Genomic DNA, 57,152 nt, shown 5'->3' with positions numbered 1-57,152 from the left:
TGCACCTGGGCGCCGAAGGGGGAGTGGACGACGACCCGCCAGTCGCCCAGCTCGTCGCGGAAACGCTCGACCACGATGGTGCGGTCGTCCGGGATGTGGCCGCAGGCCTCGCGCTGCTCGCCCAGGTACGCGAGGACATTGTCGGCGGCCCAAGTGTCCAGGCCCGCCGCGCTCAGCCGCACGCGCGCGTCATCGGGCTTCTGGGAGCCGATCTCGCGGAGGAACGCGCCCACCGCGCGGCCCAGTTCGAGCGGGCGGCCCAGCTGGTCGCCCTTCCAGAAGGGGAGGCGGCCGGGGACTCCGGGGGCGGGGGAGACCAGGACGCGGTCACGCGTGATGTCCTCGATGCGCCACGAGCTGGTGCCGAGCGTGAAGACGTCGCCGACCCGGGACTCGTAGACCATCTCCTCGTCCAGCTCGCCGACCCGGCCGCCGCCCTTCTTGGGGTCGGAGCCGGCGAGGAAGACCCCGAAGAGGCCGCGGTCGGGGATCGTGCCTCCCGAGGTGACGGCCAGGCGCTGCGCCCCGGGGCGGCCGGTGACGGTGCCGGCGACGCGGTCCCAGACGACGCGCGGGCGCAGCTCGGCGAAGGCGTCGGACGGATAGCGGCCCGCCAGCATGTCGAGCACACCGGTGAACGCCGACTCGGGGAGCGAGGCGAAGGGCGCCGCCCCGCGGACCAGGGTGAGGAGGTCGTCGACCTGCCAGCTGTCGAGGGCCGTGATCGCGACCAACTGCTGGGCGAGGACGTCCAGGGGGTTGGCCGGGACGCGCAGCGACTCGATGGAGCCGGTCCGCATGCGCTCGGTCACCACGGCCGACTGCACCAGGTCGCCCCGGTACTTCGGGAAGACGACCCCCGTGGAGACCGCGCCCACTTGGTGGCCCGCACGGCCGACCCGCTGCAGACCGGTGGCCACGGAGGGCGGCGACTCCACCTGGACGACCAGATCCACCGCGCCCATGTCGATGCCCAGCTCCAGGCTGGAGGTGGCCACGACCGCGGGCAGCCGACCCGCCTTCAGGTCCTCCTCGACCAGGGCACGCTGCTCCTTGGAGACCGAGCCGTGGTGAGCGCGGGCGATGACCGGGGGAGCACCTGTCGCCGCGCCGGAGCCGCCCATCAGCTCGGCGGGCGAGTGGTCCTCGGGGAGCGCCTCACCGGTGGCACGCTCGTACGCGATCTCGTTCAGCCTGTTGCACAGGCGCTCCGCGAGGCGGCGGGAGTTCGCGAACACGATCGTCGAGCGGTGGGCCTCGATGAGGTCCGTGATGCGCTCCTCCACCGAGGGCCAGATCGACGGACGCTCGGCGCTCTGGCCGGAATCGGCCACGGGCGAGCCGCCCAGCTCGCCCAGGTCCTCGACGGGAACGACCACCGACAGGTCGAACTCCTTGCCCGAGGGCGGCTGGACGATCTCCACCCGGCGCTGCGGCGACAGATAGCGCGCCACCTCGTCGACCGGGCGGACCGTCGCCGACAGGCCGATGCGGCGGGCCGGGCGGGGCAGCAGCTGGTCCAGGCGCTCCAGGGAGAGCGCCAGATGAGCGCCGCGCTTGGTGCCGGCCACCGCGTGCACCTCGTCCAGGATCACCGTCTCGATGCCGGTCAGCGCGTCACGCGTGGCCGACGTCAGCATCAGGAACAGTGATTCGGGAGTCGTGATCAGAATGTCCGGCGGGCGGGTGGCCAGGGCACGGCGCTCGGCGGGCGGGGTGTCGCCGGAGCGGATGCCGACCTTCACCTCCGGCTCCGGAAGGCCGAGGCGCACCGCCTCCTGGCGGATGCCGGTGAGCGGGCTGCGCAGATTGCGCTCCACGTCGACCGCCAGGGCCTTCAGCGGAGACACGTACAGCACCCGGCAGCGCTTCTTGGGGTCGGCGGGCGGCGGGGTGGAGGCCAGCTGGTCCAGGGCCGCCAGGAACGCGGCCAGCGTCTTGCCCGATCCGGTCGGCGCGACCACGAGCACGTCCGAGCCCTCGCCGATCGCCCGCCACGCCCCGGCCTGGGCGGACGTGGGCGCGGAGAAGGCCCCCGTGAACCAACCGCGGGTCGCGGGGGAGAACCCCTCCAGGGCGTCGGGCGCGCTGCGGGCGCTGTCCGCCCCCTTACTGGACCTGACCATGGCTCCATCCTGCACCCGACCACTGACAACCGCCGTGACCAGCGCAAACGGGTGGTTCGGCGCGCCGGGCGTGGCGCACAATGGGGGCATGGCGGGCAAGGGTGAATGGGCACGGCACTGGCGGTACGAACACCTGCCGGGGCTCGACCTGCTGCGCGCCCGCTACCTGCGCCACACCTTTCCGCGGCACAGCCACGAGGGCTATGTCTTCGGCGCCGTCACGGGTGGTGTCGAGGAGGTCGGTGTGCCCGGCGGCACCCTGCTCGCCGGACCCGGCAGCGTCGTGATGATCAATCCGGAGGTGGCGCACACCGCGCAGGCGGGCGGCCCCGACGGCTGGTCGTACTCCACGCTCTACCCCTCGGCGCAGGTCGTCGCCGAGATCGCGGCCGACATCAGCACGGTGCGCGGCACCCCGGGTTTCGGCGAGCCCATCGTCACCGACCCGCAGGCCGCACGGATGATCAGCGAGGTGCACCGCGCCGCGGAGCAGGGCAACGCGCTGGCCGCCGACAGTCTCCTGCGCGTCGTGCTCGCCCGGCTGCTGCGTGATCACGGCACGGCGCTCGCGCAGCGCCCCCGCAGCACCGCGGGGGTCAGGGCCGCGGCACGCGCGCGTGAGGTCCTGGATGAGCGCATGGCCGATCCGCCGTCCCTGGAGGCTCTCGCCGCCGAACTCGGCACCAGCCCCTTCGCGCTGCTGCGGGCCTTCCGCGACACCTACGGGATGCCGCCGCACACCTGGCTCACCAGCGCGCGGGTGCGGGCCGCCCGCCGCCTCCTGGAAGCGGGCACGGCCCCGGCCGAGGCCGCGGTCGCCGTCGGCTTCACCGACCAGCCGCACCTGAACCGGCACTTCACCCGGATCGTCGGCGTGCCGCCCGGGGCGTACCAGCGGGAGCGCAAGAACGTACAAGACCCGGAAGGACATCTGCTCGTACCGTCCGAGGCGTGGCAGAACAGACGACACCCGCGGACACACGCACAGCAGGAAGGGCGCCCGACACGGCCGTAGCCCCGGCCCTGGACACGGCTCACACCGAGCACACCGGGCACACCGGGCACACCGGAGCGGCCGGGAAGCCGACCGCCGCCGTCGTCCGGGACGCGCTCGGCGTCGGGATCGCCGTCGGACTGTCGGGATTCGCCTTCGGGGTGACCTCGGCGGGCAGCGGTCTCAGCGTGCTGCAGAGCTGTGCGCTCAGCCTTCTCGTCTTCACCGGGGCCTCGCAGTTCGCGCTCGTCGGCGCGCTCGCGGCCGGCGGCAACCCGTTCACGGCCGCCGCGGGCGCCTTCTTCCTCGGAGTGCGCAACGCGTTCTACGGACTGCGGCTGTCGCAGCTGCTCGCGCTCCCGCGCGCGGTGCGGCCGTTCGCCGCGCACTGGGTCATCGACGAGACCTCGGCCGTCTCGCTCGCCCAGCCCGACCGGCGCAGCGTGCGCCTGGGGTTCACCGTCACCGGGCTGACCCTGTACGTGCTGTGGAACCTGACCACGCTGGTCGGCGCCCTCGGAGCCGAGGCCATCGGCGACACCGACGCCTGGGGGATCGACGCGGCCGGGCCCGCCGTGTTCCTCGCGCTGCTGGCCCCGATGCTGAGGACCACCACGGAGCGTGCCGTGGCGGGCCTCGCCGTTCTCCTGATGCTCGGGCTGCTGCCCGTGCTGCCCGCCGGTGTGCCCGTTCTGGTGGCCGCGCTCGCCGCGCCGGCCGTGCTCTACGTAGAGGGGCGTCGCCGGGGCGACGCGCCGAACACGCCGCAAGGAGAGAACCGTTGAACATCTGGATCGCCATCGGAGTCACCGCGGTGGGGTGCTACGCGGTCAAGCTCATCGGTCTGCTCGTGCCCGCGGGGGCACTGGAACGGCCTGTGGTGAAACGGCTGGCTGCGCTGCTGCCGGTCGCGCTGCTGGCCGCGCTCACCGCCCAGCAGACGTTCGCGGACGGCCGCGCGCTCGTCCTCGACGCCAAGGCCGCGGGACTTGCCGCCGCCGCTGTGGCCCTGATGCTGCGCGCGCCCTTCCTGGTGATCGTCGCGGCCGCCGTGGTGGTCACGGCCGGAGTGCGGGCGCTCACCGGCTGAGGGAACCATCGGCGCTTACAGGGGCGGATCCGGCCGGATACTGTGACGCGTCACAACGCCAGGCCCGCAGTGCCCCCAGGGAGGACCCGTGCCGCTGTCACAGGAGGCCCGCTCCCTCGCCGCGCGCTGCGAACCGCGCGTCAACGAACTGGCTCGCCGTATGGCCCGCGAGTCCTTCGAGGAACTGCCCGGCTACGCGCAGTTGCCCGACGACGTGAAGGACCTGGAGATCGCGGCGACCGCGCGGCACGGCGTGCGACTGTTCCTGAAGCGGGTGAACGAGCAGGACCTCGACGAGCCGGGGAGGTCGGCAAGGTCCGCGGGTCACCGGGTGTTCCGCGAGAGGGCCGCTCAGCGCGCCGAGGAGGGTATGCCGCTGCATCTGCTGCTGGGCACCCACACCCTCGGCGTCTACGCGCTCTGGCAGGCGCTGCGTGACGTGGCGCGGCCGGGGGAGGAGGCGGCCCTCGTCGAGCTGGTCGACGTCCTGTTGCAGAGCCACACCGGTGTCGTCGGCGCGGTCGCCGAGACCTATCTGGACGAACGCTCCGCCCTGGAGGCCGAACAGCGCGCACAACGGCGGTCGTTGGTCCGCGGTCTGCTCGACGGGATGGTGCCGTCCGGGCATGTGCTCCTCGATCAGCTCCGGCTCGAAGGGCCCGCCCTCGTCCTGGCGCTCGGCGTGGACGCGCCGCCCGTGGAGGGCCCCGTGGCGGTGCGGCGCCGACTGCGGCGGGTGCAGACCGTCCTGGACCAGGCCTTCGGCGTGGACGTGCTGGCGCTCCTCGACGGTGACGGGGGCCGCGTCATCGTCCCCGGGGGCGGCGCCCCGCCCGAGGACCTGCCCCGGCGCCTCGGCAGTGCCAGCGGTCTGCTGATCCGGGTGGCCGCGGTGCGCGCGGAGGGGCCCGAGCAGATCACCGGCGCGGCACGCACCGCGACCGAGATTCTGCGCATCACGCGCGTGTGCGGCCTGCCGCCGGGGCTGCACCGCCTCGACGACGTCCTGCTCGAATTCCACCTGTCGCGGCCCGACGAGAGCAGCCCGCGCATCGCCGCGCTCCTGGACCCGGTGGCCGAGCGGCCGGAACTTCTGGAGACGCTGCGCACACACCTGGCCCATCGGCAGGACCGCCGGGCCACCGCCGACGCGCTCGGGCTGCACCCCAACACCGTCGACAACCGGCTGGCGAAGATCGCCGAGCAGACCGGGATCGACCTCGCGTCGCCGCGCGGCACCGCCCTCGTGATCGCCGCTCTGCTGCTGCGCGACACCGAACGCTGACCGCGGCCGCCAGGAAAGGCGGAACGGGCCGCTACAAGGGGCGCCCGTAAGCACGCAGGGTGCGAAGGGCCTCGATCGTCACCACGGGGCGCGCCTCCAGAGCGGTTCCCGGTGCCCACTGCCGCCAGTTGACCGGCCAGCCGCCGTCCTCCTGCTGCTCGCTCAGCAGATGGTCGAGCGCCCGGGCCATCTCCTCCTCGGTGAACCAGGAGCGCGCCAGCGACTCGGGCACCTTCGCGTAGTCGTACGGGTAGTGGTGCTCGCCCGGCGCGTAACCAGGAGACACCGGGTAGTCGTCCACGCGCTCCGGATCGAGGACCGCGAGGCGCTGTTCACGTACGAGACGGCCGAGCCGGTCGGCGGCCGCACGCGCGCGTGAGCGGTCCGGCACGCCGTCGAGGAAGGCGATCGCCGCGTGGATCTCGTACGGGTGCGAGACCTTCAGCGACTCGACGGCCGACCAGCAGAAGTCGGTGGCGCGGAACAGCCACGCGTGCCAGACCTCGTTGCGGTGCAGCAGACCGACCACGGGACCGGTGGCCAGCAGGTCGCTCGGCGGGTCGTCGACGATGGGCACGAACGGGGCACAGGGGTAGCCGCGTTGGCTGGGATGCACTGCCGGAAGGGCGCCTTCCGGGGTGGAGACCGTCGTGAGGTAGCGGCACACGCGTTCCACTCGCTGTCCCGAGCAGCGCCCGATGGAGTCCAGCACGCGCAGCGCGTGACCGGTGTGCAGAGGCTGGCTCACGGGTCCGCGCAAGTCCGGTTCGAGGGCGTGCCCGTATCCGTCGTCCTCGTTGCGGTAGGCGGCCAGAGCGGTCTCCACCGCGTCGGCCGCGGCGGCCGGGCCCGCCAGGAAGTGGTAGGCGAACCGGCGCTGCTCCAGAACGCGCGCGGTCAGCCAGATGAAGTGTTCGGCACGGGCGAGCGGGGCATGCGGCGACGGCGATGAGGGGAGTGGGGAAGCTCCGGTTTCGGCCATGCACCGACCGTAGGACGGAAAGCGTTCTCAACAAGACTCCCCGGCACGGCTGCACTCCCAGGGGCTGGATACTGGAGTCATGCGGTTGACGGTCTTCTGGCAGCGGATGGCGGATCACTTCGGGTCCGGGTACGCCGACACCTTCGCGCGCGACCACGTGATGGCGGGGCTCGGCGGGCACACGGTCCATGAGGCGCTGGACGACGGCTGGGAGGCGAAGGACGTCTGGCGTGTGGTGTGCACCACGATGAACGTGCCTCAAGAGGACCGCTGAGCGGCGCTGTGAGGCGCTGAGCGGGCCGGATTCCCTGCGCGTGGCACTGATTGCCCGTGAGGTGGGCGAGACTGGGCAGCGTGGCAGCGACAGACGAGAACCTCCAGGTGAAGACCGACGCCGCACCGCCCGGCACACCGCCGCCCGAGCCGCCCTCGGGTCCGGAGGCTGCCACGCGCGCGGGCATGCCGCGCTGGCTGCCGCGCGCCATGGTGCTCGCCCTGGCGCTCATCGCCTGTTTTCAGCTGGGCAGCTGGGCCTTCCACCAGGTCACCGGCCTGCTGATCAACGTACTGATCGCGTTCTTCCTCGCGCTGGCCATCGAGCCCGCGGTGAGCTGGATGGCGGCGCGCGGTCTGCGCCGTGGGATGGCCACCGGCCTCGTCTTCCTCGGCGTGATGATCGCGACCGCCGGTTTCGTCTTCCTGCTCAGCTCGATGCTGGCCGGCCAGGTCGTGGACATGGTCGAGGACTTCCCGAAGTATCTCGACCAGCTCATCAGCTGGGTCAACTCGACGTTCCACACGGACCTGAGCCGGGTCGAGGTGCAGGACAGCCTGCTGCACTCGGACTGGCTGCAGAAGTACGTCCAGAACAGCGCGACCGGCGTCCTGGACGTGTCCGGGCAGGTGCTCGGCGCGCTCTTCCAGCTGCTGACGGTCACCCTGTTCTCGTTCTACTTCGCCGCCGACGGCCCGCGCCTGCGACGCGCACTGTGCTCGGTGCTGCCGCCCGCCAAGCAGGCCGAGGTGGTGCGCGCGTGGGAGATCGCCGTCGACAAGACCGGCGGTTATCTGTACTCGCGCGGTCTGATGGCGCTCATCTCCGGGATCGCGCACTACATCCTGCTGCAGGCGCTCGGAGTGCCGTACGCGCCCGTGCTCGCCGTGTGGGTCGGACTCGTCTCGCAGTTCATCCCGACGATCGGCACCTACCTGGCGGGCGCGCTGCCGATGCTGATCGCCTTCACGGTGGACCCCTGGTACGCGCTGTGGGTGCTCGTCTTCGTCGTGATCTACCAGCAGTTCGAGAACTACATGCTGCAGCCGAAGCTGACCGCGAAGACGGTGGACATCCACCCCGCGGTTGCCTTCGGGTCGGTCATCGCGGGCACCGCGCTGCTCGGCGCCGTGGGAGCGCTCATCGCGATCCCCGCCGTCGCCACGCTGCAGGCGTTCCTGGGGGCGTACGTGAAGCGGTACGACGTGACGGACGACCCGCGTGGGCGGGGGCAGCGCAGGCGCGGCGGCGCGTCGCTCCTCTCGCGCGCGCGGAGTGCCCTGAGGGGGCCGAACGAGCCGGGGGCCGAGTCCGCGGCGGAGTCCGAGGCCCGGCAGTCCGAGGCCCCGTAGCCCGAAGCCTGTGAGGGTGCGTCCGGGGGCTGGGCCGGTCAGTACGTGAGGGCGGCCCAGGCGCCGGCCGTGAGAACCGCCACCGTGTAGGCGGCGACCGCGCCGTACATGACGCGCTCCTTGGTGCGGTCCTGCCAGGACGTACGCGACATCAGCCAGGCCAGGGCCGGCAGGACGAGCACGGCGTGCAGGCTGACCCCGTGCAGCGGCTTGAGCGCGGCCGTCGAGTGGTACGCCGCCTCCTGGTGTCCGCTCCTGGTCAGCACCACACCACGCGCGATCATGGCCGCGCCGGAGGCGAGCGCCACCAGAAGGACGGCGAAACCGGCGCGCACTGCGAGCGGCATGCCCGTGCACCCGCCCGGTCGGGTGCGGAAGGAGGCGACGGCGAAGACCGTCAGGAGCACCACCAGGACGCCGCCGCCCACGGCGAGCGACAGGGAGACGGCGGTGTCGAAGGCGGTCTCCATGTCGAGGTGCGACGGGACCTTGCGCCATGCCTGGAGGGTGATGCCGCCGACCTCCAGGACACAGTCCGCGGCGAAGACCACGAGCAGGACGTTCCGCAGCCGGGCGCCGACGCGGAGGTACGACGTCACCCAGGTGAGGGCCATCAGCGTCAGGCCGAAGGAGAGCCCGAAAGTGACGGGCTTGCGCCAGGAGACGGGTCCGCTCCACGGGCCGCCGTCGAGCGCGAACACGACGAGATGGGCGAGCCCCGACACGACCAGGACGGCACCGGTCGTGTGACAGAGCCGCTCGGCCGGGGTGTACCGGCGCTCCACGGGGCAGGGGTGGGAGAGGTCCATGCGGACAAGGCTCGTCGCGCGGGCCCGGGCAGGCGTCGTCCGGCCGGAGGCACCCCGCGTACGCCGCGGGGAGTACCCGGGGAGGTGGGCCGGAGATGGGGCGGAGACTTGCTCACGTGCCGCGTGGTGCGCTTGACACCAAAATCGAACATCCTTTCTTATGGAGGGTCCAGGGACTCTTCTTGCCAGTAATCCCAAGGGATTCAGGGAGAGTGACCGGGCGAAGAGCCTCGAGTTATCCACAGGCGGACGGGCGTCGAGGCCGATTGTCAGTGGCAGGCGTTAGCGTCTTTGACGTGAAGCGATCGACTCAAGCAAACCGGGTGGAACCCATGGCAGGAACCGACCGCGAGAAGGCGCTCGACGCCGCGCTCGCACAGATTGAACGGCAATTCGGCAAGGGCGCGGTCATGCGCATGGGCGAGCGGCCGAACGAGCCCATCGAGGTGATCTCCACCGGCTCGACCGCGCTCGACGTCGCGCTCGGCGTCGGCGGTATCCCGCGCGGCCGTGTGGTGGAGGTGTACGGCCCGGAGTCGTCCGGTAAGACGACCCTGACCCTGCACGCCGTCGCCAACGCCCAGAAGGCGGGCGGCGCGGTGGCCTTCGTGGACGCCGAGCACGCCCTCGACCCCGAGTACGCCAAGAAGCTCGGCGTCGACATCGACAACCTGCTCCTGTCCCAGCCGGACAACGGCGAGCAGGCTCTGGAGATCGTCGACATGCTGGTCCGCTCCGGCGCGCTCGACCTCATCGTCATCGACTCCGTCGCCGCGCTCGTCCCGCGCGCGGAGATCGAGGGCGAGATGGGCGACTCGCACGTGGGTCTGCAGGCCCGCCTGATGAGCCAGGCGCTCCGGAAGATCACCAGCGCGCTCAACCAGTCCAAGACCACCGCGATCTTCATCAACCAGCTCCGCGAGAAGATCGGCGTGATGTTCGGCTCGCCGGAGACCACGACCGGTGGCCGCGCGCTGAAGTTCTACGCCTCGGTGCGCATGGACATCCGCCGCATCGAGACCTTGAAGGACGGCACGGACGCGGTGGGCAACCGCACCCGCGTCAAGGTCGTCAAGAACAAGGTCGCGCCGCCCTTCAAGCAGGCCGAGTTCGACATCCTCTACGGCCAGGGCATCTCCCGCGAGGGCGGCCTGATCGACATGGGCGTGGAGCACGGCTTCGTCCGCAAGGCCGGCGCCTGGTACACGTACGAGGGCGACCAGCTCGGCCAGGGCAAGGAGAACGCGCGCAACTTCCTCAAGGACAACCCCGACCTGGCCAACGAGATCGAGCGGAAGATCAAGGAAAAGCTGGGCGTCGGCGTCAAGAAGGTGGAGGAGCCGGCCGCCGAGGCGGGCGAGGACGCGACGGCCGCCCCCGTCGAGGACGCGAAGACCGTCCCCGCTCCCAAGGCCGCCAAGTCCAAGGCCGCGGCGGCCAAGAGCTAGTCCGTGACACGACGAACCGACTGGGCCGAGTACGACGCCCGCCCCACCGCCGCTCAGGGCCGTGCGGGCGCAGGGGCGTACGACGATGCCGTGGACGGGGCGGCCGGTCACGACATCGAAGCGGGGGACGGCGCGGCGGACGGGCCGCGCCGTGGTGGACGTTCGCGCGGCGGGGCCGGACCGCGCGGGCGTCGGCGCAGAGGCGGATTCGGGGATCCGCCCGGCGGCGCACAGGACGACGGCCCCTCCGACTCGTCGAGGGCCGAGCGGGAGAAGCCGTCGGGGGACCCGGCGGAGCGGGCGCGGAACATCTGCCTGCGTCTGCTCACCGGGACCCCGCGCACGCGCAAGCAGCTCGCCGACGCACTGCGCAAGCGGGAGATCCCGGACGAGGTGGCCGAGGAGGTGCTGTCCCGGTTCGAGGAGGTCGGGCTGATCAATGACAGCGCCTTCGCCGACGCCTGGGTCGAGTCCCGGCACCACGGGCGGGGCCTGGCGCGCCGGGCGCTCGCACGTGAGCTGCGCACCAAGGGAGTGGACTCCACGGTGATCGACGAAGCGGTGGGGCAGCTCGACTCCGAGCAGGAGGAGGAGACGGCGCGCGACCTCGTCGCCCGCAAGCTCCGCTCCACCCGCGGCCTCGACCGTGACAAGCGGCTGCGCCGGCTCGCGGGGATGCTCGCGCGCAAGGGCTACCCCGAGGGCATGGCGCTTCGGGTGGTCCGGCAGGCGTTGGAGGAAGAGGGGGAGGAGACCGAGGACCTGGGGTTCGCGGAGTAGCGGTGGACCGAGCAGCGGCTCGGGGCGGCTGACTTGCGTGGCCGCGTGGGCGGTTGGTGACCCGGCGCTGAGGTGCCGGTGGGGTTTACCCCACCCCAAGACGCCTGGGTACCGCAGTGTGCGGAGTCTCTGTGCGGGCCATCGTGGGCGCATGACTTTGAAGCCGCACACGGTTCACCGGGGGACGCCATGATGCTGCGCTACGCACTGCAGACCGTGCGAGACCGGAAGGGCGGGTTCCTGGGGGCCTTTCTCGCGCTGATGTGCGCCGCGGCCCTCGTCACCGCCTGCGGCACTCTGCTGGAGACGGGACTGCGCGGCACCGTGCGCACCGAGCGCTACGGGGCCGCTCCGGTGCTGGTCTCCGCCGATCAGACCGTGCACCGCACCATCGTCAAACACAAGAAGGGCAAGACGAAGGTCAAGCACAAGGCCAAGCCCATCGCGGAGCGGGCCTGGCTGTCGCGGGACGTCGTGCAGAAGGTGCGCGCGGTGCCCGGTGTGCGGCGGGCCGTGCCCGAACTCACCTTCCTCGCCGAGCCGTTGACGACCGGCGCCGCCGATCCGGACCGGCCCGCCTACGGCCACGCCTGGGACTCCGCCGCCCTGACCCCCTACAAGCTGGCCGTGGGCACCGCGCCCAGGTCCGGCGGGGACGTCGTGGTGGACCGCGATCTCGCCGACCGCGCCCACCTCACGGTCGGCGACCGGCTCGCGGTGCAATCCACTCAGGATCCGCTTACCTACCGGGTGACGGGGATCGCCGAACCCGGCGCGGGCGCCACGGTCACCCGCCAGACCTCGCTGTTCTTCTCCACCGCGGAGGCGGAGCGGCTCGCCGCGCACCCCGGCCGGGTGACGACGATCGGCGTCGTGCCCGAACAGGGCCGGGACGTGGGCGAGTTGAAGCAGGCCGTCACCGAAGCGCTCCACGGGACGACGGCACAGGTCACCACCGGGGACGAGCGCGGACCGGTCGAGTTCCTGGACGCCTCCGCCGCGCGCGTGAAGCTCGTCAGCATGGGCGGGGCCATGGGCGGCACGTCCCTGCTCGTCGCCGTGCTCGTGGTCGTCGGCACCTTCGCCCTGTCCGTGCAGCAGCGCCATCGTGAGCTGGCCCTGCTGCGCGCCATCGCCGCCACCCCACGGCAGATCCGCAGGCTGCTCGGGTGCGAGGCGCTGGTCGTCGGCGCCGCCGCCGGGACCGTCGGCTCCCTCGCCGGGCTGCCGCTCGGCGGATGGCTGTACGGGCGCTTCGTCGACCTCGGGTCCGTACCGCCCACCCTCGAGCGCACCGTCAGCTTCTTCCCGGTCGCCGCCGGACTCGCCGCCACCCTCTTCGGCGCCTGGGCCGCCACCCGCGTCGCCGCCCGGCGCATCGGCCGGATCAGGCCCGCCGCCGCCCTCTCCGAGGCGAGCGCCGCGCCGGTGCGGCCCGCCGTGCTCCGGACCGTCGCCGGTCTTGTCGCCCTGGCCGGCGGCACCGTCCTCGTCGTCGTCCTGGCCGGGCTGCGCACCGAGGCGGCCTCGACCCCCGTGACGTTCCTGTCCGTCGTCGTGCTCGCGGTGGCCGTCTCCCTGCTCGGTCCGCTCCTGGTCCGGGCCACCACCGCCGTCCTGGGACAGCCGCTGCGCAAGGTCGGTCCCGCCGCCCGGCTCGCCACGGCCAACCTCAAGGGGCACGCGGCGCGCATGGCCGCCGTCGTCACCCCGCTCACCCTCCTCGTCGGCATGACCTGCACCGTCTTGTTCGTCCAGCCCACCCTGGGTGACGCCGCCCGGGCCCAGGCGCGGGCGGGCGTCCGCGCCGACTGGGTGCTCACCGCACAGGGACCCGGCGTCCCGGAAGCGGCCGTACGCGAGCTGCGCCGGGAGCGGGGGACCACCGCCACCGAGGTCGTCCGCTCCACCGTCCGGGTCGGCCTCGACAAGTACCCGGTGCAGGGCCTCACCCCGGCCGGCCTCACCCGGACCTGGGACCCGGACGTCACCGCGGGATCGCTGAGGGACTTCGGGGCGCGGTCGGTCGCCGTCAGTGAACTGGCCGCCGATCAGCAGCACTTGAAGCCCGGCAGCGCCCTGAAGCTGACGCTCGGGGACGGTACGCCCGTCACCCTGACCGTCGCCGCCGTCTACGCGCGAGGTCTCGGCTTCGGCGATCTGACCGTCGCCCACGATCTGCTCTCGCGCCACGTCGACAATCCGCTCGCCTCCTCCGTACTCGTCTCCACCGCCCGTTCACAGGAACAACTCGCGGCCGGCCTGCGAGAGTTCCCGGGCGTCCGCGTTCTCTCGCCGGGCGACGCCGACGGGCTCCGGGCCGAGCGGCAGCAGGCCGACGCCGAGGTCAACATCATCGCGATGGCACTGGTCCTCGCCTTCACCGCCATCGCCGTCGTCAACACCCTCGCGATGTCGGTGTCCGAACGGATCCGCGAGTTCGCCCTGCTCCGGCTCGCCGGTGCCACGCGGCGCCAGGTGCTGCGCATGCTGCGGATCGAGGCGCTGACCGTCGTCCTCATGGGAGTGGGCCTCGGCAGCGGGATCGCGGCCGCCGTGCTCAGCGCCTTCAGTCTCGGCATGACCGGCACGGCGGCCCCGGCCGTCCTGCCCCTGGCCTACGTCACCGTGGTCGCGGCCGCCGGACTGCTCGCGCTCACCGCGACGGCGCTGCCGGGCCGGGCGGCCCTGCGGGTCCGGCCCGTCACCGTGGCGACGGGCAAGGAGTGACCCCCTTGCCGTCGCCACGGCACAGGGGCGACCGGTGTCAGAGCGCGGCCACCGGAAGCCCCGCCGCCCGCCACGCCTGGAACCCGCCCACCAGGTCCGTCGCCCGGTGCAGCCCCAACTGCCGCAAGGAGACGGCGGCCAGGCTCGACGCGTAACCCTCGTTGCAGACCACCACGACCCGCAGGTCGTGGCCGGTCGCCTCGGGGGCGCGGTGGCTGCCCTGCGGGTCGAGGCGCCACTCCAGTTCGTTGCGCTCGACCACGAGGGCCCCGGGAATCAGCCCGTCGCGCTCGCGCAGGGCCGCGTACCGGATGTCGACGAGCAGTGCCTCGCCCGCCGTCGCGGCCGCGTACGCCTCCAGCGCCTCGACCCGGTCGAGGCCGGACCGTACCCGCTCCAGCAGTTCGTCGATGCCCACCGGGCGGTCCGCGGCGCTCACTGCCAGTCCTCCGGGCGCTCCACCGACTCCAGGCGCAGCAGCGGTCCGGTGCGGCTGTAGCGCCGGATCTGCGGGAGCGGGGGGTAGTAGGCGTGCACCGAGACGGCGTGCTCGGTGCGGGACTCGTTCAGGACCTCGTGGACGTGGTGGCGGCCAAAGGCGCGGCCCTGTCCCGTCCGCAACCGCCGTTCCCTGTCGATCCCTTCGGAGAGTTCCAGGGTCTTCCAGCCGTCGGTGGGCAGGCGGGCGGCGAGCGAGTTCTCCGTCAGCGCGCCGGACGCGGCCAGGAAGGCGCCGACCGAATCGGCGTGGTCGTGCCAGCCGGTGCCGGTGCCGGGCGGCCAGCCGATCAGCCAGGCCTCGCTGCCGCCGGGACCCTCGAGGCGCACCCACGTACGGCCTTCGGGATCGAGCGGCAGGGAGGCGATGAGGTCGTGGTCCTCGGCGGTGCGGCGGACGAAGTCGAAGAGGTCGGCCTGGGTGGGTGCCGCGGCCGAAGGTACGGCGGAGGCGGCGGACGCAGAAGTGGGCGCAGACGTGGGTACAGACACGGATACCGTCCTGGGGTTCGCGAAGGCCGCGCGCCACCGGCCCGGAGGGTGTCCGGGAAGCGGTGGGGCGCGAGAAGAAAGAAGGCGAATTCAGCAGGACGGACGACACACGCAGCCCGCATAGCGGACGAGGTCCATATGGACCCTCCGCCACAGGCGCACATTGGTGTCGATCGTCGTCACGTTCCGGAGTACACCATGGCGGTAGGGGCCGGTCAACTCTTGTTCACCGGGCGCGCGAAGCTCACGACGCGCCGCTCACCTCCGACGCGGCCGCCGCGGGCTCCTCCACGGCCGGCTCCGGGCCCCCGAGCGCCGTTCGCGCCGCCTCGTACAGCTCCGCCGGGCGCACACCGCTCAGCGCGGTGACGAGATGCCCGTCGGGCCGGATCAGCAGCACCGTGTGGGCGGGGGCGTCCGGATAGCTCTCCGCGACCAGCAGTTCGGCCTCGTGGGGGAGCGCGGAGACGGCGGCCGCGAGCCGGGGCATGAGACCCGCCGACATCCAGTGCTTGCGGTCCCACACGCCCGTACCGGGCGCCACCAGGACCACGAGCAGCGGCCCGAGACCGAACCGTTCGCGCAGGTCGACGAACGATCCGTCCGGCGCCGTCACGCGCACGTCGGCCGCCGGGGCTCCGGGCGCCGTCCCCACGTCCACCTGTGACTCGGTGCGTGGCGGCGTGAGCGGGGAGTCGGCGTACGCCCCGGGCGCGCCCAGCGGGCCGTACCCCAGGTGACCGTCCGTGAGCAGCGCGTCGTGGCCGCGGGCGGATCCGGGAACGTACGAACGCAGTCCGCCGCCACCGCGCAGTATCGGCAGCGCCTGGTCGGCGGCGCGCAGTCGGCCCGCGACGGCGGCGCGGCGCTCCGTCTGGTAGCTGTCGAGGAGGGCGTCGGGAGCGGGGCGACGGCCGTCGTGCCAGGCCAGGGCCAGTTTCCAGGCGAGGTTGTCGGCGTCGCGCAGGCCCTCGTCCAGGCCCTGGGTGCCGAGTGCGCCGAGCAGGTGCGCGGAGTCCCCGGCGAGGAAGGCGCGGCCCACGCGCCAGCGCCGGGCGAGGCGATGGTGCACGGTGTGCACGCCCGTGTCGAGCAGTTCGTACGGGGGAGTGGAGCCGCCGCACCAGCCCGCGAGGGTCTCCCGGATGCGGGTCACCAGCACGTCCGGGGTGACCAGGTCGCTGCGCGGGGGCAGCAGCCAGTCCAGACGCCAGACGCCGTCGGCCAGCGGGCGGCCGACGATCTCCGCGCCGGACGGGCCCGACGTCCGCCACGGAGGGTTGCGATGGAGCAACGCCTGGCCGGGCCACGGAAGTTCCGTGCGCAGCGCGGCGACCGCGTGCCGTTCGACGGCCGTGCGGCCCGGGAAGCGGATGTCGAGGAGCTTGCGCACGGTCGAGCGGGGGCCGTCGCAGCCGACCAGATAACTGCCGCGCCACCAGGTGGCCTTGGGGCCGCGGGTGTGCGCCGTCAGCCCGTTCCTGTCCTCCTCGACCGAGTCGAGGCGGCTGTCGGCGGAGACCTTGATGAGCCGTTGCTTGGCGACGGCGGCGCGCAGGGCGCCGGTCAGGTCGTGCTGGGCGATGTGCAGCGGGGCGGGCAGTGCGTCCTCCGGCTCACCGAAAGTGAGTACGCGCATCTCCTGCTTGCGGCGCAGTGAGCGCCAGCCGGTCCAGCGGGAGCCGAGCGCGTCGAAGGAGGCACCGGACAGACGTTCGGCGAGCGCGGCGGTGTCCTCGCGCAGTACGACCGTGCGCGCGGGGCGCGGCTCGTCCTTGCCGGGGCCCTCGTCGAGGACCACGGACGGTACGCCGTGGCGGGCGAGAGCCAGGGACAGCGCGAGACCCACCGGGCCCGCGCCGACGACGATCACCGGATCCACGGCGCGGCCCCTCCTGCCCCGTGCGGCGCCGCGCAGCGGGGCGCGGGCGAAGTACTGAACATACAGGAAGGGGCAGTTGGAGCGGGGTGCGCGTTCACAGAGCGTATGCAACCCATTGCCGGTGCTTGCGTCAAGTGACGGAGGCAGTGGCGACCACGCCACTGCCTCCGTCATACCGGAACGGTCGATGATGCTTCGTCAGGAGCCTGTGTTCGTTCCGCCGCCCTTGGCCTGGCCCAGACTCTGCTCGATCTCCGCCATCTCCACGATGGGTTCGGCGGCCGGTGCCACGGCGATGCCCTTGGGGGTGCGGCGGCCGCGTCGCTCGATCCAGTTGGCGAGAGCGGACAGGGCCAGACACATCGCGATGTAGATCACGGCGACGACGATGACCACCGCGGTGATCGGGTTCTCGCCGTTGACGATGATGTTGTTGGCCAGGGTGCGGGCCGCGAACAGCAGCTCGCTGTACGTGATGATGTAGCCGAGCGAGGTGTCCTTCAGGGTCACCACGAGCTGGCTGATCATCGTCGGCAGCATCGCGCGGACGGCCTGCGGGAGCAGCAGCATCGTCATCACCTGGGTCTTGCGCAGACCCAGTGCGTACGCCGCTTCCACCTGACCGCGCGGTACGGCGTTGATGCCGGCCCGGAGGACCTCGGCCTGGACGCAGCCGTTGTAGACGGTCAGGCCGATGACGAGGGCCCAGAAGGCCGCGTTGTCGCCGACGGTCCCGAGGTTCTCCTTGTAGGTGAGGAAAAGCACCCACAAGGCGTAGATGGTGATCAGCAACGGGATGGCGCGGAACAGCTCGATGAAGCCGGTGGCGACCCAGCTGACCGCCTTGTGCTCGGAGAGCCGGGCGACCGCGAGGAGCAGGCCGAGCACCAGGGAGAGCACCCCGGCGACGGCGAACACCTTCAGGGTGGTGAGCACACCGTCGCGGATGTTGGCGCGCACACCCGCGTTGTTGAAGATGTTCCAGACCTCGGGCTTCAGCTGGCCCGTCACGTTCATCCGGTAGAGGGTGAACCCGATCAGGCCGAGCACCGCGAGGGAACCGACGATCGTGTAGATCCGGTTGCGCACCTGGGCCTTGGGGCCGGGTGCGTCGTACAGGACGCTCGAAGTCATCGTGCGACCCCCATGCGGCGCTCGAGCAGCCGGAACAGACCGCTGATGGCGAAGGTGATGATCAGGTAGCCGAGAGCCACCCAGAGGAAGATCAGGCCGGCCGCGTAGCCCTTGTCGCTCAGCAGCTTCTGTACGCCGAAGAGTTCGGCGACGCTGAACGCGCCCGCGATGGCGGAGTTCTTGGTCAGCGCGATGAAGATCGAGCTGAGCGGCGGCAGTACGGTCCGGGTGGCCTGCGGCAGGATGATCATGCGCAGGGTCTGCGAGAAGGTCATGCCGAGCGACCGGGCGGCCTCGGCCTGGCCCAGCGGCACCGTGTTGAAGCCGGAGCGCACGGCCTCACAGACGAACGCCGAGGTGTAGCAGCCCAGCGCGAGCAGCGCCTTGGCCCACGGGCTCATGCTCAGCCCGAACAGCGGCGGGATGACGAACCAGACGATGAGGAAGAGCAGCGTCAGCGGAGTGTTGCGGAACAGCGTGACCCACGCGGTACCGAACAGGCGCAGCGGAGGGACGGGGGAGACACGGAACCCGGCGATGAGAACGCCGAGCACCATCGCCAGAACCCCGCTGGCCAGGGTCAGCAGGACGGTGCCTATGAACCCCTCGCGGAACTCCGGGAGATAGTCGAGCAATACGTTCACGGGGATGTCCTCGTGGGCGGCGGCGGACGGGCGACTGGGGCCGCGCCGCGGGCACACCGCTCGGGTGTGCCCGCGGCCCGGACCTGCCCCTCAGGGACTGAGGAGGGTGATCAGTAGCGCTCGAGGGCCGGCGGCTCGGAGTACGCGGCGTTGGACAGGCCGAGCGTCGCGTCGTACGCCTTCTTGTAGTCGCCGTTCTTCTCGTGCGCCTCGATGGCGTTGTTCACCGCGTCGCGCAGCGCCTTGTCGTCCTTGTTCATGCCGACGCCGTACGGCTCCTCGGTGAAGGGCTTGCCGACGACGTGCAGCTTGGTCGGACGCTGGGCCGCGTAGCCCTTGAGGATGGCGTCGTCGGTGGTGACGGCGTCGACCTCGTTGTTCAGCAGCTGCTGCACGCACTCGGAGTACTTGGACAGCTCGATGGTCCTCGCCCCGTACTTGGGCTTCTTGATCTCCTGCAGCGGGGTCGAGCCCTTGATGGAGCAGACCGTCTTGCCCTTGATCGAGTCGGTGCCGGTGATCTTGTCCTCGTCCGCCTTGCGGACCAGGAGGTCGGCGCCCGCCTTGAAGTACGGACCGGCGAAGCCGACCTGCTTCTTGCGCTCGTCGTTGATCGTGTACGTGCCTACGTAGAGGTCGACCTCGCCCTTGGAGATGGTGGTCTCACGGACGTTCGAGTCGACCGTCTTGAACTCGACCTGCGACGGCTTGAAGCCGAGGTCGGCGGCGACCATCTTGGCGATCTCGATGTCGAAGCCGGACCGCTTGCCGTCGGTGTCCTCGAAGCCGAGGTACGGCTGGTCGTTCTTGGCGCCGATGACGAGCTTGCCCGCCTTCTGGGCCTTCTTCAGGGTCGCCGAGTCGATGCTGACGTTCGAGGCGACCTTGTAGGTGGGCAGCTTCGGCTGGTTCTTGCCGCCGGTGGAACCGGCCGGCTTGTCACCGGCGTTGCCGGACTCGCCGCCACAGGCGGTGGCGGTCAGGGCGAGGGCGGCGACCGTGGCGGCGATCGCGGCGGACTTGCGGAGCTTCATGGTGAACATCCTTCGTGTCGGCAGAATCGGCAGTCGGAAATCTCGACACGCGCGCGCGGGTCCTCACGTGAGGGCGCGTGTGCGGCGCGTGTCAGTGGTGCAGGATCTTCGACAGGAAGTCCTTGGCCCGATCACTGCGCGGATTGCTGAAGAACTGGTCGGGGACGGCTTCCTCGACGATGCGGCCGTCCGCCATGAAGACGACGCGGTTCGCCGCCGAGCGCGCGAAGCCCATCTCGTGCGTGACCACGACCATGGTCATGCCGTCGCGGGCGAGCTGCTGCATCACTTCGAGGACTTCGTTGATCATCTCCGGGTCGAGCGCGGACGTCGGCTCGTCGAAGAGCATCACCTTCGGGTCCATCGCCAGCGCCCGTGCGATGGCGACGCGCTGCTGCTGGCCGCCGGAGAGCTGCGCCGGGTACTTGTCGGCCTGCGCACCGACGCCGACCCGGTCGAGAAGCGTGCGGGCCTTCTCCTCGGCCTGGGCCTTGGACACCTTGCGGACCTTGGTCTGCCCCAGCGTCACGTTCTCCAGCACCGTCTTGTGCGCGAAGAGGTTGAAGGACTGGAAGACCATTCCCACGTCCGCGCGCAGCCGGGCCAGCTCCTTGCCCTCCTGGGGCAGCGGCTTGCCGTCGATCGTGATGGCGCCGGAGTCGATGGTCTCCAGGCGGTTGATCGTGCGGCACAGTGTGGACTTACCGGAACCCGACGGTCCGATGACGACCACGACCTCGCCTCGCGCGATGGTCAGGTCGATGTCCTGGAGCACATGCAGCGAGCCGAAGTGCTTGTTCACTTGGCTCAGCGCGACCAGCGCGTCGCCCGCGGGGGGAGTGGCGTCCTTGGTCACCGAAACTTCGGTCATCGGGGTCTTGCTCCATCCTCCTCGGTTGGGAGGACAGTAGTAACCCCGTACGACCAGCGTCATTACATCTGAGGGGAAATTGAGCATAACGATCGGGCCGCAACCGGGCACCGGGCGTGAAGAGGACGCGGGCCCGCGTACCGGGTGCATAACGGAACACGCGCGTAACCAGAACCCCCTTGACGCCGTCCTTATCTATCGGCGTGGATGCCTTGAGCGCGCGCGACGGAGTCGCGCCGACGGACGGACGACGAACAAAGGGGGGCCGGAATGAGACTGCTGCTCGTCGAGGACGACGATCATGTGGCCGCGGCCCTGTCGGCGGTCCTGTCCCGGCACGGCTTCGAGGTGCGCCACGCCCGCAACGGCGAGGAGGCGCTGCAGGCGCTCGTCCCGGAGGCCGATGCCTTCGGCGTCGTCCTGCTCGACCTGGGCCTGCCGGACCAGGACGGGTACGAGGTGTGCGGCAAGATCCGCAAGCGGACCTCGACGCCCGTGATCATGGTGACCGCGCGCGCGGACGTACGGTCCCGCATCCACGGTCTCAACCTCGGCGCGGACGACTACGTGGTGAAGCCCTACGACACCGGGGAGCTGCTCGCGCGCATCCACGCCGTCAGCCGGCGCAGCGTGCCGGAGGAGGCCGCCGTGTCCGTCGGCCACGAGGTGCGGTTCGGCGCCGTCGCCATCGATCTGCCCACGCGGCAGGTGACGGTGGACGGTACCGCCGTACAGCTCACCCGCAAGGAGTTCGACCTGCTGGCGCTGCTCGCGCAGCGGCCGGGTGTCGTCTTCCGCAGGGAGCAGATCATCTCCGAGGTGTGGCAGACCAGTTGGGAGGGGACCGGGCGGACGCTGGAGGTGCATGTGGCGTCCCTGCGCTCCAAGCTGCGCATGCCGGCCCTCATCGAGACCGTGCGCGGCGTCGGGTACCGGCTCGTCGCGCCGGCCGCGTAGCGGACAGGATTCCCGGTGCGCGCACGGCTGCTTCCGCTGCTCATCGTCCTCATGGCGGGCGTGCTGCTCGCACTCGGCTTCCCGCTCGCGGTGAGTCTGGCGTCCGCGCAGCAGCAGAAGGTCGTCGTCGACCGGATCGACGACACCGCCCGGTTCGCCTCCCTCGCCCAGTTCGTCACCACGCGCTCCGAGGGCAGCGGCGAGGCCGAGACGGACGAGCGGCGGCAGACCCTGCAGAAGGAACTCGCGCGGTACTACGACGTCTACGGCATAAGGGCCGGGGTCTTCTACCGCGAGCCCGACGTGCCCCCCATGGGGCGGGCGCCCGCCGCGTTCCAGGTGCCGCCCCGCGGTCAGATGCGGGCCGCCTTCGACGAAGCGCTGTACTCGCGCGGAAGCCACGATCCGCCGCAGGTCTGGCCGTGGCAGCGCGACGGGCGCATCGTCGTCGCGTCGCCGGTCATCCGGGACGGCGATGTCGTCGCCGTCGTCGTCACGGACTCGCCGACGGGCATGATGCGGGCCAAGACGGTGCGCGGCTGGGCGGTCATCGCGCTGGGCGAGGTGGCCGCCATGCTGCTCGCCGTGGGAGCCGCGCTGCGCCTGACGGGCTGGGTCCTGCGGCCTGTCCGCGTGCTCGACGCGACCACGCACGACATCGCCACGGGACGGCTGAAGTCGCGGGTCGCGGCCGCCGGCGGTCCACCGGAACTCAGGCGTCTGGCCCGGTCGTTCAACGAGATGGCGGACAACGTCGAGGACGTGCTGGAGCAGCAGCGCGCCTTTGTCGCCGACGCCTCGCACCAGCTGCGCAATCCGCTCGCCGCTCTGATGCTGCGTATCGAGGTGCTGTCCTACGAACTGCCGGAGGGCAACGAGGAGATCGCGTCCGTACAGGCCGAGGGCAAGCGCCTGGCCCGGGTCCTCGACGACCTGCTGGACCTGGCGCTCGCCGAGCACGCGCCCGCCGACCTCCAGCTGACCGACATCGGTGAACTCGCCGCCGAGCGGGTCGAGGCGTGGCGGCTGACCGCGCAGGACAAGGGGGTGCGGCTCGTCGCGGACTGCCCGGCCGTGACCGGCTGGGCCGATCCGGTCGCCCTGTCCAGCGCCCTGGACGCGGTGGTCGACAACGCGCTGAAGTTCACCCCGCGCGGCGAGCAGGTCCGGGTCGCCGTCACGGCGAACGGCCGGAGCACGGCCGTCGAGGTCGCCGACGGCGGTCCGGGGCTGCGCGAGGAGGAGCTGGCCAGGATCGGCGACCGGTTCTGGCGCAGCGGACAGCACCAGAACATCAAGGGCTCGGGTCTCGGCCTGTCCATCTCCCGCGCCCTGCTCACCGCGGGCGGCGGCTCCATCACCTACGCCCCGCACGAACCGCACGGTCTGAAGGTGACGCTGTGCGTGCCGAGGACCCCGCCGGGCGGTGAGCCCGGTCCCTCGGCGGCACCGGTCCGTCAGGGCTTCACCGAGCGGTAGTAGCGGCGCGCGCCCTCGTGCAGGGCGAGCGGGTCCGTGTAGACGGCCGTGCGCAGGTCCACGAGCTGCGCGGCGTGCACGGTGTTGCCGATCGAGTCGCGGCTGTCGATGACCGTGCGGGTCACGGCCTCGGTCAGTTCCGGGTCCGTGCGGTCCGTCGTGACGAGGAGGTTCGCCACCGCCAGGGTGCTGACGGCCTTGCCCTGCTGGGCGTCCGGGTAGGTGTCGGCGGGCATCACGGCGGCGCGGTAGTAGCGGGCGGACGGGTCGCTCATCTTGCGCAGACGGTCCAGCAGGCTGCCCATCTCGACCAGGCGGATCGGGAAGTGCTCGGACAGGTTCTTCACGTTGTTGGTGGGCAGACCGCCCGACCAGAAGAACGCGTCGATCGTCCCGGACTTCAGGGCGTCGGCCATGCCGCTGATACCGAGGTTGACCGGCACGATGTCCTTGTCGATGTCCATGTCGGCCGCCGCCAGCACCTTCTCGGCGATCAGCCGTACCCCGGAGGCCGGTCCGCCGACGGCGACCCTCTTGCCGCGCAGATCGGCCACCTTGTCGATGCTGGAGCCGCGGGGCACGACGAGCTGCATGTAGTCGTCGTAGAGGCGGGCGCAGCCGCGCAGCCGGTCCGCGCCGGGCCGCTCGTCCTCCTGGTACTTGGCGACGGCGTCCGCGGCGGCGATGGTGAAGTCCGCCTTGCCGGTGGCGACCCGCGTGACGTTGTCCCACGAGCCCTCGCTCTCGGCGAGCCGCACGTCGAGCCGGGGCAGATCGTGGGCCAGCGCTTTTTCGAGGAGATTGCCGTAGCGCACGTACACGCCGTTCTTCGTGCCGGTGCTGAACGTGACCTCGCCGGACGGCGACTTCTCGCCCAGCGGCAGCAGCCACCACAGCAGCAGCCCGAACACCACGAGCGCCGCCGCGGAGCCGGTGAGGGCGCGGCGGCGGGTCAGCGGGAACGTCGGGAAGGGAGCCTGCGGCATGGCCGCGATCCTGCCAGGTGGGGCCGGGGCTGACCAGGGGCGAAGGTGTTCACGGACGGTCACGCGCGGTGACGTGCCCGCCCGGCCTCACCTGCCCCGCCTGCGCCCCACCAGGTCCCACGCCGCCGTTCCCCACCGCTCATGGGTGAAGGAGAACCCGGCGTCGAGGAGCCGCCCCGGTACCACCCGGCGGCTTTTGAGGAGCAGTTCCGTGTCCGAGCGCAGCGCGAAGGCGCCCGCCTCCGCCATCCGGCGGGTGGCCGGCAGGCCGACCGGGACGCGGTGGGCCCGGCGCAGGGTGCGCATGAAGTCGCGCTGGGGGAGCGGGTGCGGAGCGGCCAGGTTCACCGGACCCGTCAGCTCCTCGTGGGCGATCAGGAACTCCACCGCGCCGACGAAGTCCCGGTCGTGGATCCAGGACATGTACTGACGGCCGCCCGCGACCGACCCGCCGAGGCCGAGCCGCGTGAGCCGCGACAGGACGTCGAAGACGCCGCCGCGGTCCGGGCTCATCACCATCGCCGCGCGCAGGGCGACCTTGCGGGTGTCCGGGGTGTCGGCCTCCCGCTGCGCGCGTTCCCAGGCCCGGGCGATGTCGACGCTGTACCCCCAGTAGCCGGGGACGCCGGGCTCGGTGCCGCCGATGACGCCGGACGCCTCGTCGTGCGCGGCGTCGTAGGAGTGGGCGTAGATCGTGGCCGTGCTCATCTGGAGCCACAGCGCGGGCGGCCGGGCCGCGCCCGCGACGGCCTCGCCGACGACGCGGGCCGAGTCGACCCGGGAGTCCATCATCGCCCGCAGGTTCTCGGGCGTGTAGCGGCAACTGACGCTGCGCCCGGCCAGGTTGACGACGACATCGCTGCCGTCGATCTCCTTCGTCCAGGCGCCGGGCGTGCGGCCGTCCCACTCCACTTCGCCCGCGCGCGTGGGTCGCCTGCTCAGGACGACGACCTCGTGCCCCGCCGCTGTCAGCGCACGGCGCAGCACGCCGCCCACCTGTCCCGTGCCACCTGGCAGTACGACCTTCATGGCGCCCCTTAAGTGAGCCGCAGCTAATTGAACATGTTCAAAATAGCGTGCGGGGCGCCCGGAACGCGAGCGGGGTGGGCTCGCGGGGAGGGGGATTCAGTCCTTGCCCATCTGGTCCTCGGCCGACAGGTGTTCCACGGTCCGGCCGGTCTCCGTGAACGTACGGGTCACATGGCCGGAGCTGTACACCCACAGGATGCGCAGCGGGGTGTCGCCGACGTTGCGGAAGAGGTGGGGAATCGGCGACGGGACGTACGTGGTGTCGTGCCGCTCCAGCTTCGTGACCTCGCCGTCCACCACCACCTCGGCCTCGCCGTCGAGGATCGTGACGTGCTCGTCGCAGTTGTGCGAGTGCAGAGGTGCGCCCGAGCCGACCGGATAGACGCTGATCCCGCTGGTGATCCGGTTCTCGCCGGCCGCGGACGCGGTGGTGATCAGCGGAGTGGTCACGACGGCGCCGCCGCGGTCGAGGAGGGGCACGGCTGCGGCCTTGACGATCGTGGTCATCCGGCGGTCCTTTCACAGGTTTCGCGGCCCAGGGGCGAGGGCCGCGTCGACCGAGGTTAGAAGCCGTTCCCGGCTCGCGGATGCCGTCCGGCGTGCAGCTTTACCTTGCATTCCCGGAGGGGTGGTGGGGGCCTTTTCCGGGGGTACGGTCGGCCACCGTCGCACGGCGAACCCGGACCGTGCACCGGATGTGAAGGCGGTTCGACAGCCATGAGGCTCCCCGTGCTCGACGAAGAGGACATGACCCCGCGCCAGCAGGAACTGGCCGCGCGGATCGCCGGCAAGCGGGGTGCCGTGCGCGGTCCGTTCCGCGTCTGGCTGCACAGCCCCGAGATGGCCGAACGGGCCGACTCGCTCGGCGCGTTCGCCCGGTTCGACTGCTCCCTGCCCAAGCGGCTGCGGGAACTCGCGCTGCTGATGGCGGGCCGCAACTGGGACGCCCAGTACTCCTGGAACGCCCACGTCCACCAGGCCGTCGAGGCGGGCGTGAGCGAGGCGAACGTCAAGGCCATCGCCGAGAAGCGGTACGCCGACGTGGCCTTCGAGGACCCGGGCGACGAGGCGTTCTTCCGGTTCGCGCACGAGGTGCTCGACGAGCACTTCGTCTCCGACGAGACCTTCGCCGCCGCCCTCGAACACTTCGGGCCGCAGGGCCTGGTCGACACCATCGGCGCGCTCGGCAACTTCACCATGCTCGGCATGTGCCTCAACACCTTCCAGGTGGACCTCCAGGCCGACAAGGAGCCGCCGTTCCCGGACATCCGCGGGTACGGCCGGGTGAACCCCGCATGAGCGGGCCCGTCGTCCGGGTCCGCGGCGTCACCAAGACCTTCGGCGGCGCGGCCGCCCTGCGCGACGTCGACCTCGATCTGCACCCCGGCGAGGTGCACGCCCTGATGGGTATGAACGGCGCGGGCAAGTCCACGCTCGTCCAGGTCCTGTCGGGCGTCCACCAGGCCGACCGCGGCAGCATCGAGGTCGACGGACACGCGCAGCCGGGCCTGACCGTGCGGCGCGCCCGCCGGCTCGGCATCGCCGCCGTGCCCCAGCGCCGCGAACTGGCGGCAGGGCTCACCGTCGCCGAGAACATCATGCTCGGCGACCTGCCCCGCCGACACGGCGTCGTCAGCTGGAGCGCCGTCAACTCCGAAGCACGTAGGGCCCTTTCCGGACTCGGCATCGACATCGACGTACGCCGGCCCGCCGGAGAGCTGACCGTCGCCGAACAGACCATGGTCGAAGTCGCCCGGGAGGTGCGGCGCGGAGGACGGGTCCTCGTCCTCGACGAGCCCACCGCCTGCCTGAGCGCCGAAGCGGCCGGACAGATACGCCGACTGGTGCGCCGGCTGCGCGACGACGGCGTCGCCGTCGTGTACATCTCGCACTACATCGACGAGGTCATGGGCATCGCCGACCGGGTCACCGTGCTGCGCGACGGCGGTGTCGTGCGCAGTGCGCCGGTCGCCGAGTTCGACGCGGCCTCGCTGGTCCGCGGGATGGTCGGCCGGGACGTCGTGTCGGCGCGGCCCGAACGGCCCGCGCCGAAGGACGAACCGGGAATCTCCGTACGGGGGCTGAGCCACGGACGTGCCATCCGCGACTTCTCCGTGGACGTCCGCAGGGGCGAGGTCGTCGCGGTCCTCGGCCCGGCCGGGGACGCCCAGTCCAGCCTCTTCGACCTGCTGTCGGGCCGGACCGGGCCGGACGCGGGACAGCTGAGCGTCGGCGGCGCCGCGGTGCCGCTCGGCAAGGTGTCCGCGTCCCTCGCGGGCGGGCTGCGCTGCGTCACCGGCGACCGGCGCACGCTCGGGCTCGTCCCCGAACTGTCCGTCGACGAGAACCTGATGCTCGCCAAGGACCGCCTGGAGCGGCGCAGTTGGCATCGCGGGCGCGATCTCGCGCGGCGGGCGGCCCCGCTGCGCCGGCGCTACGGGGTCGTCGCCCTCGCCGGGAACCCGGCCGTCGGCACCCTGTCCGGCGGCAACCAGCAGAAGGTGCTGCTCGCCAAGTGGCTCCAGACCGCGCCGGTCGCCTGCTTCCTGGAGGACCCGACCAACGGCGTGGACATCGCGGCGATGGCGGACATCCATGCGCTGGTCGACGAACTCGCCGGGCGGGGGGTCGCCGTGTTGCTCGCCTCGTCCTCTGCCGAAGAAGTCATGCGGCTCGCGGACCGGGTCGTCGTGGTCAGTGCGGGGCGCGTTGTCGCTCAGCGGGCCGTCTCCGAGGTCAGTCAGGACGGGCTCGTGGCGCTGGCCGTGGGGGGTGGGGGGTCTTGACGCGGGGCGGTGCGCGTCCGTGGGGGCCGAGGTTTTTGGGGTCGCCCCCTCCTCCCCTTCCCGTCCCGAAAACGGGGGCTGTGCCCCCGGACCCCCCAGCTTTCGGTTCGTCGTGGTTGCTCGCGCTCCGCGGCGGAGCCGCTAATCGACGCTGCCCCGCGCCCCTTACGGGGCGCTGTCTGTACGGAGGTTCGTCACAGTGAGTCTCAAGGCTCCTTCTGTTGCTCCCGAGCGCGCGGACGTGGCGCCTGCCCCTCGGAGTGGTGCCCTGCTGCGCATTCCCCACGCCGGGCTCGTCGCCGTGCTCGTCGTCGTGATCGTGTTCACCGCGCTGCGCGCCGACTCGTTCACCACCTCGCAGAACCTGCTCAACGTCCTGCGCCAGATCAGCGTCAACGCCGTCATCGCCGGCGGGCTGACCCTGCTCATGACCGCGGGCGGCATGGACTTCTCCATGGGGTCGAACGCCGCCGTCACCACGGCGGTCGCCGCCCAGATGCTCTCCGGCGGGCAGTCCACCGCGGTGACCGTGGTCGTCGCGCTGCTGCTCGCCGCGGTCGTGGGGCTGGTCAACGGGCTCGTCGTCACGTTTACGAACGTCGCGCCGTTCGTCGCCACTCTCGCCACCGCCATGCTGCTCGACGGCGTCGCGCTGCTCGTGCTCAACGGCATGAGCGTCACCATCGGCGACAAGATGCAGGCCCTCGGCAACTCCACGGTGGCCGGAGTGCCCTGGCTGCTCGTCGTGGCCGTGCTCGTGCTGCTCGCCATCGGGCTCGTCATGCGGTTCACGACCTTCGGCCGCGACGCCTTCGCGATGGGCGGCAACGAGCATGTCGCGCGGCTCAGCGGGATCAACGTCCCCGCGCGCAAGCTCGCGTTGTACGCGCTGGCGGGCGCCCTCGCGGGGCTCGCCGGACTGATGCTGCTCTCCCGGCTCGGCGCCAGCGCACCCAACACCGCAGGGTTGCAGACCCAGTTGACGGCCGTCGCCGCCGTGGTCATCGGCGGTACGTCGCTCGCGGGCGGCCGCGGCACCGTCGTGGGCACCGCGCTCGGTGTGGTCCTGCTCGGCGTCGTCGCCAACGCCCTCAATCTGCTCCAGGTCAACAGCAACTACCAACTCGTCGTCACCGGGGCCGTGTTGCTCGTCGCCGCGGTCATCAACGGTTTCCAGAGGAAAGGCAGTACGCCATGACGTCCACCGCCCCCCGTTCCCGCAGAGCCCTCGCGGCCTCGCTCGCCGGCGTCACCGCGCTGGTGCTCGCGGGCTGCGCGCAAGACGCCGACAGCAGCGCCGACAGCGGGGGCTCGAAGAAGGGCTCCGTCTCGCTCGGCTTCGTCAACGGCGCCAACACGCACTTCCACACCTGTCTGCAGAAGGCGGTCGAGCAGACCGCGAAGCAGAAGAACGCCAAGGTCTACACGGCCAACTCCAAGCAGGACGCCGGGACCGAGCTGTCCAACATCGAGGACATGATCTCGCGGAACGTGGACGCGCTGATCGTGCAGACGGTCAATGTCGACGCGCTCGACGGAGACATCGCCAAGGCCAAGGCGGCGGGCATCCCGATCTATCTGACGTCCGTCTCGACCGACAAGATCTCCGACATCCTCGGCGCGGCCGTCGTCGACCTCACCAAGGTCGGGCAGATGGACGCCGACTGGATCGCCAAGGACGCGGGCTCGAAGAGCGTCAAGGTCGGCGTCGTCGCCGGGGCCCCGGGCGCCGCCTCCGACCTGCTCGTCGGCGGCTTCACCAAGAAGCTCCCCGCGACCGCCAAGGTCGTCGCCAACCAGCCCGGCATGTTCAACCCGGCCAAGGCCCAGGACGTCGCCGAGAACATGATCCAGGCCCACCCGGACCTGGACTACGCCTTCGTCGCCAACGAGGAGATGGCCTTCGCCGTCCGCAAGGCGTTCGACGCGGCCGGGGCGAAGGACGTCAAGATCGTCTCGGTGAACGGCTCCGAGGACGGGATCGCCGCGATCAAGGACGGCCGGCTCCAGGCGACCGTCTCCAACTCGGCCCTCACCATCGGGCAGACCGCGGTCAAGCAGAGCGTGGACCTTCTTGCTGACAAAAAGGTTGACAAAGTAAGTAAGGTCCCACTTACTTTGATCACCAAGGACGACGTGGACCAGGCACCTCAGTACTGCCCCAAGTAAAGCGCCGCTTTATGAGAAGTACCTGAATTCCAGCACGCCTGAAAACGAGGAATCATGGACCGCCTGCTGCTCATGCACAGCTTCGTGACCGTCGCGCAGAACGGAAGCTTCAACGGGGCCGCGAAGAAGCTCGGCTCCTCCGGCTCCCTGGTGTCGCGGCATGTCGCCGAGCTGGAGCGGCAGGTCGGCGTCCGTCTCGTCAACCGCACGGCCCGCTCGGTCAGCCTCACCGAACAGGGCCTGCGCTATGCCGAGTTCTGCTCGCGCATACTCGACGAAATAGCGACGGAGGACGTTTCCATCGCCCAGCTCCACGACCGGGCCGAAGGGGCGCTGAGCATCATCTGCCCCAAATGGATCGGCAGTCTGGATCTGGGCGACGCCATCGCCGCGTTCTCCGCCGCCCATCCGAAGATTCACATACGGTTCGAACTCGGCGGCATGTCCGACCGGACGTACGACTTTCTGGACAGCGGATTCGACGTGGCGTTCCACACCCGGGATCTACGGGATTCCGGGGTCCGCCTGAAGAAAATCGCCTCGCTGCCTTTTGTGCTGTGCGCCGCGCCGGAATACCTGGAACGGCACGGGCAGCTCACCGAGCCGAACGAGATCGCCGCGCACGACTGCCTGGTGCACGTCAACGATCCCGTCTGGCGCATCGGCCACGGACATTCCTCGACGCTGCACAAGATCCGCAACATGGCCTTCTCGTCGAACTCGTACATTGCGCTGCAGAAGGCCGCCGTGCACGGCCGCGGTATCGGCCTGCTGCCCCAGCGGCCCGCCTACGACGACCTGCTCTCCGGCGCCCTCGAAGTGCTGCTGCCCGGACTCGGGGTGCCCGACCGGCCGCTGTACGCGATCTACGGGCCCGGGCAGTCGACACCGAAGAAGATCGCGGTGTTCCTGGAGTTCCTCACCCAGTGGTTCTCCAGGAATCCCATTCCGCGGATCCCTGTCGGCGGCTGAGCGACCGGGTCCGCAAACAAGGGTTGCACACCTTGTACGGCAGGGACGTTGAGACGGCCGCAGGGCAAATCTACGATCGCCGAGGGAAACACGGGGGAGATCTGGAGTGAGGAATCGATGGGGATTCAGCGCATAGAGTCGGTCACCTACTCGGTCACCTACTCGGTCAGCAACTCGGTCAGCAACTCGGTCACGTCCTCGGTCGCCGACAGCGGCGGGGTTCTCGAAGAGTCTGTGCGGTTCTTCGAGGATTTCGGACTGTTCCTGGTGGAACGGACCGACGAGCACGCCGTGCTTGAGACGCTCGCCGGACAGACCGTCCACCTGGACGCGGCCCCCGGCCCGCTGCTCCCGCCGCCCGTCGAGGACGGCCCGACCCTGCGCGAGATCGTCTGGGGCGTGGACACCGCCGACGAACTCGACCGCCTGGTCCGGGAGGCCGGCAAGGACCGCGAGGTCCGGGAGAGCGCCGACGGCGTCCACCACACCGTCGACGAGACCGGTTTCGGAGTCGGCCTCACCCTCGCCAGGCCCCGCGCCCTCGCCCCCACCCCGCGCCCGGCGAACGTGACCGGCAGCGTGGACCGCTGGAACGCCCCGCTGGAATCCGTCGGACAGGTCAGGCCGCTGCGGATGTGCCACGTCGCCCTCAACATCCCCCAGCAGGGGCGTGCGGAGGCCGTCGCCTTCTACACCGACCGTCTCGGCTTCCGCCCCACCGACGTCGTCGAACCCATGGGCGTCTTCCTGCAGGCCCCCGGCGACGACGACCAGCACACGTTCCTGCTCTGCCACCGCCCCGACAAGGCCGGGATCAACCACATCGCGTACGAGGTCCCGGGCGTCGACGACGTCATCGAGGGCGGCAACAACATGATCGAGAAGGGCTGGCGCGAGGCCCGCAAACTGGGCCGCCACACCATCGGCTCCAACATCTTCCGCTTCCTGCACGCGCCGTGCGGGGGCCGTGTCGAGTACGCCTGCGACATGGATCGCGCCGACGCCTCGTACGAGACCCGCGTCCACGACACGGCCCCGCCGCACACCATCTGGTCCCTGCGCAGCAATCGCGCCTGAGCGGCCGCCCCGCCAAGGGCGCGGGGAACTGCGCGACCAGCCACGACGAAAGCCGCACCCGGCGACGGGCCTCGGGGCTCCGCCCCGGACCCCGCTCCTCAATCGCCGGAGGGGCTTGATTGGGAAAGGCCCACTTCATGTCCAGCTATCCCACCGTCCGCCTCCACATAGGCGGCGAGTGGCGCGATCCCGGCACCAAAGAATCCGCGCCCGTCATCAACCCCGCCACCGAAGAGACCATCGGCACCGTCCCCCTGGCGACGACCGCCGACCTCGACGACGCCCTCGAAGCCGCGCGCCAGGGCTTCGAGACCTGGCGTGCCACCCCGGTGGCCACCCGCACCGAGATCCTCCACCGCGCCGCCGGCCTGATCACCGAACGCGCCCCGGAGATCGGCCGCGTCATGACCCTGGAGCAGGGCAAGCCCCTCAAAGAAGCGGCCGGCGAGGCCAAGCGCACCGCCGACACCCTGCGCTGGCACATCGAGGACGCCCGCCGCGCCTACGGCCGCACCATCCCCTCCGCCCCCGGCACGATCCTGTCCGTGCGCCGCGAACCGATCGGCCCCGTCGCCGCGTTCGTGCCCTGGAACTTCCCCGTCGGCGGCCCCAACCGGAAGATCTCCACCGCCCTCGCCGCGGGCTGCTCGATGATCATCAAGGCCTCCGAGGAGACCCCGGCGACGGCCGCCGCGCTCGTCGCCTGTTACGTCGACGCGGGCCTGCCGCCGGGCGTCCTGAACCTCGTCTTCGGCGAACCCGCGGCCGTGTCGGCCCAGTTGATCGCCTCCCCGGTCGTCCGGCTCGTCGCGTTCACCGGGTCCGTCCCCGTCGGCAAGCTGCTCGCCGCCACGGCGGGCGAGGTGATGAAGCCGACCCTGATGGAACTCGGCGGCCACGCACCGGTGATCGTCTGCGCGGACGCCGATCCCGTGCAGGCGGCGCGGCGCGCGGCCCGCGCCAAGTTCTTCAACGCCGGCCAGGTCTGCACCTCGCCCAGCCGCTTCCTCGTGCACTCCTCGCTGTACGAGGACTTCGCCGCCGCCTTCGTCAAGGCGACCGAGGAGATCGTGGTGGGCGACGGGCTCGACCCCGCGACCACCATGGGCCCGCTCGCCAACGAACGCCGCCTGGCGGCCGCCGAGCGGCTCACCGCCGACGCCGTGCGACGCGGCGCGACCGTGCGCACCGGAGGCCTGCGTCCCGACCGGGCCGGCTACTTCTTCGCGCCGACCGTGCTGACCGACGTACCGCGGGACGTGCTGATCATGAGTGAGGAGCCGTTCGCGCCGCTCGCCCCGATCGTGCCGTTCGACGATCTCGACGACGCGCTGGAGCTCGCCAACTCCCTCCCGTTCGGCCTCGCCGCGTACGGCTTCACGCAGTCCGCGGCCACCGCCGAGAAGCTCTCCGCCGAGCTGGAGGCCGGCATCCTGTCGATCAACCACTGCGGCGGATCGGTCCACGAGGCCCCGTCCGGTGGCGTGAAGGACAGCGGCTACGGGCGCGAGGGCGGCCCTGAGGCTCTCGACTCCTACCTCGTCACCAAGCGCGTCGCGCACCAGCTGAGCTGACGCCCGTGAAATACGCCCGCGTCGACGTCGACGGCCGCGCCCATTGGGCCCGCGCCACCGCCCCCGACACCCTCGAACTGCTCTCGGCCTCCCCGCTGGAGAGCCCGGCCCCCTCGGTCACGGGCGAGCTGCCCGTGACCGGGGCCTGCTGGCTGCCCCCGGTGATCCCGCCCGTCTTCTACGCCGTCGGCTTCAACTACCCGCGCCACATCGCCGAGCACGGCGCCGCGACACCGGCCCGTCCCGAGATCGGCTACCGCGCCAACAACGCGCTCACCGGACACGGTTCGCCCATCGTTAAGCCTGCCGACGTCACCGGCCGGTTCGAGGCCGAACCCGAACTCGTCGCCGTCATCGGCCGCCGGATGCGGCACGCCTCGTACGACGAGGCACGGGCGGGCGTCTTCGGCTGGACCATCGGCAACGACGTCAGCGCCCGCACCTGGCAGCACGAGGACCGCACCTTCTGGCGCGCCAAGAACAGCGACACCTTCAAGCCGATGGGCCCCTGGATCGAGACGGCCGTCGACGCGCTCGCGCAGACCACGACGCTGTCCGTGAACGGCGAGATCCGCGCCCGGTTCCCCACCGGCGACATGGTGTTCGACCCCTACGACTACATCGTCGCGATGAGCCGCCGCCTCACCCTGCACCCCGGCGACGTGCTGTGGATGGGCGCCGAGTCCACCTGCCGACTGGCTCCGGGGGACACCGTCGCCGTCGAGATCAGCGGCATCGGCGTGCTCTCCAACCCCGTACAAGAGGAAGCACCACAGGAAGGCCAGCAGCCGTGAGCAAGGAACCCCGCTACATCCACCACGTCAACTTCCCCACCACCGACCCCGACCGCACCGCCGCCTGGTACGCGAAGGTCTTCGGGATGAAGCGCATCATGCCCAAGTCGAACACGCGCGTGGTGCTGATGACGCGCGGCACCTTCGACCTGCACTTCACTCCCGTCGAGGAGATGGAGCGCATGGCGCCCTACCACTTCGCCGTCGAGGTCGACGACTGGGACGAGTTCCTCGACCACCTCAAGGACCTGGGCATCCGGCACACCCGGCCGATCCAGCGCCCCGAGAACCAGTCGAAGTTCTGCTACATCCACGATCCCGACCACACCATGATCGAACTCGTGTACCACGCCAAGCGCCCCAACTGACCGACACCGTCAAGGAGTACGTGACTCATGCCCTACGTCGATTCCGACGGTGCGTCCATCTACTACGAGCGGCACGGCGAAGGCCCGGCGATCGTCTTCGTGCACGGTTCCGGCGGCCACCACGCCGCCTGGTGGCAGCAGGTGGCCGCGCTGCGCGAGGAGTTCACCGTCGTCACGCTCGATCTGCGCGGCTTCGGGAAGACCGAACTGGCCGAGCCGCAGACCGAGTTCGACGGCCAGGCCTTCTACGGGGACGTCGTCGCCGTCCTCGACCAGGAGGACCTCACCGACGCGATGCTGGTCGGTCAGTCCATCGGTTCCGTCGCCGCGCTGCGCGCCGCCCTCACCCGCCCCGAGCGCGTCACCTCGGTCGTCCTCGGCCACTCGCTGGGCGGCATCGACCACCCCGAGCTGCGCGAACTGGCCGCCGCTGACCGTGCGGAGGCCGTCAAGCTGCCCGTCATCGACCGCCTGCTGACCCGGCGGTTCCGCGCGGAGCGGGCCGACCTCACCTTCCTGTTCCGGCAGATGGGCACCTTCAACACCGCCACCATGCAGGACCTGCGCAACCTCGACGCCAACGGCCCGACCCTCGACGAGATCGCCGCGTCCGGCGTCCGGGTCGCCTTCCTCGCGGGCGAGAAGGACGCCGTGCTCAGCGTCAGGACCGTCACGCGCGCCCATGAACTCCTCCCGGGCTCCCACCTGGAGATCGTCGAAGGCGCGCCGCACTCCATGTACTGGGAGACCCCGGACACGTACAACGCCGCCCTCGCCCGGCTGCGCCGCACCCTCACCCCCGCGAAGGACTCCGTATGACCGCCGCCCTCACCCTCGACGCCGCGGAAGAGATCATCACCGCCGCGCACCGGCGCGCCCAGGACCTCGGCAAGGCGGTCAGCGTCGCCGTCGTCGACGCGGGCGGCTTCGTCGTCGCGATCCGCCGCCCCGACGGCGCCCGCCCGCTCACCCCCGACATCGCCCGCGCCAAGGCCTACACCGCGGCCGTCATGCAGCGCCCCGGCAAGATGCTGAAGAAGTGGCAGGAGAGCCAGCCCGTCTTCTTCTCCCAGCTCTCCCAGCTCCCCGGCGCCGCCCTGCCGATCATGGCCGCCGAGGGCAGCATGACCATCAAGAAGGACGGCGAGATCATCGGCGGCCTCGGCATCGCCGGCGGCACCGCCGACGAGGACCAGGTCATCGCCGAGGAAGTCCTCACGTCACTCGGATACGAACTGGAGTTCGCCGCCTGGGGTGTGGCGGGCACACCGACCGAAGGGCGGTCCTGAACCATGGCGGACACGTTCAACTACCGCATCGACCACCACGGCAGCCTGGTCCGCCCGCCCGGCCTGGACCGCACGGACGCCGCATCGCTGGCCGCGGCGCTCGCCGGCGCCGTCGCCTACCAGCGCAAGCTGCGCTCCACGGTCGTCACCGACGGCGGCTACCCGTACGAAGACTTCCGCGGCGCGGTCCTGGAGAACGTCACCGGGGTGCGCCGCACCGACCGGACCGGCGCCGACGGGCTCGCGGTCTGGGCCGCGGACACCCTGCCCGAGGCGGAAGACCCGCTCGCCGTCGACCACGCGAAGCGCCTGGCCGAACTCACGGTCATCGCCCCGAAGGTGACCCTGCCCGCCCCCTCGTACCTCGCCGCGACCCTCGAAAGCCCCCTGAAGGCAAGGGAACTGGGGGAGGCCTTCGCCGAGATCATCCGGGCCGAGATCGCCCGCCTGGTCGACGCGGGCGTCCGTCTCGTCCAGCTCGACAACCCGCTGCTGCTCGCGGCGACGGCCACCGACGGGCCTGCCGCGGGCCCGCTCCCGTACGCCGACGCGCTCGCGATCGACGCCCTCGCCGTCGGTCTGGACACCCGTCCCGAGGGCGTCCGCATCGGCTACTTCCCGGGCGCCACGGCCCCGGCGACGGTGGACCGGGCGGCGGCGGAGCGCCTGTTCACCGAGATCCCGGCCGACCGCTGGATCCTGCCGCTGCGCAGCGCCTCCGCCGCGGAACTCGACCTCGTACGCACCCTGCCCGAGGACCGCGACGTCTGCTTCGGGGTGGTCGACGCGGCGGCGCCGGACCTGGAGGACATCGACACGGTCCTCGACCGCCTGGACGCGGCGGGCGAACTGAAGGACCTGGAGGACGCGGCGATCTCCCCGACCCAGGGCTTCGCGGACATCGCCTCCCACCCCCTCCTCACCGAGGCCCAGCAACACAGCAAGCTGGTCCTGGTGGAGACGCTGGCCCGGTACGTGTGGGGTAACGAGTTCTGACGCAGGGGAACGCCCCTGGGGACCGCGTAGCGGTCTCCCCAGGGGCGCGGGGAACTGCGCGAGCAACCACGACGAACCCGCGGCCGCCGACGGACACCGCCCGGCAGACGCTAAAGCACCTCGGCGAACGTCACAGTCCGCTCCCGGAGCAACGGCCGAACCACCCCCACAATGAACTCCGCAAAATGCGCGGAGGCGCAATGCGCGTCGAACCCCGCCCGGTCCGCGTACACCTCGTACAGCACGAACCCCCCGGCGACATCGGCCTCCGCATGCACCTCGTAGGCGACATTGGCCGGCTCCTCGAGCGTGAACTCCCGCATCTTCAGCAACGCGTCCCGCACGGTCCCCGCATCGTCGGCGGCACAGCGGTAGTGGGCGACAACGGCGTACGCCACGGCATGACTCCCTTGTACAAAAGGCCAGTTCAACAGCTTCAACAGCGTTCCGATTCCAGCACAGAACCCCACGGCGGCCACCCGCGCGCCGCGCAACCAATGACTGCCTCCCCGGATCTGCCCGCGACGCCCACGCGTGGTGTGTCGTACATCCGGTTCCAGATATCGCAGATGCCGGAGAGAGAAGTGATCCAGATGCGTTCCGTGGAAACCCTGGTCGGCGGGGAGTGGACGGCCGGCGACGAGTGGATCGAGGTCCAGAACCCGGCCGACCTGCGCACCCCCGCCTTCCGCGTCCCGGCGCTCACCCCCGCCGACGTCACCCGCGCCTACGACCACGCCGAGCGTGCCTTCGTCGGCTGGAAGCGCACGAGCCCGCTGGCCCGCGCCACGGTCCTGACGGCCGCCGCCGCACTGCTGCGCGAGCGCGCCGACACGATTGCCCAGGACATCGCCACGGAGAACGGCAAGACGCGCGCGGAGGCCCGCGGCGAGACGCTGAAGGCCGCCGACTTCCTGGAGTACTACGGGCTGCTCGTCGGCCGGGGCGGCTACGGCACCCTCCTGAACGACATCCGCCCCGACACCCGTACCAGCGCGCAGGCCGAACCGCTCGGCGTGGTCCTGGCGATCACCCCGTGGAACGACCCGCTGATCACCCCGGCCCGCAAGCTCGCCCCCGCGCTCGCCGCGGGCAACACCGCGGTCCTGAAGCCGGCCACCGAGACCCCGCTGTCGGGGCTCCACCTGGCGCGGGCCCTGCACGACGCGGGCCTGCCCGCCGGGGTCCTGAACGTCGTCACCGGCCGCACCGGACAGATCTCCGGCGCGCTCCTCGACGACCCGCGCATCGCCGCCGTCACCTTCACCGGCTCCAACACCGTCGGCGATCAGCTCCGTACGACGTTCGCCACGCGCAACATCCGCTTCCAGGGCGAACTCGGCGGCAAGAACGCCTCCGTCGTCCTCGCCGACGCCGATCTGGCCAAGGCCGCGCGGACCGTCGTCGCCGCCGCCTTCGGACAGGCCGGTCAGCGCTGCACCGCCACCAGCCGCGTCGTCGTCGAACGGCCGGTGCACGACGCGTTCGTCCGGCTGCTGCTCACCGAGGTCGCGGCGCTCACGCCGGGGGCCCCGCTCGTGGAGGGGACGAGCATGGGCCCCCTCTCCAGCCCGCGGCAGCGCGACAGCGTCGCCGAGCACATCGAGCGTGCGGTGAAGCAGGGGGCGAAGGTCCTGGCCGGCGGCGACGCACCGGCCGACCCGGACCTCGCGCACGGCTGCTACCTCGACCCGACCGTCCTCGGCGACGTCACCGACGCCGTCGACATCTGGCGCGAGGAGGTCTTCGGTCCCGTCCTCGCGGTGCGCGCCGTCGACTCCTTCGACGACGCCGTCGCCGCCGTCAACGACTCCGGCTTCGGCCTCGCCGCCGCCGTCTTCACCCGCGACCTGCACGCGGCCCACCGCTTCGCCGACGAGGCCGAGTGCGGGCAGATCGCCGTGAACCTCACGACCCCCGGCTGGGACGTCCACCACCCCTTCGGCGGCTTCCACGACTCCGGCTCCCCGTTCAAGGAGCAGGGCACCGAGGCGCTGCACTTCTACACCCGTGTGAAGACGGTCGCGATCCACTACGGCGCGTAGTAGGTACTACGCAACCGCGTCATTCGCACATCTTCCAGAAAGGAGGCGGATGTTGGCCGACAAAACGATAGGTGTCGTCGGAGCCGGCATCGTGGGCCTCGCCACCGCCCGCGAGATCACCCTGCGCCGCCCCGGCACCCGCGTCGTCGTGTTCGACAAGGAACAGGACGTCGCCCACCACCAGACGGGCCACAACTCCGGCGTCGTGCACGCGGGCATCTACTACACGCCCGGCAGCCTCAAGGCGGACCTGACCGTACGGGGCGTGGGCCTGCTGCGCGAGTACTGCCAGGAGCACAAGCTCCCGTACCGCGAGATCGGCAAGCTCGTCATGGCCGTGCGCGAGGACGAGCTGGACCGCATGAACGCCCTCTACGAGCGGGCCAGGAACAACCACGTACCGGACCTGCGCAAGGTCGCGCGGGAGGAGATCGCCGAGCTCGAACCGCAGGCCGGCGGCATCGCGGCCCTGCACTCCCCGCGCACCGCGATCACCGACTACCCGGGAATCGCCCGCGCGTTCGCCCAGGACATCGAGCGGTCCGGGGGAGAGGTGAAGCTCGGCTTCCGCGTCACCGGCATCACCGAGGTCCCCGGCGGCATCGAGGTGGCGTCCGGACAGGAGCGGGTGAGCGTCGACCGGCTCGTGCTCTGCGCCGGGCTCCACTCCGACTCCGTGGCCCGGCTCGCGCGGGGCGGCCCCGAACCGCGCATCGTCCCGTTCCGCGGCGAGTACATGCTGCTCAAACCGGAGCGGGCGGACCTGGTGCGCGGGCTGATCTACCCGGTGCCCGACCCCCGCTACCCGTTCCTCGGCGTGCACTTCACCCCGCGCGTCGACGGCTCGGTCGAGGTCGGCCCGAACGCCGTGCTCGCCCTCGCGCGCGAGGGATACACCCGCACCCGCGTCTCCCCGAGGGACCTCGCGGGCCTCGCCGCCTACCCCGGCATCTGGCGGATGGCCGCCCGGCACTGGCGCACCGGCATCAAGGAGTACAAGGGCTCCTTCTCCCCGGCCGCCTTCATGAAGGACGCGAAGCTCTACGTCCCCGGGGTCGGCGTCGACGACGTCGTGCGCGGCGGGGCCGGTGTGCGCGCCCAGGCGCTGGACCGCGACGGCACCCTCGTCGACGATTTCCGGCTGCACCGGGCCGGCCGGATCACGGCCGTCCGCAACGCGCCGTCGCCCGCCGCGACGGCCTGCCTGGCGATCGCCGAGCACATCGTGGACGCGGTCTTCGAAGAGGGCTGAACACCCCTGCGTACTGCGCCTTTTCGCGCAAGAACTGCTTGCGCCCCCAGCTCTGCGCAAGGCCCCGCGACGCACCTAACGTCGATCTCACCGCACCCCGCAGTTCTCTCGAGAGAAAGAAGCACCGGCATGTTCGTCGTCGACACCCAGATCCACATCTGGAAGGAAGAGACCCCGGACCGCCCCTGGGTCCCCGGCGCCCGCGAGCGGATCCGCCTCAACGGCCACCGCGAGGACCCCTTCAGCTACGAGGAGGCGCTGGAGCTGATGGACGAGGCCGGCGTCAACCGGGCGCTGATCCTCCCGCCGTCCTGGGAGGGCGACCGCATCGACTACGCCCTCGAAGCGTGCGAGGCGCACCCGGACCGGTTCGGCATCATGGCGCGCATCCCGCAGAACAAGCCCGAAGAGGGCAAGGCGATGCTGGCGGACTTCGCCCAGAACCCGCACGTCAAGGGGACCCGCCTCACCTTCCACCGCCCCATCGACCGCAACTGGATGATCGACGGCACCAACGACTGGTACTGGCCGATCGCCGAGGAACTGAACGTCCCGACGATGGTGCACGCGCCCATCTGGAAGCGGGAACTGGGCGAGATCGCGGGCCGCCACCCCGGCCTCAAGATCATCATCGACCACATGGGCATCATGGCGCGCTGCGTCGACGACGCGATCGGCTACTGGGTCCAGGAGACCGCCGACCTGCACGAGCACCCCAACATCTACGTCAAGCTCTCGGCGCTGCCCGGCTACTCCACGCAGCCCTTCCCGAACAACAACATCGAGAAGTACGTGCGCGAGATGGTCGACAAGATGGGCCCGCGGCGCTGCTTCTACGGCACCGACATCACCCGCCTCACCGGCCACGGCATCACCTACACCGACACCATCGAGCAGTTCACCAAGCACTGGGACTTCACCCCCGACGAGCTCGAATGGATCATGGGCCGGGGCATCGCCGAGGTCCTGAACTGGCCGATCGAGGGCTGAGGACGCACTCATGACGTACGCGCACGAGGCGCGCGGCGTCGACGGCGGAGACGCGCTCGTCTCCGCCTTCAACGCCGTCGGCGCCGACTACCTGTTCTGCTCCTCGGGGTCCGAATGGGCCCCGGTGTGGGAGTCCCTGGCCCGCCACCACCGCGACGGCACCCCCGCGCCCGAGTACCTGGACCTCACGCACGAGACCGTCGCGGCCGGCATGGCGACCGGTTACGGACTGCTCAAGCGCCGCCCGCAGGGGGTGCTGCTGCACGCGGCGCCGGGCCTGCTCCAGGGCTCCATGGCCGTGCACGGCGCGCTCCTCGCGGGCGTCCCGATGGTCGTCGCGTCGTCGGAGTCCACGACGTACGGTGACGCGCCCGGCCACGACCCCGGCGGCCAGTGGTACCGCAACCTGTCGATCGTCGGCGGCCCGCACGGCATCGCCCAGCCGTTCACCAAATGGGCCACCGAAGCGGCGAGCGTGCACACCCTGCCGACGATGGTCACCCGCGCCGCCGAACTGTCCTGGCGCGCACCGGCGGGCCCCGCCTACCTCAACGTCCCCCTGGAGATCCTCCTGGAGGACTGGGACGGACGCGAGGCCAAGCCGATCGTCGAGCCCGGCACCACGCACAGCTCGCCCGAACAGGCCGACGACGTCGCCGCGCTGCTGCGCGCGGCCCGCAACCCGGTGATCGTCACCGAGACCTCCGGCCGTGAAGAAGGCGGCTTCGAAGCCCTCGTCGCCTTCGCCGAGGCCTGGCAGATCCCGGTCGTCGAACCGGACTCGGCGGTCTGCGCCAACTTCCCGCGCAGCCACCCGCTGCACGCGGGCGGCGACATCGGGCCCTGGATGGACGAGGCGGACCTGATCCTCCTGGTCAACTGCCGCGCCCCGTTCTACCCGCCCTCGCGCCGCCCTTCGAAGGCCACGGTCGTCGTGATCGACGAGGTGCCGCAGCGCCCGCACGTCGTCTACCAGGTCCTGTACGCGGACCGCTATCTGGAGGGGAACGTCACCAACAGCCTGCGCCAGCTGGCCAAGCGGGCCAAGGACCTCCCCGGCGACGCCGTGGCCGCGCGCCGCGCGGCACAGGAGGAGCGGCACGCCGCCGAACAGGTCGCTATAGGGCGAGCAGAAACGGATGCGGCCGAGCAGACGGCAGGAGTCGACCCGGTCCTGGTGGCCGCCTCGCTGCGCACCCTCCTGGAGGGCCGGGACGGCATCGTCGTCGACGAGACCATCACCCACAGCCGCGTCGTCAAGCGCCACCTGAAGACGTCCGTCCCGGACTCGTACTTCTACGTACAGGGTGGCCTCGGCCAGGGCATGGCCGTCGCGCTCGGCGTCAAACTCGCCTCGCGCGAGCGGCCCGTGGTGCTGACGGTCGGCGACGGCGCCTTCACGTACAACCCGGTGATCCCCTCGTACGACGCCTCCAGGACGTACGAACTCCCTCTTCTTGTCGTGGTGTTCAACAATCGCGTCTACAAGTCGATGAATCTCAACCACCGCCGCTTCTACCCGCAGGGCGCCGCCGCCGAGACCGGCGAATGGCTCGGCACCGATCTGCGCCGGCTGCCGCGGCTCGCCGCCTTCGCCGAGCCGTTCGGCATGCACACCGAGACCGTCGACGCGCCCGACGCCCTCGTCCCCGCCCTGGAGAGGGCCCTGAAGGCCGTCGCGGCCGGCACCACCGCCGTCGTCGACGTCCTCGTGTCCCGCTGAGCCGCCCCGGATCGTTAAGGACCCGTCACCATGCCCGACAAGACTTTGGTCGCCGCCGCCGACCTGCGCACCTTCGCCGCCGCCCTCCTCGAGAAGGGCGGCCTGAGCGCCGAGCACGCCGCCACCACGGCCGACGTGTTCGTCTGGGCCGCACAGCGCGGCGTCGAATCGCACGGCATCGCGCGCGTGCCCGCCTATCTCGACCTGCTCGCCAAGGGCGTCGCCAACGCCACCCCCGAGCTGAAGTTCGACTCGACCGTTCCGGGGGCCGCCGTCCTCGACGCCGACCGCGCGCCCGGACCGGTCGCGCTGACCGCCGCCGCCGAGGAGGCGGTGACCCGCGCGCGGGCGAACGGCATCGCCTCCGTCGGCGTACGGCAGACCGTGCACACCGGCGCCATCGGCTACTACGTGTCGAAGATCGCCGAGGCGGGGCTCGTCGGCATCGGCTTCGTCGCCGGGATGCCCAACATGGGCTACACCGGAGTCAAGGGACCGGCCGTCGCCACCAGCCCGCTCGCCATCGCCGTCCCCGCGCGCGAACATGCCCCGCTCCTGCTCGACATGGCCACCGCCACCATCGCCCTCGGCAGGATCCGGCAGGCGAAGGCGAGCGGCACCGTGCTGCCCGAGGGCGCCGCGGCCACCGCGGACGGCACCCCGACCACCGACCCCGAGCAGGCCGTGATGCCGCTGCCGCTGGGCGGCGCCAAGGGCTCCGGAATGTCCCTCGCCTTCGAACTGCTCACCAGCGTCCTGGTCGGCGCCCCGATCTTCGCGGCCTTCCACTCCGACGATCCGGCGGGCCGCAAGCACCGCCAGAACGCCCTGCTCATCGCGGTGGACCCGGCGGCCTTCGGCGGCGCGGACGGCTTCGTCGCCGACGTCGACGCGACCCTGGAGACCCTCAAGGGCCTCCCGGTCGCCGATGGCGCGGACGCCGTCCACTATCCGGGTGAACGCAGCGCGGCGACGGCCGGGGAACGCGGGGAGCGGGGCATCCCCGTAGCCCCCAAGGTCTGGGCCCAACTGACGGACGCGGCACGGGAGAAGGGGGTGCCGCTGCCCCCGACCCGGTGACGCCGGGAGGTCAGAACAAGCCGGACAAGGCACTCGAAAAACCCTTGGACCCCGCCGCCACGAGCGCGGGAGACTTCCCACCCTGTCGACCCCGGGCGCATCGGCCGGGGCCGTCCACCTGGACGTCCGTCCGGTCGTCCATCTACAGGACAGGGGTGGGAAGTTGGAGTCGCCCGGAGCACCGAGCACAGCACCGCGCCGCAGCGCGGTGCTGCTCGTCTGGCGCATCTACATCCGTGAAATGGCCCGGCAGCGCCGGCTGGCCGTGCCCGCGATGTTGCTGCCCGCGCTGGGCAACGTCGGCATCAACTACGTCGCGCCCTTGGTCGTCGCCCATCTCGTCGGCCGCTTCGCCGGCGGCGGCGCGATCGACGCCGGGGACGCGCTGCCGTACGTCGCGGCCTTCGCCGGCGTCCTGCTGCTCGCCGAGACGATGTGGCGGATCGGCATCCACTGCCTCAACCGGGTGGACGCCCAGGGCGTCGAGCGGCTGTACGTCTACGGCATGGACGAGCTGTACGCCAAGGACGCCACGTTCTTCCACGACAACTTCGCCGGATCACTGACCAAGCGGGTCTCCAGCTTCGCCGTCCGCTTCGAGGAGTTCGCCGACACCCTCGTCTTCCAGGTGACCGGGAGCCTGGTCCCCCTGATGTTCGGCTCGGTGGTGCTCTGGAGCTACGAACCCTGGCTCGTCGTCGGCCTGTTGGCGATGATCGCCCTGACCGGTGTGGCCGTGGCCCCGCTGATCCGGCGCAGGCAGCGGATCGTCAACGCGCGGGAGGCGGCGATCGCCCGGGTGTCCGGCCATGTCGCCGACAGCCTGTCGAACATGGAGACGATCCGGGCGTTCGCCGCCGAGGACCGGGAGGCCGCCGAGCACCGCAGCCGGGTCGCCGAGTCGCAGCGCTGGATGCTCAAGTCGTGGGACTACAGCAATCTGCGCATCGACACCGTCGTCGCCCCGCTGTCCGTGCTCACCAACGCGCTGGGCCTGCTGCTCGCGGTCACGCTCGGCGGCGGCCACGGCGTCGAGGGCGTCGTGGTGGCGTTCACGTACTACTCGAACGCGACGCGGATCATGTTCGACTTCAACCAGATCTACCGCCGCCTGGAGAGCTCGACGACGGAGGCCGCCCAGTTCACGGAGCTGCTGATGGTCCCGGCGACCGTCCTCGACCCGCCCGCTCCCCGCCCTGCGCTGCCCGGCCGCACCGACGTCCGCTTCGAGAAGGTGACCTTCGCCCACGCGGGCGCGCCCCGGCTCTTCCACGGCCTGGACCTGGAGGTGCCCGGCGGCGCGAAGGTCGGCTTCGTCGGCCGGTCCGGCGGCGGCAAGACGACCCTGACCCGGCTGCTCCTGCGCATGTCGGACATCCAGGGCGGCCGGATCCGCATCGGCGGCCAGGACATCAGCGGGCTGCGCCAGCGGGACCTGCGCGAGCAGATCGCGTACGTGCCCCAGAGCCCGGCCATGTTCCACCGCAGCCTGCGCGACAACATCGCCTTCGCCCGCCCCGGCGCCACCGACGCGGAGATCCGCCGCGCGGCCGAGGCGGCCCACGTCACGGAGTTCGCCGACACTCTGCCCGAGGGCTTCGCCACCCTGGTCGGCGAGCGCGGCGTCAAGCTCTCCGGCGGACAGCGCCAGCGCGTCGCCCTGGCCCGCGCCATCCTGCGCGACGCCCCCGTCCTGATCCTCGACGAGGCGACGAGCGCCCTGGACTCCGAGAGCGAACGGCTCGTCCAGGAAGCTCTGTGGCGCCTGATGGAGGGCCGCACCGCCCTGGTGGTGGCGCACCGCCTGAGCACCGTCGCCGGCATGGACCGCCTCGTCGTCCTGGACCGCGGCGAGGTCATCGAGCAGGGCACGCACCACGACCTGCTCGCCGCGAACGGCACCTACGCCAAGCTGTGGCTGCACCAGTCGGGCGGCTTCCTGGTCGAGGGCAGCGAGCGCGAGATCCCGGAGGACGCCGAGGTCAAGCCGTGAGACGGGGGCCCCGGCGGGCTCGGCGCCGGGGCGTGCCCCCAACGGCCTACCCTTGTGTGCATGACCAGCAGCAGCGACCGGAGCCAGGCAGTGGACGTAGCGGACCCCAAGACGTACGAAGTGTTCACCTACGGGTGCCAGATGAACGTCCACGACTCCGAGCGCCTCTCCGGCCTCCTGGAAAACGCCGGATACGTCCGCGCCCCCGAGGGCTCCGACGGCGACGCCGACGTGGTCGTCTTCAACACCTGCGCGGTGCGGGAGAACGCCGACAACAAGCTCTACGGCAACCTGGGCCGGCTCGCCCCGCGCAAGACCACGCGCCCCGGCATGCAGATCGCCGTCGGCGGCTGCCTGGCCCAGAAGGACCGCGACACCATCGTGAAGAAGGCGCCCTGGGTGGACGTCGTCTTCGGTACGCACAACATCGGCAAGCTGCCCGTCCTCCTGGAGCGCGCCCGCGTCCAGGAAGAGGCGCAGGTGGAGATCGCCGAGTCCCTGGAGGCGTTCCCCTCCACGCTGCCCACCCGCCGCGAGAGCGCCTACGCGGCCTGGGTCTCCATCTCGGTCGGCTGCAACAACACCTGCACCTTCTGTATCGTCCCCGCGCTGCGCGGCAAGGAGAAGGACCGCAGGACCGGCGACATCCTCGCCGAGATTGAGGCCCTGGTCGGCGAGGGCGTCTCCGAGATCACCCTCCTCGGCCAGAACGTCAACGCCTACGGGAGCGACATCGGCGACCGCGAGGCCTTCAGCAAGCTGCTGCGCGCCTGCGGCTCCATCGAGGGCCTGGAGCGGGTCCGCTTCACCTCGCCGCACCCGCGCGACTTCACCGACGACGTGATCGCCGCCATGGCCGAGACGCCGAACGTGATGCCGCAGCTGCACATGCCGATGCAGTCCGGCTCGGACACCGTCCTGAAGGCGATGCGCCGCTCGTACCGTCAGGAGCGCTTCCTCGGCATCATCGAGAAGGTCCGCGCCGCCATGCCGGACGCGGCGATCTCGACGGACATCATCGTGGGCTTCCCCGGCGAGACCGAGGAGGACTTCGAGCAGACCATGCACGCGGTCCGCGAGGCCCGCTTCACCAACGCCTTCACCTTCCAGTACTCCAAGCGCCCCGGAACCCCGGCCGCCACCATGGAGGGCCAGATCCCCAAGGAGGTCGTGCAGGCGCGCTACGAGCGTCTGGTCGCCCTTCAGGAGGAGATCTCCTGGGCGGAGAACAAGAAGCAGGTCGGCCGCACGCTCGACCTCATGGTCGCCGAGGGCGAGGGCCGCAAGGACGGCGCCACCCGCCGCCTCTCCGGCCGCGCCCCCGACAACCGCCTGGTCCACTTCACCGCTCCGGACCAGGAGGTCCGCCCCGGCGACGTGGTCACGGTCGAGATCACCTACGCCGCCCCGCACCACCTGCTCGCCGAGGGCGCGGTCCTGAACGTGCGCTCCACGCGCGCGGGCGACGCCTGGGAGAAGCGCACCAAGGAGACGCAGGACAAGCAGCAGGGCGTCCTCCTCGGCCTGCCCAAGATCGGCGTGCCCGAGCCGCTGCCGGCGGTCACCGGGGGCTGCGCGGTCGACTGACCGGCGCGCCGGACAGCGGCCGCAGTAGGCTGACGATCATGCTTGTCGCCGCCGCCGTCTGCCCCTGCCCGCCGCTGCTCGTGCCCGAGGTCGCCGCCGGGGCGGCCCCGGAGCTGGACGCCGCGCGCGCGGCCTGCGACGCGGCGCTCGCCAAGGTCGTCGCCGCCGCGCCGGAGTTGATCGTGGTCGTCGGCGAAGGCACCCGCACGGCCTTCCACGAGGCGGGCGCCCGAGGCTCCTTCCGCCCCTTCGGCGTCGACGCGGACGTCGTCCTCGGCACGCCCTCCGGCATCCCGGACGCCACGCTGCCGCCGTCCCTCGCGGTCGGCGCGTGGCTGCTCACGCGTGCGGGCTGGAACGGTCCCGTGCGCGGATACGAGGTGGAGGGCGGCCGGTCCCGGACGGTCAACGGCGAGGACGGCGTGCACCTGGCGTCCCTTGCCGACCGCGTGGGCCTGCTCGTCATGGGCGACGGCACGGCCTGCCGCACGGTGAAGGCCCCCGGCTATCTGGACGAGCGCGCCGAGGGCGTGGACACGCTGATCGCCGCCGCCCTGCGCGACCTCGACTCCGACGGCACGCTCGCGCGGCTCGACGCCGATCTGTCACGCGAGCTGAAGATCTCCGGCCGCGACCCGTGGCAGATCCTCTCGGCGGCCTGGGAGGGCGGCGACCGCGGCACGGGCGATCTGCTCTACGAGGACGCGCCCTACGGAGTCGGCTACTTCGTCGCCTCCTGGACATAGCCCGCCCATCAGCCGGCGACCGGCACCCGCACATGGCGACGGCCGCGAAACCCGAAGGCTTCGCGGCCGTCCGCCATGTGTGCCGGGGCGAGCTACTTGCGGGCGCCCTCGCCGGCCTCGTTGTCGGCCGCCTGCTGCGCCGACTGCTGCTTCGGAATCTCCACAGCGGCCGCACCGGCCTCGGCCGTCTCGCCCGCATCCGCACCCTCGGCGGTCTCCGCCTCCGCGGCCGACGGCTCGTCCGTGGCCACTGACGCGGCCTCAGCGGGCTCAGGAGCCGACTCGGCGTCCGAGGTGCCCTCCGCCTCCGGCTCGGCCGTCAGAGTGGCAGCACCGCCCTCGGCGGTCGACACATCCTCGGTGTCCTTGGCCTTACGGCGGAAAATGGCAAAAACGCCCATTTCAACTCCATACGTTACTCGTGTGGGCGAAATCCCCGCCCTGCCCGGTGCGTCCCATTGCGTCGCCCGGGTCACCGGTCCGCAAAACCGGCGGCTGGAACCTCGCAACAGGCAACGACCCCGAACCTGCCCCGTCACGTAGCTCATTCGAGAAGTGGTGCCGTGGTTTGCGAGACTGGGGCCGTGAGTAGCGCAGCTCCCGCCCCGCGGGTCATCGCCGTCGTCGGTCCCACCGCGGCGGGAAAGTCGGATCTCGGCGTCTTCCTGGCCAAAGAACTCGGCGGTGAGGTCGTCAACGCCGATTCCATGCAGTTGTACCGAGGGATGGACATCGGCACCGCCAAGCTGACGCCCGAGGAGCGCGCCGGAGTCCCGCACCACCTCCTGGACATCTGGGACGTCACGGAGGCGGCGAGCGTCGCCGAGTACCAAAGGCTCGCCCGCGCCGAGATCGACCGCCTCCTCGCCGAGGGCCGCTGGCCGATCCTCGTAGGAGGGTCGGGGCTCTACGTGCGGGGCGCCGTCGACAAGATGGAGTTCCCCGGCACCGACCCCGAGGTCCGCGCCCGCCTGGAGGCGGAGCTGGCGGAGCACGGCTCCGGCGCCCTGCACACCCGCCTCGCCACCGCCGACCCCGAGGCCGCCACCGCGATCCTGCCGAGCAACGGACGGCGCATCGTGCGCGCCCTCGAAGTCATCGAGATCACCGGAAAGCCCTTCACGGCCAACCTGCCGGGACACGACTCCGTCTACGACACCGTCCAGATCGGCGTCGACGTCGAGCGGCCCGAACTCGACGAACGCATCACCACACGCGTGGACCGCATGTGGGACGCCGGACTCGTCGACGAGGTGCGCGCCCTGGAGACCCAGGGGCTGCGCGAGGGCCGTACCGCGTCCCGCGCGCTCGGCTACCAGCAGGTCCTCGCCGCACTCGCCGGAGAGTGCACGCAGGAGGAGGCGCGCACGGAGACCGTCCGCGCCACCAAGCGCTTCGCGCGCCGCCAGGACTCATGGTTCCGCCGTGACCCACGGGTGCATTGGCTCAGTGGGGCCGTGGCCGATCGTGCGGAACTCCCGGCGCGCGCAATGGCGTTGGTCGAACGACCGGTTACAGCCTGATCACGTGATGGCATCGGGACGCCCGGGCGGTCATCCCGGCCCCCGCGGCCGTGCCATCATCGACCTCGATCGACCGAGACAGTCCGGAGTGGGAGGGCGCGTGGCGATGGAGGCCGGCCCTCGAGACACCGCACCAGGCGGAGAGCAGCTGAGTTCCGACGGTCCTGGGACGACCCCGGACGGAGTGATCGCGGACGGCCCCACGCCCGACGAGATCGCCGCGCACGACGAGGCGGCGGAGGTCGAGGTCGAGCTGCGCCCGCAGCGCAGGCTCCGGATCTGGCAGCTCGCGCCCATCGTGATGCTCGCCACCCTCGGCTCCCTGATGTTCGCGTTCCCGCTGTTCTTCGAGTTCGGCGACGGCGGCGCGGTCGTCGCCATGCTGGGCCTGCTGATCAGTTCCTGCGCGGCGGGCTGGGGCCTGATGGCCGCCCGTCGGGTGGGCTACTCGCTGCCCGGGCTCCCGCCGCGCGGCTCCGGCCGCTGGGCCGACTGGCGGGTCGTGGCCGCGTACGTGGTCGTGGTGGCCGCCGTGACGGTGCTCGCCGTCTGGCGGGTGGCCCGGCTGCGCTGAGAGCGCACCGCTTCCCGGGTTGTCGGACCGATCTCGTACGATCGAGAAATGACCGACCACCCGTCGTCCGCCGCCGACCTCGGCCGAGGCGCTCCGCGCCGCCCGCTGCCCTTCCTGAAGGGCCACGGCACCGAGAACGACTTCGTGATCATCCCGGACCCGGACAACGCGATCGAGCTGCCCCCGGCGGCCGTGGCCGCGCTCTGCGACCGCCGCGCCGGTCTCGGTGGCGACGGTGTCCTGCACGTCGTGCGCTCCGCCGCCCACATCGAGGCGCGGCACCTGGCCGACGAGGCCGAGTGGTTCATGGACTACCGCAACGGCGACGGCTCGATCGCCGAGATGTGCGGCAATGGCGTCCGGGTCTTCGCCCGGTACCTCCAGCACGCCGGACACATCGGCGAGGGCGACCTCGCCGTGGCCACCCGCGGCGGCGTCAAGAAGGTCCACATCGACAAGGAAGGCCTGGTCACGGTCGGTATGGGCCGGGCGGTGCTGCCCCCGGGCGACGTCACCGTCACCGTCGACGACCGCTCCTGGCCCGCCCTGAACGTGAACATGGGCAACCCGCACGCCGTCGCCTTCGTGGACGACCTCGCGCACGCGGGCCGACTGCTCGACCCGCCGCCGTTCGCCCCGGCCGAGGCCTATCCGCAGGGGGTGAACGTGGAGTTCGTCGTCGACCGCGGCCCGCGTCACGTCGCCATGCGCGTGCACGAGCGGGGCTCCGGCGAGACCCGCTCCTGCGGCACCGGCGCCTGCGCGGTGGCCGTCGCCACGGCCCGTCGCGACGGCGCCGACCCCACCGTCACCGGGACCCCTGTGACGTACGAGATCGATCTGCCCGGCGGCCGGCTGACCATCACCGAGCGGCCCGACGGCGAGATCGAGATGACCGGACCGGCGGTGATCGTGGCCCAGGGCGAGATCGACGCGGACTGGTTCGCGGCCATCGAAATCGTAAACCCGTGAACTGTCGCTCGAATGGGTGATCCGTTTCACGCTGGGCGAGAGCGGGACTGCAGCACGTGATGGGCTCGGTAGCATCAAGCACCGGTCCGGACGGGTGCCCCTGCCAGCCCGCCACCGGTCGACCCAGCCGGAGGTGCTCATGAGTGCGGAGGCGACCAACCCCGCGACCCCGGGGCCGATCACGCCCGGAGCCCAGCGAAGGCGTGGCCGTCCCCGGATCGACCTGCGACGTCTCGGCCGCGCAGCGCTCCTCGGACCGGCCGGCCGGGACCGGCTGCCGGACGCCATCGGCCATGTGGCCGAGGCCCACAGGGCGAACTACGCGGACGCCGATCTGGAGCCGCTGCGCCGCGCCTATGTCCTGGCCGAGTCCTCGCACCGCGGCCAGATGCGCAAGAGCGGTGAGCCGTACATCACCCACCCCCTGGCCGTGACGCTGATCCTGGCCGAGCTGGGCGCGGAGACCACGACGCTGACCGCCTCCCTCCTCCACGACACCGTCGAGGACACGGACGTCACGCTCGACCAGGTGCGCACCGAGTTCGGCACGGAGGTCGCCTATCTGGTCGACGGCGTGACCAAGCTGGAGAAGGTCGACTACGGCGCCGCGGCCGAGCCCGAGACCTTCCGCAAGATGCTGGTCGCGACCGGCAACGACGTCCGCGTCATGTCGATCAAGCTCGCCGACCGCCTGCACAACATGCGCACCCTCGGCGTCATGCGCCAGGAGAAGCAGGAGCGCATCGCCAAGGTCACCCGCGACGTCCTCATCCCGCTCGCCGAGCGCCTCGGCGTGCAGGCCCTGAAGACCGAGCTGGAAGACCTCGTCTTCGCCATCCTGCGCCCCGAGGAGTACGGGCAGACGCAGACCCTCATCGCCGCCGACACCGCCCGGCCCGAGAACCTCCTGGCGGAGATCGCCGACGAGGTGCGCGGTGTGCTGCGCGAGGCCGGGCTGAGCGCCGAGGTCCTCATCAGGCCCCGGCACGCCGTGTCCGTCCACCGGGTGCTGCGCAAACGCGGCGAGCTGCGCGGCGCCGACTTCGGCCGCCTGCTCGTCCTCGTCACCGAGGACGCCGACTGCTACGGCGTCCTCGGCGAGCTGCACACCTGCTTCACGCCCGTGGTCTCGGAGTTCAAGGACTTCATCGCCGTCCCGAAGTTCAACCTGTACCAGTCCCTGCACACCGCGGTGGCCCGCGGCGACGGCGAGGTCGCCGAGGTCCTCATCCGCACGCACCAGATGCACAAGGTGGCCGAGGCCGGGGTCGTCGCGCTCGGCAATCCCTACGCCCCCTCCGCCGAGGAGCACCTCGACACCCTGGGCGAGCGCTCCGACCCCACCCGGCCGGGCTGGCTCTCCCGCCTCCTCGACTGGCAGCAGTCCGCTCCCGACGCCGACACCTTCTGGTCGACGCTGCGCGAGGACCTCGCCCAGGACCGCGAGATCACCGTCTTCCGGCCCGACGGCGGCACCATCGGCCTGCCCGCGGGCGCCAGCTGTGTGGACGCCGCCTACGCGCAGTACGGCGAGGACGCCCACGCCGTCATCGGCGCCCGGGTCAACGGCCGCCTGGCGACGCTCAGCACGGTCCTCAAGGACGGCGACACGGTCCAGCCCCTCATGGACCGCATGGAGGGCGCCGCCGCCTCCGAGCCGTCCCGCGACTGGCTCGACCACGCCCGTACGCCCGCCGCGCGCATCGCCATCCGCCGCTGGCTCACCGCGCACCCCGAGGGCCCGAGCGCCCCGGAGTCCGCTCCGCGCGCCCCCTACAGCGGCCCCTCGGCGCGCCCCTCGGCGGCGAACGCCGTCGTCGACCAGCCCGGAGCCACCGTCCGCCTAGCAGGCTGTTGTACGCCCGTACCGCCCGACGAGGTGACCGCCTTCGCTGTCCGCGGCGGCGCCGTCACCGTGCACCGCGTGGAGTGCCCCGCGGTGGCCCGCATGACCGGAGCGGGACGGCCTGAGGTCCGCGTGCGCTGGGCCGACGCCGAGACCGCCGAGTACCGCGTCACCCTGCTCGCCGAGTCCTTCAGCCGCCCGCACCTGCTCGCCGACCTGACCGAAGCCATAGCTCTTCAGGGCGTCGCCATCATCTCGGCGACCGTCGAACCCCCCGCCCAGGGCCGCGTCCGGCACACCTACACGCTCCAACTCCCCGGCTCCGCCCACCTCCAGGGCCTGATGCGGGCGATGCGCAATGTCCCGGGGGTGTACGACGTGGGGCGCGCCCAGCACACGGCGGCCGGAGCGCTCTAGGCGGCCGGAGCGCTCTGGGGCCTGTCCGCTGGCCTCGCTCACCAGCAAAGAAGGGCGCGGGCCACCCGAACGCGACCTGATCCGCCGGACAGGCCCTGGTCCCCGCGCGGTCTCGTTCGGGTGGGTGCGGCGCGTGCCGCCGGACCCACCGGGGGCCGCGCTGATAGCCGTAGTTCATGCTGCTCAGCTCCCGAACACCCCGCACCGTCGCGCTGCTCGCCGCCGGTGCCTCCGTCGCACTGCTCGCCGCGGCCGCGCCGCCCGAGCCCGCCACTCCGCTCGGCGTCGGCGACCGGCTCTTCCCGACCCTCGGCAACCCCGGCTACGACGTCCGCGCGTACGACATCTCGTTCACGTACAAGGGCGACAACAGCAAGCCCCTCGACGCCGTCACCAAGATCGACGCACGCGCCACGAGCCGGCTCGACCGGGTCAATCTCGACTTCTCGCACGGCACCGTACGGTCCGTCGAGGTCAACGGCGCGCGAGCGGACTTCGCCACCGGCGGCGAGGATCTCGTCGTCACGCCCGCCCGGCCCCTCGTGGCCGGCCAGCCGCTGCACATCACCGTGCGCCACACCAGCGACCCCATGCCCGGCAAGGAGGAAGTGGGCTGGGTACGCACCAAGGACGGGCTCGCCATGGCGAACCAGGCCGACGCCGCGCACCGCGTGTTCCCCTGCAACGACCACCCCTCCGACAAGGCGATGTTCACCTTCCGCGTGAACACGCCGCGGAAGGACACGGCCGTCGCCAACGGCCTGCCCACCTCCCTCACCCCCGGCGCGGGCGACACCACGGACTGGACGTACCGCACCGCCCACCCCATGGCCACCGAACTGGCCCAGGTCTCCATCGGGCGCTCCACCGTCCTCCACCAGAAGGGCCCGCACGGCCTTCCCGTCCGCGACGTCGTCCCGACCAAGGACGTCAAGGCGCTGCGCCCCTGGGTCGACAAGACGCCCGCACAGCTCGCCTGGATGGAGAACAAGATCGGCCGCTACCCCTTCGAGAACTACGGGGTGCTGATCGCCGAGGCCAACACCGGCTTCGAACTGGAGACGCAGACCCTCTCGCTCTTCGAGAGGGACCTCTTCGTACGCAAGGAGTACCCGGCCTGGTACGTCGAGTCGGTCATGGTGCACGAGCTGGCCCACCAGTGGTTCGGCGACAGCGTCAGCCCCCGCACCTGGTCCGACCTCTGGCTCAACGAGGGACACGCCACCTGGTACGAGGCCCTGTACGCGCAGGAGAAGGCCGACCGGCCGATGGAGACCCGGATGCGCAACGCCTACCGCGAGTCCGACGGCTGGCGCGCCTCCGGGGGAGCGCCGGCCGCCCCCAAGGGGCCCACGCACGGCGAGAAGATCAGCATCTTCCGTCCGGTCGTCTACGACGGCAGCGCGCTCGTCCTGTACGCGCTGCGCCAGGAGATCGGCACACAGAAGTTCGAGCGCCTGGAGCGGGAGTGGGTGGCCACGCACCGTGACGCCACCGCCACGACCGCGGACTTCACCGCCCTCGCCTCCCAGGTCGCCGGGCGGGACCTGAGCGGCTTCTTCCAGCAGTGGCTGTACGCGAAGAAGACGCCGCCCATGCCGGGGCACCCGGACTGGAAGTCCGCGCCGGTACAGAAGAGCAAGACCCGCGGGTAGCCCCTGGAAACAGCCCGGCCCGCGCGGGCTTGGACCCGTGCGGGGCGGGAAATAACCCGGGTGACGAGACGGCCCGTACCGTGCGACCATCTTCAGGTCGACGGCACGGGCCCGTCCGGGAATCCCGGGGCAGCCCCGAGCGTTGTCAGAGGTGTCGGACGAGAGCCCGGCCACCTTTCGAATCCCAGCGACCCAAAGGATCCAATGACCTCCTCTTCTTCCCCTTCCCAGGACGCGCAGAGCTTCGCGCAGAACCACACCGAAGGTCTTCGGGCCGATGCCCTGATGGAAGAGGACGTCGCCTGGAGCCACGAGATCGACTCGGACCGGGACGGTGATCAGTACGACCGTTCCGAGCGTGCGGCGCTGCGCCGTGTCGCCGGTCTGTCCACCGAGCTGGAGGACGTCACCGAGGTCGAGTACCGCCAGCTCCGCCTGGAGCGCGTGGTCCTCGTCGGCGTGTGGACGTCCGGCACGGTGCAGGACGCGGACAACTCCCTCGCGGAGCTGGCCGCCCTCGCCGAGACGGCGGGCGCGCTGGTCCTCGACGGCGTCACGCAGCGCAGGGACAAGCCCGACGCGGCGACGTACATCGGCTCCGGCAAGGCGCTGGAGCTGCGCGACATCGTCCTCGAGACCGGCGCCGACACCGTCGTGTGCGACGGTGAGCTCAGCCCCGGGCAGCTCATCCACCTCGAAGACGTCGTCAAGGTCAAGGTGGTCGACCGGACCGCCCTGATCCTCGACATCTTCGCCCAGCACGCCAAGTCCCGAGAGGGCAAGGCGCAGGTCGCGCTCGCGCAGATGCAGTACATGCTGCCGCGACTGCGCGGCTGGGGTCAGTCGCTGTCCCGGCAGATGGGTGGCGGCGGCGGTGGCGGCATGGCCACCCGTGGTCCCGGTGAGACCAAGATCGAGACGGACCGGCGACGGATCCGCGAGAAGATGGCGAAGATGCGCCGTGAGATCGCGGAGATGAAGACCGGCCGCGACATCAAGCGCCAGGAGCGCAAGCGCAACAAGGTGCCGTCGGTCGCCATCGCCGGATACACGAACGCGGGCAAGTCCTCGCTGCTCAACCGCCTCACCGGCGCGGGCGTCCTGGTGGAGAACGCACTGTTCGCCACCCTCGACCCGACCGTGCGCCGGGCCGAGACGCCGAGCGGCCGCCTGTACACGCTGGCCGACACGGTCGGATTCGTCCGCCACCTGCCGCACCACCTCGTCGAGGCGTTCCGCTCCACCATGGAGGAGGTCGGCGACTCCGACCTGATCCTGCACGTGGTCGACGGCTCGCACCCGGTGCCGGAGGAGCAGCTCGCCGCCGTGCGCGAGGTGATCCGGGACGTCGGCGCCACCGACGTACCGGAGATCGTGGTGGTCAACAAGGCGGACGCGGCGGACCCGCTGGTCCTCCAGCGCCTGCTGCGCAACGAGAAGCACGCGATCGCCGTCTCGGCCCGTACCGGCGCCGGTATCGAGGAGCTGCTCGCGCTCATCGACGCCGAACTGCCGCGGCCCGAGGTCGAGATCGAGGTGCTCGTGCCGTACACGCAGGGCAAGCTCGTCGCGCGGGCACACGGCGAGGGCGAGGTGATCTCCGAGGAGCACACCGCGGAGGGCACGCTGCTCAAGGCGCGTGTGCACGAGGAACTCGCGGCGGAGTTCGCGTCGTTCGTTCCGACGGCGGCCGGCTGACCTCAGGCCGCAGCGAGTCGTACGTGAGTGGGGCCGCCCCCGAAAGCCCGGGGGGGGCCCCCCCCCTCCCCCCCCCATTTCTGTCCTTGTTTTTTTCGGGCCTTCCTACAGGCCTCTCCCTGCCTCCGAAACTCCTGCTTCCCGACCCCT

53 protein-coding genes (1 of these 53 cut by a window edge) are annotated in these 57,152 nt (G+C 71.3%); 37 read left to right on the top strand and 16 right to left on the bottom strand.

What is annotated here, in order from left to right; translation table 11 throughout:
• Positions 1-2,126, bottom strand: the 5' end (the start) of a protein-coding gene (locus ACFVDP_RS25530; protein WP_383493864.1) for an ATP-dependent helicase. 2,623 nt of this gene lie to the left of the window's left edge; the window shows 2,126 of its 4,749 coding nt (coding positions 1-2,126); its start codon is at positions 2,124-2,126; its stop codon lies beyond the left edge, outside the window.
• An 88-nt stretch (positions 2,127-2,214) separates the two neighbouring features.
• Between ACFVDP_RS25530 and ACFVDP_RS25525 the strand changes: the two genes are divergently transcribed.
• From ACFVDP_RS25525 to ACFVDP_RS25510, 4 genes are all read left to right on the top strand, one after another.
• The gene (locus tag ACFVDP_RS25525) at positions 2,215-3,141 is read left to right on the top strand and encodes an AraC family transcriptional regulator (RefSeq protein WP_383493861.1); all 927 of its coding nucleotides are present in this window, start codon (positions 2,215-2,217) and stop codon (positions 3,139-3,141) included.
• A gap of 8 nt (positions 3,142-3,149) precedes the next feature.
• Positions 3,150-3,905, top strand: coding sequence for an AzlC family ABC transporter permease (locus ACFVDP_RS25520; RefSeq protein WP_383493939.1), 756 nt, complete (start codon positions 3,150-3,152; stop codon positions 3,903-3,905).
• Positions 3,902-4,210, top strand: coding sequence for an AzlD domain-containing protein (locus ACFVDP_RS25515; RefSeq protein ID WP_383493859.1), 309 nt, complete (start codon positions 3,902-3,904; stop codon positions 4,208-4,210). Before ACFVDP_RS25520 ends, ACFVDP_RS25515 begins: the two co-directional genes overlap by 4 nt.
• Before the next feature lie 88 nt (positions 4,211-4,298).
• Positions 4,299-5,495 (top strand): PucR family transcriptional regulator, encoded by a 1,197-nt coding sequence (locus ACFVDP_RS25510; protein WP_383493856.1) that lies wholly within the window; start codon positions 4,299-4,301, stop codon positions 5,493-5,495.
• Between the two features lie 31 nt (positions 5,496-5,526).
• Here the strand turns inward: ACFVDP_RS25510 and ACFVDP_RS25505 are convergent, their stop codons facing one another.
• A complete protein-coding gene (locus ACFVDP_RS25505; RefSeq protein ID WP_383493853.1) occupies positions 5,527-6,477 on the bottom strand; it encodes a hypothetical protein in 951 nt (316 codons plus the stop codon).
• A gap of 79 nt (positions 6,478-6,556) precedes the next feature.
• On the opposite strand from ACFVDP_RS25505, the gene ACFVDP_RS25500 reads away from it, so the two are divergent.
• Together ACFVDP_RS25500 and ACFVDP_RS25495 are read left to right on the top strand one after the other, a co-directional pair.
• On the top strand, positions 6,557-6,751 hold the full coding sequence (locus ACFVDP_RS25500) for a DUF3046 domain-containing protein (RefSeq protein WP_383493849.1): 195 nt from the start codon (positions 6,557-6,559) through the stop codon (positions 6,749-6,751).
• Positions 6,752-6,831: 80 nt separating this feature from the next.
• Positions 6,832-8,103, top strand: coding sequence for an AI-2E family transporter (locus ACFVDP_RS25495; protein WP_383493846.1), 1,272 nt, complete (start codon positions 6,832-6,834; stop codon positions 8,101-8,103).
• Positions 8,104-8,141: 38 nt separating this feature from the next.
• Here ACFVDP_RS25495 and ACFVDP_RS25490 read toward each other — a convergent pair whose 3' ends face one another.
• On the bottom strand, positions 8,142-8,912 hold the full coding sequence (locus ACFVDP_RS25490; RefSeq protein WP_383493842.1) for a hypothetical protein: 771 nt from the start codon (positions 8,910-8,912) through the stop codon (positions 8,142-8,144).
• A 332-nt stretch (positions 8,913-9,244) separates the two neighbouring features.
• Between ACFVDP_RS25490 and recA the strand changes: the two genes are divergently transcribed.
• The 3 genes from recA to ACFVDP_RS25475 all read left to right on the top strand — a co-directional run bounded on the left by recA (position 9,245) and on the right by ACFVDP_RS25475 (position 13,870).
• On the top strand, positions 9,245-10,360 hold the full coding sequence (gene recA / locus ACFVDP_RS25485; protein ID WP_383493839.1) for a recombinase RecA: 1,116 nt from the start codon (positions 9,245-9,247) through the stop codon (positions 10,358-10,360).
• A gap of 3 nt (positions 10,361-10,363) precedes the next feature.
• The gene (gene recX / locus ACFVDP_RS25480; protein WP_383493836.1) at positions 10,364-11,140 is read left to right on the top strand and encodes a recombination regulator RecX; all 777 of its coding nucleotides are present in this window, start codon (positions 10,364-10,366) and stop codon (positions 11,138-11,140) included.
• Positions 11,141-11,329: 189 nt separating this feature from the next.
• Positions 11,330-13,870 (top strand): FtsX-like permease family protein, encoded by a 2,541-nt coding sequence (locus ACFVDP_RS25475; RefSeq protein WP_383493833.1) that lies wholly within the window; start codon positions 11,330-11,332, stop codon positions 13,868-13,870.
• Positions 13,871-13,907: 37 nt separating this feature from the next.
• On the opposite strand, the gene ACFVDP_RS25470 is transcribed toward ACFVDP_RS25475, so the two are convergent.
• The 8 genes from ACFVDP_RS25470 to ACFVDP_RS25435 all read right to left on the bottom strand — a co-directional run bounded on the left by ACFVDP_RS25470 (position 13,908) and on the right by ACFVDP_RS25435 (position 20,425).
• The gene (locus ACFVDP_RS25470) at positions 13,908-14,309 is read right to left on the bottom strand and encodes a rhodanese-like domain-containing protein (RefSeq protein WP_383493830.1); all 402 of its coding nucleotides are present in this window, start codon (positions 14,307-14,309) and stop codon (positions 13,908-13,910) included.
• Positions 14,306-14,860, bottom strand: a complete 555-nt coding sequence (locus ACFVDP_RS25465) for a cysteine dioxygenase (RefSeq protein WP_383493827.1) — start codon at positions 14,858-14,860, stop codon at positions 14,306-14,308. The genes ACFVDP_RS25470 and ACFVDP_RS25465 overlap by 4 nt, the downstream gene beginning before the upstream one ends.
• Before the next feature lie 90 nt (positions 14,861-14,950).
• On the bottom strand, positions 14,951-15,022 hold the full coding sequence (locus ACFVDP_RS25460) for a putative leader peptide (protein ID WP_309544753.1): 72 nt from the start codon (positions 15,020-15,022) through the stop codon (positions 14,951-14,953).
• Between the two features lie 82 nt (positions 15,023-15,104).
• Complete coding sequence (locus tag ACFVDP_RS25455; protein WP_383493824.1) at positions 15,105-16,742, bottom strand: FAD-dependent monooxygenase; 1,638 nt, start codon at positions 16,740-16,742, stop codon at positions 15,105-15,107.
• Between the two features lie 198 nt (positions 16,743-16,940).
• A complete protein-coding gene (locus ACFVDP_RS25450) occupies positions 16,941-17,876 on the bottom strand; it encodes an amino acid ABC transporter permease (protein ID WP_383493821.1) in 936 nt (311 codons plus the stop codon).
• Positions 17,873-18,520 (bottom strand): amino acid ABC transporter permease, encoded by a 648-nt coding sequence (locus ACFVDP_RS25445; protein ID WP_383493818.1) that lies wholly within the window; start codon positions 18,518-18,520, stop codon positions 17,873-17,875. The genes ACFVDP_RS25450 and ACFVDP_RS25445 overlap by 4 nt, the downstream gene beginning before the upstream one ends.
• A gap of 110 nt (positions 18,521-18,630) precedes the next feature.
• The gene (locus ACFVDP_RS25440) at positions 18,631-19,554 is read right to left on the bottom strand and encodes a glutamate ABC transporter substrate-binding protein (protein WP_383493816.1); all 924 of its coding nucleotides are present in this window, start codon (positions 19,552-19,554) and stop codon (positions 18,631-18,633) included.
• A gap of 91 nt (positions 19,555-19,645) precedes the next feature.
• Complete coding sequence (locus ACFVDP_RS25435; RefSeq protein WP_383493814.1) at positions 19,646-20,425, bottom strand: amino acid ABC transporter ATP-binding protein; 780 nt, start codon at positions 20,423-20,425, stop codon at positions 19,646-19,648.
• Between the two features lie 270 nt (positions 20,426-20,695).
• Between ACFVDP_RS25435 and ACFVDP_RS25430 the strand changes: the two genes are divergently transcribed.
• Together ACFVDP_RS25430 and ACFVDP_RS25425 are read left to right on the top strand one after the other, a co-directional pair.
• Positions 20,696-21,382 (top strand): response regulator transcription factor, encoded by a 687-nt coding sequence (locus tag ACFVDP_RS25430; protein ID WP_383493811.1) that lies wholly within the window; start codon positions 20,696-20,698, stop codon positions 21,380-21,382.
• A gap of 15 nt (positions 21,383-21,397) precedes the next feature.
• Entirely contained in the window at positions 21,398-22,861 is a 1,464-nt protein-coding gene (locus ACFVDP_RS25425) for a sensor histidine kinase (RefSeq protein ID WP_383493807.1), read from the top strand.
• Here the strand turns inward: ACFVDP_RS25425 and ACFVDP_RS25420 are convergent.
• From ACFVDP_RS25420 to ACFVDP_RS25410, 3 genes are all read right to left on the bottom strand, one after another.
• Positions 22,840-23,847 (bottom strand): TAXI family TRAP transporter solute-binding subunit, encoded by a 1,008-nt coding sequence (locus ACFVDP_RS25420; RefSeq protein ID WP_383493805.1) that lies wholly within the window; start codon positions 23,845-23,847, stop codon positions 22,840-22,842. The genes ACFVDP_RS25425 and ACFVDP_RS25420 overlap by 22 nt on opposite strands.
• Positions 23,848-23,934: 87 nt before the next feature.
• Entirely contained in the window at positions 23,935-24,876 is a 942-nt protein-coding gene (locus tag ACFVDP_RS25415; RefSeq protein WP_383493802.1) for a TIGR01777 family oxidoreductase, read from the bottom strand.
• Positions 24,877-24,972: 96 nt separating this feature from the next.
• The gene (locus ACFVDP_RS25410; RefSeq protein ID WP_383493799.1) at positions 24,973-25,383 is read right to left on the bottom strand and encodes a cupin domain-containing protein; all 411 of its coding nucleotides are present in this window, start codon (positions 25,381-25,383) and stop codon (positions 24,973-24,975) included.
• 210 nt (positions 25,384-25,593) lie between these two features.
• Between ACFVDP_RS25410 and ACFVDP_RS25405 the strand changes: the two genes are divergently transcribed.
• The 12 genes from ACFVDP_RS25405 to ACFVDP_RS25350 all read left to right on the top strand — a co-directional run bounded on the left by ACFVDP_RS25405 (position 25,594) and on the right by ACFVDP_RS25350 (position 36,901).
• Positions 25,594-26,175, top strand: a complete 582-nt coding sequence (locus ACFVDP_RS25405; RefSeq protein ID WP_383493796.1) for a carboxymuconolactone decarboxylase family protein — start codon at positions 25,594-25,596, stop codon at positions 26,173-26,175.
• Complete coding sequence (locus ACFVDP_RS25400) at positions 26,172-27,662, top strand: sugar ABC transporter ATP-binding protein (protein WP_383493793.1); 1,491 nt, start codon at positions 26,172-26,174, stop codon at positions 27,660-27,662. Before ACFVDP_RS25405 ends, ACFVDP_RS25400 begins: the two co-directional genes overlap by 4 nt.
• A 241-nt stretch (positions 27,663-27,903) precedes the next feature.
• The gene (locus tag ACFVDP_RS25395; protein ID WP_383493790.1) at positions 27,904-28,860 is read left to right on the top strand and encodes an ABC transporter permease; all 957 of its coding nucleotides are present in this window, start codon (positions 27,904-27,906) and stop codon (positions 28,858-28,860) included.
• The gene (locus tag ACFVDP_RS25390; RefSeq protein WP_383493787.1) at positions 28,857-29,831 is read left to right on the top strand and encodes a sugar ABC transporter substrate-binding protein; all 975 of its coding nucleotides are present in this window, start codon (positions 28,857-28,859) and stop codon (positions 29,829-29,831) included. The genes ACFVDP_RS25395 and ACFVDP_RS25390 overlap by 4 nt, the downstream gene beginning before the upstream one ends.
• 54 nt (positions 29,832-29,885) lie before the next feature.
• Entirely contained in the window at positions 29,886-30,803 is a 918-nt protein-coding gene (locus ACFVDP_RS25385; RefSeq protein WP_383493784.1) for a LysR family transcriptional regulator, read from the top strand.
• A 117-nt stretch (positions 30,804-30,920) separates the two neighbouring features.
• Positions 30,921-31,880 (top strand): VOC family protein, encoded by a 960-nt coding sequence (locus ACFVDP_RS25380; protein WP_383493781.1) that lies wholly within the window; start codon positions 30,921-30,923, stop codon positions 31,878-31,880.
• Between the two features lie 137 nt (positions 31,881-32,017).
• Positions 32,018-33,454, top strand: coding sequence for an NAD-dependent succinate-semialdehyde dehydrogenase (locus tag ACFVDP_RS25375; RefSeq protein WP_383493779.1), 1,437 nt, complete (start codon positions 32,018-32,020; stop codon positions 33,452-33,454).
• Positions 33,455-33,459: 5 nt separating this feature from the next.
• Positions 33,460-34,248: a fumarylacetoacetate hydrolase family protein gene (locus ACFVDP_RS25370; protein ID WP_383493776.1), complete on the top strand. Its 789-nt coding sequence runs from the start codon at positions 33,460-33,462 to the stop codon at positions 34,246-34,248.
• Positions 34,245-34,616 (top strand): VOC family protein, encoded by a 372-nt coding sequence (locus ACFVDP_RS25365; protein ID WP_383493773.1) that lies wholly within the window; start codon positions 34,245-34,247, stop codon positions 34,614-34,616. The genes ACFVDP_RS25370 and ACFVDP_RS25365 overlap by 4 nt, the downstream gene beginning before the upstream one ends.
• A gap of 27 nt (positions 34,617-34,643) precedes the next feature.
• Positions 34,644-35,435, top strand: a complete 792-nt coding sequence (locus tag ACFVDP_RS25360) for an alpha/beta fold hydrolase (RefSeq protein WP_383493771.1) — start codon at positions 34,644-34,646, stop codon at positions 35,433-35,435.
• Positions 35,432-35,905, top strand: a complete 474-nt coding sequence (locus ACFVDP_RS25355; protein ID WP_383493768.1) for a heme-binding protein — start codon at positions 35,432-35,434, stop codon at positions 35,903-35,905. The genes ACFVDP_RS25360 and ACFVDP_RS25355 overlap by 4 nt, the downstream gene beginning before the upstream one ends.
• Positions 35,906-35,908: 3 nt before the next feature.
• Complete coding sequence (locus ACFVDP_RS25350; RefSeq protein ID WP_383493765.1) at positions 35,909-36,901, top strand: methionine synthase II (cobalamin-independent)-like protein; 993 nt, start codon at positions 35,909-35,911, stop codon at positions 36,899-36,901.
• 110 nt (positions 36,902-37,011) lie between these two features.
• Here ACFVDP_RS25350 and ACFVDP_RS25345 read toward each other — a convergent pair whose 3' ends face one another.
• Positions 37,012-37,299, bottom strand: coding sequence for a putative quinol monooxygenase (locus tag ACFVDP_RS25345; protein ID WP_383493762.1), 288 nt, complete (start codon positions 37,297-37,299; stop codon positions 37,012-37,014).
• A 195-nt stretch (positions 37,300-37,494) separates the two neighbouring features.
• On the opposite strand from ACFVDP_RS25345, the gene ACFVDP_RS25340 reads away from it, so the two are divergent.
• The 8 genes from ACFVDP_RS25340 (at position 37,495) to ACFVDP_RS25305 (ending at position 48,317) form a co-directional block, all read left to right on the top strand.
• Positions 37,495-38,946, top strand: coding sequence for an aldehyde dehydrogenase family protein (locus ACFVDP_RS25340; protein ID WP_383493759.1), 1,452 nt, complete (start codon positions 37,495-37,497; stop codon positions 38,944-38,946).
• Between the two features lie 52 nt (positions 38,947-38,998).
• Positions 38,999-40,198, top strand: a complete 1,200-nt coding sequence (gene lhgO, locus ACFVDP_RS25335; protein WP_383493936.1) for an L-2-hydroxyglutarate oxidase — start codon at positions 38,999-39,001, stop codon at positions 40,196-40,198.
• Between the two features lie 129 nt (positions 40,199-40,327).
• Positions 40,328-41,188: an amidohydrolase family protein gene (locus ACFVDP_RS25330; protein ID WP_383493756.1), complete on the top strand. Its 861-nt coding sequence runs from the start codon at positions 40,328-40,330 to the stop codon at positions 41,186-41,188.
• Positions 41,189-41,198: 10 nt separating this feature from the next.
• Complete coding sequence (locus tag ACFVDP_RS25325; protein WP_383493753.1) at positions 41,199-42,911, top strand: thiamine pyrophosphate-dependent enzyme; 1,713 nt, start codon at positions 41,199-41,201, stop codon at positions 42,909-42,911.
• Positions 42,912-42,941: 30 nt separating this feature from the next.
• Positions 42,942-43,991, top strand: a complete 1,050-nt coding sequence (locus ACFVDP_RS25320) for an Ldh family oxidoreductase (protein WP_383493750.1) — start codon at positions 42,942-42,944, stop codon at positions 43,989-43,991.
• 241 nt (positions 43,992-44,232) lie between these two features.
• A complete protein-coding gene (locus ACFVDP_RS25315; protein ID WP_383493932.1) occupies positions 44,233-45,984 on the top strand; it encodes an ABC transporter ATP-binding protein in 1,752 nt (583 codons plus the stop codon).
• Between the two features lie 60 nt (positions 45,985-46,044).
• Complete coding sequence (gene miaB, locus ACFVDP_RS25310; protein WP_383493747.1) at positions 46,045-47,571, top strand: tRNA (N6-isopentenyl adenosine(37)-C2)-methylthiotransferase MiaB; 1,527 nt, start codon at positions 46,045-46,047, stop codon at positions 47,569-47,571.
• A 38-nt stretch (positions 47,572-47,609) separates the two neighbouring features.
• Complete coding sequence (locus ACFVDP_RS25305; protein WP_383493744.1) at positions 47,610-48,317, top strand: class III extradiol dioxygenase subunit B-like domain-containing protein; 708 nt, start codon at positions 47,610-47,612, stop codon at positions 48,315-48,317.
• A 92-nt stretch (positions 48,318-48,409) separates the two neighbouring features.
• Here ACFVDP_RS25305 and ACFVDP_RS25300 read toward each other — a convergent pair whose 3' ends face one another.
• A complete protein-coding gene (locus ACFVDP_RS25300) occupies positions 48,410-48,718 on the bottom strand; it encodes a hypothetical protein (RefSeq protein WP_383493741.1) in 309 nt (102 codons plus the stop codon).
• Between the two features lie 183 nt (positions 48,719-48,901).
• Here ACFVDP_RS25300 and miaA point away from each other — a divergent pair, with 183 nt between their 5' ends.
• From miaA to hflX, 6 genes are all read left to right on the top strand, one after another.
• Complete coding sequence (miaA, locus tag ACFVDP_RS25295; RefSeq protein WP_383493738.1) at positions 48,902-49,840, top strand: tRNA (adenosine(37)-N6)-dimethylallyltransferase MiaA; 939 nt, start codon at positions 48,902-48,904, stop codon at positions 49,838-49,840.
• Between the two features lie 106 nt (positions 49,841-49,946).
• On the top strand, positions 49,947-50,414 hold the full coding sequence (locus ACFVDP_RS25290; RefSeq protein ID WP_383493929.1) for a hypothetical protein: 468 nt from the start codon (positions 49,947-49,949) through the stop codon (positions 50,412-50,414).
• A 48-nt stretch (positions 50,415-50,462) separates the two neighbouring features.
• Positions 50,463-51,386, top strand: coding sequence for a diaminopimelate epimerase (gene dapF, locus ACFVDP_RS25285; RefSeq protein ID WP_383493735.1), 924 nt, complete (start codon positions 50,463-50,465; stop codon positions 51,384-51,386).
• A 139-nt stretch (positions 51,387-51,525) separates the two neighbouring features.
• Complete coding sequence (locus ACFVDP_RS25280) at positions 51,526-53,649, top strand: RelA/SpoT family protein (protein ID WP_383493732.1); 2,124 nt, start codon at positions 51,526-51,528, stop codon at positions 53,647-53,649.
• A 176-nt stretch (positions 53,650-53,825) separates the two neighbouring features.
• The gene (locus ACFVDP_RS25275) at positions 53,826-55,304 is read left to right on the top strand and encodes a M1 family metallopeptidase (protein ID WP_383493729.1); all 1,479 of its coding nucleotides are present in this window, start codon (positions 53,826-53,828) and stop codon (positions 55,302-55,304) included.
• 204 nt (positions 55,305-55,508) lie between these two features.
• Positions 55,509-57,002, top strand: a complete 1,494-nt coding sequence (gene hflX, locus ACFVDP_RS25270) for a GTPase HflX (protein ID WP_383493726.1) — start codon at positions 55,509-55,511, stop codon at positions 57,000-57,002.
• Positions 57,003-57,152: the final 150 nt, after the last annotated feature.

Origin of the sequence: Streptomyces sp. NPDC057694, from assembly GCF_042799415.1 — a bacterium.
Taxonomy (GTDB): domain Bacteria; phylum Actinomycetota; class Actinomycetes; order Streptomycetales; family Streptomycetaceae; genus Streptomyces.
The sequence above is the reverse complement of the archived record's forward strand: the minus strand, read 5'-3'. Positions and strand labels throughout refer to the sequence as shown.

Coding starts and splice junctions, on each gene's coding strand:
- ACFVDP_RS25525 (WP_383493861.1), top strand. CDS start 2,215: ATGGCGGGCAAGGGTGAATGGGCACGGCACTGGCGGTACGAACACCTG.
- ACFVDP_RS25505 (WP_383493853.1), bottom strand. CDS start 6,477: ATGGCCGAAACCGGAGCTTCCCCACTCCCCTCATCGCCGTCGCCGCAT.
- ACFVDP_RS25500 (WP_383493849.1), top strand. CDS start 6,557: ATGCGGTTGACGGTCTTCTGGCAGCGGATGGCGGATCACTTCGGGTCC.
- ACFVDP_RS25490 (WP_383493842.1), bottom strand. CDS start 8,912: ATGGACCTCTCCCACCCCTGCCCCGTGGAGCGCCGGTACACCCCGGCC.
- recA (WP_383493839.1), top strand. CDS start 9,245: ATGGCAGGAACCGACCGCGAGAAGGCGCTCGACGCCGCGCTCGCACAG.
- ACFVDP_RS25475 (WP_383493833.1), top strand. CDS start 11,330: ATGATGCTGCGCTACGCACTGCAGACCGTGCGAGACCGGAAGGGCGGG.
- ACFVDP_RS25450 (WP_383493821.1), bottom strand. CDS start 17,876: ATGACTTCGAGCGTCCTGTACGACGCACCCGGCCCCAAGGCCCAGGTG.
- ACFVDP_RS25440 (WP_383493816.1), bottom strand. CDS start 19,554: ATGAAGCTCCGCAAGTCCGCCGCGATCGCCGCCACGGTCGCCGCCCTC.
- ACFVDP_RS25435 (WP_383493814.1), bottom strand. CDS start 20,425: ATGACCGAAGTTTCGGTGACCAAGGACGCCACTCCCCCCGCGGGCGAC.
- ACFVDP_RS25430 (WP_383493811.1), top strand. CDS start 20,696: ATGAGACTGCTGCTCGTCGAGGACGACGATCATGTGGCCGCGGCCCTG.
- ACFVDP_RS25420 (WP_383493805.1), bottom strand. CDS start 23,847: ATGCCGCAGGCTCCCTTCCCGACGTTCCCGCTGACCCGCCGCCGCGCC.
- ACFVDP_RS25415 (WP_383493802.1), bottom strand. CDS start 24,876: ATGAAGGTCGTACTGCCAGGTGGCACGGGACAGGTGGGCGGCGTGCTG.
- ACFVDP_RS25410 (WP_383493799.1), bottom strand. CDS start 25,383: ATGACCACGATCGTCAAGGCCGCAGCCGTGCCCCTCCTCGACCGCGGC.
- ACFVDP_RS25405 (WP_383493796.1), top strand. CDS start 25,594: ATGAGGCTCCCCGTGCTCGACGAAGAGGACATGACCCCGCGCCAGCAG.
- ACFVDP_RS25400 (WP_383493793.1), top strand. CDS start 26,172: ATGAGCGGGCCCGTCGTCCGGGTCCGCGGCGTCACCAAGACCTTCGGC.
- ACFVDP_RS25390 (WP_383493787.1), top strand. CDS start 28,857: ATGACGTCCACCGCCCCCCGTTCCCGCAGAGCCCTCGCGGCCTCGCTC.
- ACFVDP_RS25385 (WP_383493784.1), top strand. CDS start 29,886: ATGGACCGCCTGCTGCTCATGCACAGCTTCGTGACCGTCGCGCAGAAC.
- ACFVDP_RS25380 (WP_383493781.1), top strand. CDS start 30,921: ATGGGGATTCAGCGCATAGAGTCGGTCACCTACTCGGTCACCTACTCG.
- ACFVDP_RS25375 (WP_383493779.1), top strand. CDS start 32,018: ATGTCCAGCTATCCCACCGTCCGCCTCCACATAGGCGGCGAGTGGCGC.
- ACFVDP_RS25360 (WP_383493771.1), top strand. CDS start 34,644: ATGCCCTACGTCGATTCCGACGGTGCGTCCATCTACTACGAGCGGCAC.
- ACFVDP_RS25355 (WP_383493768.1), top strand. CDS start 35,432: ATGACCGCCGCCCTCACCCTCGACGCCGCGGAAGAGATCATCACCGCC.
- ACFVDP_RS25350 (WP_383493765.1), top strand. CDS start 35,909: ATGGCGGACACGTTCAACTACCGCATCGACCACCACGGCAGCCTGGTC.
- ACFVDP_RS25340 (WP_383493759.1), top strand. CDS start 37,495: ATGCGTTCCGTGGAAACCCTGGTCGGCGGGGAGTGGACGGCCGGCGAC.
- ACFVDP_RS25330 (WP_383493756.1), top strand. CDS start 40,328: ATGTTCGTCGTCGACACCCAGATCCACATCTGGAAGGAAGAGACCCCG.
- ACFVDP_RS25325 (WP_383493753.1), top strand. CDS start 41,199: ATGACGTACGCGCACGAGGCGCGCGGCGTCGACGGCGGAGACGCGCTC.
- ACFVDP_RS25320 (WP_383493750.1), top strand. CDS start 42,942: ATGCCCGACAAGACTTTGGTCGCCGCCGCCGACCTGCGCACCTTCGCC.
- ACFVDP_RS25315 (WP_383493932.1), top strand. CDS start 44,233: ATGGCCCGGCAGCGCCGGCTGGCCGTGCCCGCGATGTTGCTGCCCGCG.
- miaB (WP_383493747.1), top strand. CDS start 46,045: ATGACCAGCAGCAGCGACCGGAGCCAGGCAGTGGACGTAGCGGACCCC.
- ACFVDP_RS25305 (WP_383493744.1), top strand. CDS start 47,610: ATGCTTGTCGCCGCCGCCGTCTGCCCCTGCCCGCCGCTGCTCGTGCCC.
- ACFVDP_RS25300 (WP_383493741.1), bottom strand. CDS start 48,718: ATGGGCGTTTTTGCCATTTTCCGCCGTAAGGCCAAGGACACCGAGGAT.
- ACFVDP_RS25290 (WP_383493929.1), top strand. CDS start 49,947: ATGGAGGCCGGCCCTCGAGACACCGCACCAGGCGGAGAGCAGCTGAGT.
- dapF (WP_383493735.1), top strand. CDS start 50,463: ATGACCGACCACCCGTCGTCCGCCGCCGACCTCGGCCGAGGCGCTCCG.
- ACFVDP_RS25280 (WP_383493732.1), top strand. CDS start 51,526: ATGAGTGCGGAGGCGACCAACCCCGCGACCCCGGGGCCGATCACGCCC.
- ACFVDP_RS25275 (WP_383493729.1), top strand. CDS start 53,826: ATGCTGCTCAGCTCCCGAACACCCCGCACCGTCGCGCTGCTCGCCGCC.
- hflX (WP_383493726.1), top strand. CDS start 55,509: ATGACCTCCTCTTCTTCCCCTTCCCAGGACGCGCAGAGCTTCGCGCAG.